We start from the raw sequence: 56,721 nt of genomic DNA on the forward strand, positions 1-56,721 counted from the left end.
AGACCCGCGCATCAAGCGCCCCGGTGAGCAAAAATTACACTTCCACCCACGCGCACGACTTGACCGCAATCGCACCGTGATCCGCCTGCCTTCCTTCGAGAAAGTCAGCAAGGACAAGGTGCTGTACGCCCACGCCAACCGCGTGCTGCATCTGGAAACCAATCCCGGCAACGCCCGCGCCCTGGTGCAGAAACACGGCTCGCAGGACATCTGGATCAACCCGCCGCCGTTCCCGCTCTCCACCCCGGAAATGGATTACGTGTTCGGCCTGCCCTACGCCCGCCTGCCGCATCCGGCTTACAAGGGCGAACGCATTCCCGCCTATGAAATGATCCGCTTCTCGGTGAACATCATGCGCGGCTGCTTTGGCGGCTGCACTTTCTGCTCCATCACCGAGCACGAAGGGCGCATCATCCAGAACCGTTCGCAGGAATCGATCCTGCACGAAATCGAGGAAATGCGCGACAAGGTGCCGGGCTTTACCGGCGTGGTTTCCGACCTCGGCGGGCCGACCGCCAACATGTACCGGCTGGCCTGTAAAGACCCGAAAGTGGAAGCCTCCTGCCGCAAGCCGAGTTGCGTCTACCCCGGCATCTGCCAGAACCTCAACACCGACCACGCCGCGCTGAAATCACTGTACCGCGCCGCCCGTAACCTACCGGGTGTCAAGAAAGTGCTGATCGGTTCCGGCCTGCGCTACGACCTCGCGGTGCGCGACCCCGAATACGTCAAGGAACTGGTCACCCACCACGTCGGCGGCTACCTCAAGATCGCCCCGGAACACACCGAGGACGCGCCGCTTTCCAAGATGATGAAACCGGGCATCGGCGCGTATGACGAATTCAAGCGCCTGTTCGAGAAATACACGAAGGAGGCAGGCAAGGAACAGTACCTGATCCCCTATTTCATCGCCGCGCATCCCGGCACATCGGATGAAGACATGCTCAACCTCGCGCTGTGGCTGAAGAAAAACGGCTTCCGCGCCGACCAGGTACAGGCGTTCTACCCTTCGCCGATGGCCTCGGCCACCACCATGTACCACACCGAAAAGAACCCGCTGCATCAGGTCACGTACAAAAGCGAAAAGGTGCAAACCGCCAAGTCGCCGGAACAGCGCAAGTTGCACAAGGCATTCCTGCGCTGGCACGACCCGAAGAACTGGCCACTGCTACGCAAAGCCATCGCGGATATGGGGCGGCAGGAGCTGATTGGCGATGGGCCGAACCAGTTGATCCCGCATTATCAGAAGGGCGAGGAAGACCTCGTTTATGAGGCGCATCGGCGGAAGAATAAGGGTGGGGAGCACCAGAAGAGGATGGGGAAGCCTGCCCACAACGCCTCAGCCAAACCAGCTACAAAAGCTACGTCCGGCAAACCTGCAAATAAACAACAGGCAGGTAAAAAAATGCTGACTCAGCATACTGGACTGCCACCTAAACCGCGCACGGAAGCAAGCAACAAACCAAAGCCAGCGGGTAAGCCCAAACAGCGCCGCACGTAGTCTCGTTTGCAAGATTTACCCTTTTCCAGTTCCGCTGTATACTGTTCACCATTGGTTAATTGGTGTAAAAATGCAATAATTAACCACTTAATTTTTTGTAATATGCATCCATATCAATTCAAAATTCGGCTGGATTAAGCTGAATTTTTGAATTGACAATTGATCTTTCATTAACTTATTGATTAACGAGGTATAATCATGAATAATAAGAGAGTTATTGGCTTTGAATTAAGTGATGGAGAGCTGGTATATATTGAAATTGAAGACACAAATAACCATTCGGAATTAGTAAGCAATTCTCAAAATGATTTTTCAAAGATTCAAATTGAGTTTTCAAAGTCACTTGGGAAAATAAAATCATTAATAGATGAGACCCTAACCTCTCTCCAAGATATAAATAATCCTGACGAAGTTAACTTAGAATTCGGCATAAAACTTGATGGCAAAGTCGGCGCATTAATAGCATCTAGTGGCATTGAGGCTAACTTCAAGGTCTTATTAAAATGGAAGGGAGATAAGAATTAAGGCATGAAAAACTCCTTGGTACGCATACTTCACAAGAATACATCAAGTGTAATTGGAGGTGGTTTTCTTATTACACCTACGCATATTGTTACATGCGCACACGTTGTAGCTGACTCAATTGGTTATAATTATCTATCTAACGATATACCATCTGAGATAGTTTTTTTAGATTTTCCACTATTACAGAAAAATTTAAAGTTTTCTGCCAAAGTCATATCATGGTTTCCCGTAAAAACCAATATCAGTAATAATATTGTTAGAGATATTGCTGTACTAGAACTATTAGACGACACACATTTACCCGAAGGTTCTTGCCCAGCACCCGTTGTTTTCTTGGAGGATAATCATTTAGATGATCGAATGGTTAAAATCTGTGGCTTCCCCCGAGAAATACCTGAAGGAGATTGGATTAATGGTAGCCTTCAAGGCTTAGTCTCTTCAGGTCTTATACAGCTAAACCACGAGGTTGGTCGGCGTTGCATATCAAGAGGTTTCAGCGGAACTCCTGTTTGGGATAAACAAGAAAGGGCAGTAGTCGGCATTGTTGTTAGTATAAATACTCGAGAAAATGAACGTATTGCTTATGTTATTCCTTCATCCCTCATTTCTTTAGCATGGCCATTGTTACCTAAAATTGGTCGACCTGCAAACCCATATAAAGGTCTTTCATATTTTCGAGAGGAAGATGCTAATTTATTTTTTGGCAGAGAACATTTCATTAAAAAACTATTTTCGGTTATTTCCAATCGCCAATTTATCTTAATGATTGGAGCATCAGGGACTGGTAAATCATCAATTCTGAATGCAGGCATTATTCCTTTGGCTCAATATGCGTTTCAGGGTCTTGTTTTCCCCGGCATTGCAAACGTGATGGATAGCGGTAAAGTTAGTCATTTCCGATAGCCAAGGAGAGGCTTTATGACCTCGCTCATCAGTATTTCCAGCCTGACCAGTGATGCCGCCTGTTTCGAGCAAGTCCGTTCCGTGCGTTGGCCTAATGGGGTGATTTGTCCGCACTGCGGTTCACAGGACACTATCCGTCGAGGCAAGGATGACACCCAGCAGGAACGCCAGCGTTACCAGTGTAAGGATTGCCAAAAGCGTTTTGATGACCTGACGGGAACGGTGTTTGAAGGCCACCACCAGCCGCTGAAGGTGTGGGTGTTGTGCCTGTACCTGATGTCGTTGAACCTGTCCAACCAACAAATCGCCCGCGAATTGGGGTTGAACAAGGATGATGTTCAGGCGATGACGGAACAGTTACGGCGTGGTGTCGAGAAAAAAAACGCCAGTAAACCTGTTTGGGAATGTTGAATTTGATGAGGTTTATGTCAAGGCTGGACACAAGGGAAACCCCGAAGCCGTCGCGGATGCTGGGCGTGAAGGTCGCCGCCGCGCCCTGAAAGGTGCGCCGGGGCGTGGGACACTGGAAAAGGACAAACCACCCATTTTCGGCATGATCCAGCGTTCCGGGGAGGTCGTGATCCGTATGCTGGCGAATGTGAAACAGACGACGATCAAGCCGTTGATTGTGGAAACGGTGGCAGCAGGCACGCTGGTCTACACCGATGAGTACAACATTTACAGCCGATTGGAAGAATGGGGCTATGCCCACAAAACCGTCAACCATGGCGCAGGCGAATATGCCCGTGACGAAGATGGTGACGGTTTCCATGAAGTCCACGTCAATACGATGGAAGGTTTTTGGTCACTGTTACGCTCATGGTTACGACCTCATCGGGGGATCTCACAAGAAAAGCTACCGTGTTACCTTGCATTCTTCGAGTCTCTTCACAACATCAGGAAACGGGGGCAAGCTGCCTTACAGTCCTTGCTTTCGCTGCTGTTGGGATAAGACCCTGAAACGCATATTGAGCCATTCCTTTTATTAAGAATGCTGAAGAATGGTTGGTATTAGTCATGCGACCACGGTCAGATCCATTTAAAGAACTATTATCACTAATTCTTCCATATATATATAAAGATCCCGTTGATCAGCTTGAAAAAGCATCTCATCTTTTGGAAGTTATTCGTTCAAAAGATATTAACATTAGTTATCTTGCGAAAATAATTCTTAAGACTTGTCATAAAACCAGACTGCTATTAATAATCGACCAATTTGAAGAGCTCTATACTCTCAATACTATTGACTCTTCTCAGAAGACATTCATTGATTTATGTTTATCACACTTATCATATAATGATAATAATGAACTGATAGACATTGATAGCAATATTAGCATTTTATGCGCTATGCGAAGTGATTTTATGGGAGCGGCAATTGCATATAATAAAATAGGGCGTGTACTTAATGACTTTCCATGTGAGATTTTAGGTCAAATGACTGTAGATGAATTACAGTCAGCAATCGAGCTACCAGCACATAAATGCAATATTAGTTTTGAAACTGGCTTAGTTGATCGAATTCTCCATGATGTAGGCTCTGATCATGGTTATTTGCCACTCCTGGAATTTACTCTTTCGCTGCTTTGGGAGGGTATAAGCTATAATAAAATCACACATGAAAGATATAATGCCGTAGGTGGAGTTAAAGAAGCACTGACTCAATATGCTAATAATGTATATAACGAATTTTCTAGCGATCAGAAACAACAAATTGAATATATTTTCATACAATTAGTTCAGCCTAACGAAGATGCTCGGGATACCAAGCAAGTAGCCTACAAGGCTTATTTTAATAAAAAAATGTGGGATTTAGTAACCATCTTAGCAGATAAAAGACTTGTAGTGACAGGAGGAAGCGGTGATTCTGAACAAGTTGAAATTATTCATGAGACTTTGATTGATTATTGGGGTTTACTGAAAAACTGGATTGACAAAAATAGGCATTTCAGATATTGGCAGAATTATTTGCGGCAGGCAATAAGAGAGTGGGAAAAAAATAATAAAGATATAGGCGGATTATTAAGAGGAAAGGCACTGCTAGAAGCTGAAGAAAACTTACTTTCTTTTAAACGATTTTTAGGAGAAAAAGAAATTTTATACATCGAATCCAGTTCTAATTTAAAGAAAAAGGAAGAAAAGAAAGGCAAACAAAGATTTCAAATAGCTATATTAATTGGAATATTCGCAAGCATCGGCTTTCTGGGGGCGCTATATTTTTATTCCATATCAGAAAATGCTTTAGCTAAAGCCAAAAAAAGTGAATTGATATCTAATGATCAAAAAAACAAAGCTCTAAAAACACAATCTTTGTTTTTAGCAGACCTAGCTAAGCAAGAATTGGAAAAAGGCGCTGTTGATATTGGTGCACTGCTTGCACTAAACGCCTTACCTCAAAATGGCGGCATAGAAAGACCATATGTCATTGAGGCTGAACATCAATTACGACAAGGTGTCATTAAGCATCTGGATAAAAATATCATAGAAATTGAAAAACCCGTCTTTGTTATTTCTTTATCTCATAATGAAAAACAATTAGCTGTTGCAGCAGGTACCAATATACAATTATATAACACAGAATCATTTAAAAATGAAGGTGAGTTGGTAAGTAAACTTAGTAATGTGGTTTTTATAGCTCATACTAAAAATGACTTTATACTAGCCACGTATAATAATGGAGAAGTTAAACTATGGGACACAAAGAAAAAAAAAGTAATAGTACAATTCGATGGTCACAGAGATGCAGTTTATTTTGCAGATTTTAATTCTACTGAAACTTTACTTGCAACAGCTTCAAAAGATAAAACCATTAAGATATGGGATATTCACTCTGGAAAAGAACTCAAATCATTTGCAGGACATGATTCAATTGTTACAAAGGTATTTTTCTCCCCCGACGACAAAAAGTTATTAAGTGCTTCTCGCGATAAAACTGCTAGGATGTGGGATGTGGAAAAAGGTAAAGAGTTGTTTAAATTTGGACATAAAAGCTATGTCTTTGATGCAAAGTTTAAACCAGAAGGAGATATAGTTGCAACCGCATCAGCAGATGGAGAAATTAAATTATGGGACGCATTGACAGGCAAGTTAATAACCATACTGGATCGACATACAGACAGTGTTTATAACTTGGAGTTTGAGCCAAAAATAAAATCTTCATATGGCTCTCATTATAGTGATTCTGATCTATTACTATCTAGTTCAGCAGATAATACTGCAAGACTATGGTACGTTGGCGCTACAGACTATCGCTTAGGCCATGAAAAGTTTGGTAGCCAATTAGCTGTTCTACAGAAACATAAATCACCAATTATGATTTCAAAATTTACTGAAGATGCCAAATACATTATTACCGCATCGAAGGATGGTGTTGTTTGTTTATGGAGAAACCTCGGAAATAAGTCAGTTTTACGGGAATTTTTCAAAGCACACGAGGAAGGTGTCTTCGATGTTGCTATGTTTTCAGACCATATGAGATTAATTACTGCATCATCAGATAAATATATTTACATATGGAGTCTAAAGAATAAATTAAAAGAAATTGCCACTCCTAATGAAGAGCTTGTTCCTGATGAAGAGAATATGATGGGGTATTTTCCCCTTCATAAAAAAATATTTTTCAACCACTCTAGCTTTATAAGCGTCTTAAATACATATTCAGGCTCATTTACAAAATTAATAGAAAATATAGAAGCTCCAAAAATTACAAGAAATATAGAAAATGACACCAACTCATGGATACCAATAAAAAAAGATGACAAACTATTTTACATTGATTTACTTTCTGGGAACAAGAAAACCATAAGCGGCTTTAAACCACTTAGCTCAATAACCTTTTCGAATGCTGTTTTTAACCGCAGAAAGGAGCTATTCGCATATTTCAATGAAAATATATTGTCAATATATGATTTTTCAAATGGGGATCCAAAATTAACCTATCAACATATTTTTGATAATATAAAGAAAATAGACTTTACCACGAACGGAGATTACTTTGTTTTAATTTCTACTGGAGAATCTTATATTATCGATATAAACAGGAATAAAATTCTGACTCGCTTAAGTCATGATAAGGAATTCGATAATTTCAGACTTAGCGAAGACAAAAAAACTTACGCTTCTTGGCAAAATCATTATGAAAAATACTTTCGTAATATAAATAGCGCCCCTTCCAAAAAAGTAAGTATATTTCATATTGCGAATGGCAAAAATATTGCACTGAGTTATGAATCTGAGCCTTTAACTGTAAAACTTAGCCCTGACAGCCTGTCTATTGCGATTTTATATGTTGATGGTGCAATGCGATATTGGAATGCCATAGATGGGAAGCTGTTATTTGAATACAAAGATAAAACCAATATATTGAGCGGAGTCAATTTTAATCTGGATGGCAAATATCTATTTCTCTCCTCCCAAGATAAAGTTATTATATATAATATACAATTGAGAAAAACAATTGCCGAAATACCGGTAAATACAGCATGGAACTCATATTTCACTTATGCTTTAGATTACAATAAAATTCTAATAATTTCTAATGAAGAGTTGGCAATTTGGAATATCTTATTAAATCAAAGCGAATTAATATCAATGGCAAAAAAAATCTTTCCCCGCAGTCTTAGCAATGAGGAGAAGAAACGTTATTTTTTAGAATGAACTCCTCATTCAATATTCATTAATAAGACTTTCCAGAGAAGGAATTAATTTTTTTTCACTTTTTAGAGCATTACAAAGAGATTCTTTTTTAGAAGAACATGGGTTTATTTTTCTTTCCAAGATAGATAATGCTTCTTTGCTTTTATTATCATATGCTAGGGCAAGCGAATAAAATATTATTACTTTCTCATAAAACCGTTCATCTTTCTTAGATGGAAAGCTTTCTTGCAAAGTTACTGACTTTAAAAAGGCAACCTGTGCTTTATGAAAGATTCTTTCATTCATATGAATCATTCCAATTAAATAATATGTAACATATTTTCTATCGTCAATAATATTATCAGGGGGTAGTTCTTCCACAGCCTTTTCAGATACATGAAGTGCTTCATTATATTTTTTTGATTCTAATAAGTCTAAAGCAGAAGAAATCTCTTTACCCCACTCATCAGAAATTATACTAAATCCATCTATAGGTTGACTCTCTCGATAATCATGATACATATCCATATATACATGAACAGTCTTTTTTGAGTTAATACATCTCAACTCATAATCATCAACAATATTTCCAAATACCCCTTCACCGGAGTTTCCTAATCTTTCAAAATCGACCATATCGCCAGATGAGCAACGCAGCCTTGAAAGGTATTCACGTTCACCACTAGGAGAATTACATTTCACCGGATTATCCCAAGAACCAAGAGGGAAGCTATCACTTGCTTCAAGCGTAGGTGATACGTTATCTGCCATGAGTAATTTTGTAGGTGAAAAAGCTAAAAATATTAGAATTAACAAGTTACGTTTCATCAAATTTACGCTCTTAATTAAAGGTAACCGACACAATTAAACTTACTCTCCCTGCTTTGCTTCTATGCCTTTACTTACCAAGGACAATAAGTAAGCGTTCACGCCCTCTGATAGGCATTGCAGCGATTTTATAGTAAATTCACCCCATCCCAATAACGAGCCATTATCCCCTTGCCAGCCCTAGCCCACCCACTGCCGACCACCCTTGATGAAGCACATCAGCTGATCGTGCGCCAACAGGAACGGATAGCCGGGTTGGAGAAGCAAGCGGCACGGGTAGTGGTGTTGGAACAGCAAGTCGAAACGCTGCAAAAACAGCTCGAAGAACTGGTGGCCAAACTGGGCAGCAGTTCCCGCAACAGCTCCAAACCGCCGTCCTCAGACAGCCCGGAACAACGGGCAGCCCGTCCAAAACGCAAGGGGAGTGGCCGCCCGCATGGCGGGCAACCCGGCCATCCACGCCACGAACGGGCGTTATATCCCCCCGAACAAGTGACCCGCACTGAACAGTATTTCCCGGAAAGCACCTGCGCCTGTGGTGGGGCAGTGGCGGTTGACTGGGAAAACCCTTACCGCCATCAGGTCACGGACATCGCCCCTCCGCCGCCACCCGAGGTGACGGAGCACCAGTTTTACCACGGTGTCTGCCAATCCTGCGGCAACCAACACCACAGCCAGTGGCCGGACTGGGTCCCCAGCGGGCAAATGGGTGCGGGTGTGATTGCCTGGATTGTGGTGCTGGCCGGACAGTTTCGCCTGTCGATGCGCCAAACCCAGCTCCTGTTGTGGGAAGTCTGGCAGGTGCGCTTCAGCACCGGGGCGATCAGCAAAGCGCAAGGCAAATCCATCCCGTGGATGGGGCCGCTGTACCGTCAGGTCGGTGAGCATGTGCGTGGGCAGGCGGTCTGCCATGCCGATGAAACCCGCCATTACCGTGGCACGAACACCTACTGGTTATGGGCATTGGCGGACAACACCGTCACGTACTTCATGACCCATTACTCACGCGGCAAGGCTGCCGCCGATGCCTTGTTGGGCAGTTTTACCGGTTATCTGGTGACAGACCACTTCAGCGGTTACGGCAATGTCCCGCCCGAACGGCGGCAACTGTGCTGGGCACACCTGATCCGGCACTTCCGCAAGATGGCCGGGCGTTGTGGCGGAGGGGGAATGGTTGGCAAACGCCTGCTGCTGATTGCCTGCGCCACCGTCCGCACCCATCACCGCTGGCAACAGCACCCCGAAGGGGCGGCACGCTACCGGCGGCGGATACTGCGCCTGCGCCGCAGCTTCCAGGCCACCCTCAGCCTGGGCGAAGCATTGGATAACTGCAAACGCACCCGCAACCAATGCAAACATCTCCGTAAAGATGAGGCCATGTGCTGGACTTTCCTCAAGGATACACGCATTCCCCTCACCAATAACCGCGCTGAACGGGTGATCCGCCCCTACGTGCAATGGCGTAAGACCAGTTTTGCCAGCCAGTCGGCACAAGGGGACAGGTTCCGGCCAACCGTGCTGACCGTGTTGGGGACTGCCCGGCAATTGGGGATGGATATGGCAACCCTGATGCGCTATGTGTGCTCCCAAGGCTTGGCTCATAAGCCGGTCGCCGTGCGCTTCCCCTTGGGGCAGGTCTGTACCCGCAAACCGCTACAAATGGCGTGAACGCTTACGGACAATAAGTACTTAGGCATAAGTTTATCGGAGCTTTGAAAGCGTAAAAATCTGATTTTACTCGAAAAATTCTTCCGAAAAACTTATGCATGGGTACAGCGATTCCCGGTCATGGATTAACACTATGATTTTTAAAGAATTTCCATCGCTTGCATCTGTGCGAAACGAATATGATTTTCTTTATAAATCAATCGCCTAATCCATTTTTGATCGGGAATTGCTGGCATGGGTACTTGACCTGCTCAATTATCAGTAATTTTTTCATTATCATCAACTCCCCGACCGCGCCTCGCTGGTGTATTCGCAGCGCTGCAAGGAAGCCTACCCGCACGTCCCCATCATCCTCGGCGGCATCGAAGCCTCGTTGCGCCGCATCGCCCATTTCGACTACTGGCAGGAAAAGGTGCGCCGCTCGATCCTGATGGACGCCTCCGCCGACCTGCTGCTGTACGGCAACGCCGAACGCGCCGTGATCGAAGTCGCCCAGCGCCTGTCACGCGGCGAAACGGTGGAAAACATTACCGACGTGCGCGGCACCGCCTTCATCCGCCGCGACACGCCGCCGGAATCCGAAGGCTGGCTGGAAATCGACTCCACCCGCGTCGACCAGCCGGGCAAGATCGACCGCATCATCAACCCCTACCTCAACACCACGGACATGGATGAATGCGGTAAGCGTTCAGCCCCTTGCAAAGCTGCCCAAAATTTGTTGATCTAAAAAGATGCTGAAAGACAAGCTCAAACAACTGCTGGGAGAACCGAAGGATCTGGCTCAGGCAAAACAGGTTATCGACCTGCTGTTGGATATGGTGGAAGCCCAGCAGGAGCAACTTGATGCCTTGGGAGACCGGCGTTCCAGCAACTCCCGGAATTCATCAAAACCGCCTTCCAGTGACAGCCCGAGTGACCGTAAACAGCGTGCAAAGCAAAAGAATGGTAGTGGCCGCAAACAAGGTGGGCAACCGGGGCATAAAGGCCATCACCGTGCCCTGCATCCTGAAAGTGCAGTTGACCGTTTTCACCAGTGGTATCCGGGTAGCTGCCTGTGTGGTGGTGAAGTGATGCCCAGCGGCAAAGGGCCCCTGCGTCATCAGATCATCGACTTGCCGGAAGTCCGTCCGCTGATTACGGAACACTGTCTGCATCACGGTTGTTGCTGCCGTTGCGGTACACCGCAATATGCCCAATTGCCCGATAGCGTATCCGGCAGCTCGTTTGGCCCGCGCCTACATGCCTGTGTGGCCTTGCTGAATGGCCAGTTCCACCTCAGTGACCGCCAGATCAGGGAATACCTGCAAATCTTCCATGAACTGCGGGTCAGCTTAGGCAGCGTCAGCAACATGCAAGGCCGGATCACCCCCTGGCTGTGGCCGCTGGCGCAGGAAGTGCGTGATTACCTGCGCAAACTTCCCTGGGTACATGCCGATGAAACTACCCACTGGCACAAACAGGAACAACGCTGGATGTGGGTACTGGCAGCACCCCAGGCGGCTTACTTCCAGACCCACTATTCACGCGGCAAACTGGCGGCTGACAATCTGCTGGGCGAAGATTTTCAGGTAATCCTGGTCAGTGATCGGCATGGCGCTTATAAAACTGTCCCTGCCGAACGCCGCCAGTTCTGCATCCCGCATTTAATCCGGAATTTTAAGAAAATGGTGCAACGGCGCGGTATTGACGGCCATATGGGCAAGAAAATCGTCAAATCACTGCAACTGTTGATACGGATTGACCACCGCCGCCAGCAAGGACTGGCTGAAAGCCATTTCCGACGACGATGCTGTAAAGTTCGGGAACAATTGGTCGGCCATTTACAACGCGGCATGGAAGTATGCCGGAAGAAATCCCGCAACCAGTGCGAAAAGCTGTTAAAGGATATTGGGTGTCTGTTTACCTTCATCAGGCATCCCGGTTTGCCCCTGACCAACAATGAAGCCGAGCGGGCTATCCGGCCTTATGTGATCTGGCGCAAAACCAGCTTTGCCACCCAGTCTGCACGCGGCGACCGCTTCCGGGCTCATATCCTGACCGTGGTGGAAACCTGCAAGCGGCAGGGTTTGTCAGCATTGCGGATTTTGCGGGATACCTGCTGGCAGGGGCTGACCGGGCAGCCGATTACAACATCCGTCCTGGCTGGGAAAGCGGTAATGGCTGCATAGGACTGAACGCTTACTGAATGCGAGGTCGAAAAGCGCAACCAGCAGTGGCTGGAATACGAAGACCCGCGCATCAAGCGCCCCGGTGAACACAAACTGACCTTCCACCCGCGCGCCCGGCTTGACCGCAACCGCACCGTGATCCGCCTGCCGTCCTTCGAAAAAGTCAGCAAGGACAAGGTGCTGTACGCCCACGCCAACCGCGTGCTGCATCTGGAAACCAACCCCGGCAACGCCCGCGCCCTGGTGCAGAAACATGGCTCGCAGGACATCTGGATCAACCCGCCGCCGTTCCCGCTGTCCACCCCGGAAATGGATTACGTGTTCGGCCTGCCCTACGCCCGCTTGCCGCACCCGTCCTACAACAATGAGCGCATCCCCGCCTATGAGATGATCCGTTTCTCGGTCAACATCATGCGCGGCTGCTTCGGCGGCTGCACTTTCTGCTCCATCACCGAGCACGAAGGGCGCATCATCCAGAACCGTTCCCAGGAATCGATCCTGCACGAAATTGAGGAAATGCGCGACAAGGTGCCGGGCTTTACCGGCGTGGTTTCCGACCTCGGCGGGCCGACCGCCAATATGTACCGGCTGGCCTGCAAAGACCCGCAGGTGGAGGCTTCCTGCCGCAAGCCCAGTTGCGTCTACCCCGGCATCTGCCAGAACCTCAACACCGACCATGCCGCGCTGAAATCACTGTACCGCGCCGCCCGTGAATTGCCCGGCGTCAAGAAAGTGCTGATCGGTTCCGGCCTGCGCTACGACCTCGCGGTACGCGACCCCGAATACGTCAAGGAACTGGTGACGCACCACGTCGGCGGCTACCTCAAGATCGCCCCGGAACACACCGAGGACGCGCCGCTTTCCAAGATGATGAAACCGGGCATCGGCGCATATGACGAGTTCAAGCGCCTGTTCGAGAAATACACCAAGGAGGCGGGCAAGGAACAGTACCTGATCCCCTATTTCATCGCCGCGCATCCGGGAACCAGTGATGAAGACATGCTCAACCTCGCGCTGTGGCTGAAGAAAAACGGCTTCCGCGCCGACCAGGTACAGGCGTTCTACCCCTCGCCGATGGCCTCGGCCACCACCATGTACCACACCGACAAGAACCCGCTGCATCAGGTCACGTACAAAAGCGAAAAGGTGCACACCGCCAAGTCGCCGGAACAGCGCAAGCTGCACAAGGCATTCCTGCGCTGGCACGACCCGAAGAACTGGCCGTTGCTGCGGAAGGCGATGGCGGATATGGGAAGACAAGAACTGATTGGCGATGGGCCGAACCAGTTGATCCCGCATTACCAGAAGGGGGAGGAGGAACTGGTGTATGAGGCGCATCGAAGGAAGAATAAGGGACGGGAACATGAGAAGCGGACGGGGAAACCTGCCCACAATGCCTCCGGTAAACCTGTGGGCAAGCAACAAGCCGGAGAAAAAATGCTGACTCAACATACGGGATTGCCACCAAAACCCAGAAGAACTCAAGCACCAAAGAGACCGAAATAATTGACATATTAATTATTTTTTTGTACTATTATTTAATAGTGTTACTACACTAAGTACCTTTGGTCTATTAGCTAATGGTTTCTATAAGTTAGTTGACATCGGTTTGTCGCTGTCTCCTGCCGCAAATATTATGACGGTTATTGGTTTTTTTATAGCTGTTTCACAAGTTTTTGGGGTAAATAATATGGATATAGCGAATTTGATTACAATGTTTGTATGGTGCAGTCCGGTTATGCGGGTTTCGACGACACAGGCAAATGTTACAACTGCTTATACCCATGAAGCTAGGATCAGATAACCGCCCGCGCCAATTCTGGAAAAGCCCTGCACATATTAGCAGGGCTTTTTTTATTTCTTGCATCAAAGACGGACTTGATACCTGTGAATCTGCGGAATTTGTCCTCTCCAGTTCCGGCGTAACAGACACCCCAAAAAAGCACGGCAAGCAACATCAAAGCTTACCGGCAGCGAGTATAGCCGCGAACATAAGTACCGTCTTTGCGAGTATATGACCGAACAGAATGACAACTCCCACCCGAGGAAATAGACCTTTGTGATTTAGCCCGTTGAGCCAAGTCTGAAGCCACGTAATCTAACCTCACTTTTTCCTCTACCGTTGAGATTCCATAAATCTTGTCATACACACGCTCGTAATCAAACATACTACTGAGCGCTGTCAAACCTAACGATTTTTTTAAATCGTAGGCAGCTTGCCTGTCTTCCATTTGATCAAAAACGTACTCCAAAGCGAGCATTTTTCCATAAGCGTTGGGTTTTGTAGGCACGTTCGCTGTTGTCGAACAACCAAGCAAACCGAAAAACAAGGTGAGTATTAAAAGCAGTTTCATTTTGTCGATAAACCTAAATCGGAATCAAAACGGTCGGATTTGTAATCAATGGAGGTAACTTTTCCCTAAAATACAAGATCGGCCCTTTGAGTCATCTGTGCAATATCTTTGCTGTCACCGTCGGCAGCGGCGAACAAGGGGATGCTAATAAGAAAAAAAGTTATGGTTGATGTTACAACCAACTTAAGTAGTTTTTTCATCTAGAAACCTCGTGAGTTGTAATGTTTAGACAAGGAATCTATAGTTTACATTTACATTTACTAATGTCAATAATAAATTATACTTTTAATTATTGTAAAGAGGAAAATACTGGTCGGCTTTACCGACGTGGTTTCCATCTCCCCTGCATCCAACGAGATAGGATATACTCGGTCATGAACCATCATGAGGCCATACCATGACAACCGTTGCCATCAACCTACCGGAAGAAGTGTTTTCTTCGCTGAAATTTACGCCCCAGGAATTTGTCAGGCAAATGCGCGTGACCTCAGCGATACAGTGGTACAGGCAGGGCAAAATCTCACAGGAAAAGGCCAGCATGATCGCAGAAATGGATCGTATTGATTTCCTGCAAGCCCTTGCTGATGAAAAAATCGAAGTATTTTCCGTGGACATGGAAAGCCTGAAGCGGGAACTGGCACTGTGACGCAGCAGGCCATCATCAACAGTTCCCCACTGATCTTCCTCTCCAAAGCGGGCTACTTGGATTTACTCAAAACAACGGCAGATGAAATCCTTGTACCCCAACCTGTCATCATGGAAATTCAACGGCGTGGCAAACAGGATATTACCGCACAGGCTCTAGCCAAAGCTGGCTGGTTAAGCAGCATAGAGGTTACGCCTCATCCACTGATTCTGGCTTGGGATTTGGGCATCGGCGAAACCAGTGTATTGAGCTACGCCTTGCACAAGCCCAACATCAACGTCGTGATTGACGACGGGTTGGCGCGAAAATGCGCCGAAACCCATGAAATTCCCTTACTGGGAACCTTGGGGATTGTACTGAGGGCAAAACAGCAAGGGTTAATCAGCGCCGCACGCCCAATAATGCAGGAACTGAAACGGCACGGCATGTATCTGAAAGACTCCACACTGGATCAAGCATTGGCCTTGATCGGCGAGTGACACACGGCGCATCATCCAGAACCGTTCGCAGGAATCCATCCTGCACGAGATCGAGGAAATGCGCGACAAGATGCCGGGCTTTACCGGCGTGGTTTCCGACCTCGGCGGGCCGACCGCCAACATGTACCGGCTGGCCTGCAAAGACCCGATAGTGGAAGCCTCCTGCCGCAAGCCCAGTTGCGTTTACCCCGGCATCTGCCAGAACCTCAATACCGACCACGCCGCGCTTAAGCGGCTGTACTGCGCCGCCCGTGAATTGCCCGGCATCAAGAAAGTGCTGATCGGTTCCGGCCTGCGCTACGACCTCGCGGTGCGCGACCCCGAATACGTCAAGGAACTGGTGACGCACCACGTCGGCGGCTACCTCAAGATCGCCCCGGAACACACCGAAGACGCGCCCCTTTCCAAGATGATGAAACCGGGCATCGGCGCGTATGACGAATTCAAGCGCCTGTTCGAGAAATACACCAGGGAGGCGGGCAAGGAACAGTACCTGATCCCGTATTTCATCGCCGCGCATCCGGGAACTTCGGATGAAGACATGCTCAACCTCGCGTTGTGGCTGAAGAAAAACGGCTTCCGCGCCGACCAGGTGCAGGCGTTCTACCCATCGCCGATGGCCTCCGCCACCACCATGTACCACACCGAGAAAAACCCGCTGCATCAGGTCACGTACAAAAGTGAAAAGGTGCACACCGCCAAGTCGCCGGAACAGCGCAAGCTGCACAAGGCATTCCTGCGTTGGCACGACCCGAAGAACTGGCCGCTGCTGCGGAAAGCCATTGCGGACATGGGCAGGCAGGAGCTGATTGGCGATGGGCCGAACCAGTTGATTCCGCATTACCAGAAGGGGGAGGAGGAGCTGGTGTATGAGGCGCATCGGCGGAAGAATAAGGGGCGGGAGCATCAGAAAAGGACGGGGAAACAAGCTGTCCCCGCTGGCAAGCCCGCGACTGCGAAAGTCGCAACGGACAAACCCAAATCAGGTAAACCGCAGGGTGACAAGATATTGACTCAACATACAGGCTTACCGCCAAAACCACGAGCAAATACAGGCAATAAACCTAAACCGGCAGGGAAGCCTAAACAGCGCCGTAAGTAGCATCATCTGCAGGTTGCCCTTCTCTGATTCCGGCGTATACTGTTGAACATTAACAACTTGCAGATTAAGCACCATGCAAACGTTTGACCAAATTGTGAATCAGACTCGCAACCTGCCGGAAAGCACCCAGCGGGAAATCCTGCATTTTGTTGAATTTATCGTTACCAGATACCGCACTGTCCCCAAGCCAGCGCAGGAAACCACTCCTGACGCTTTCGCTATCTACCAATCACTGGATTTGGGACAAGGCGGCTACGCCAAAGCGCCATCGAACCGGGCAAAACAAGGCATCCGTGAATTACTGCTGAAAAAGCATTTGGTTCATGGACGATGATGCTGTCAGAACAGCACTGAGCTTGATGGAAAAGTACATCGACCGCCCCATGGATTTGGCGGATGCATCGCTGGTTGTCGCAGCACAACTCTTGGGAACAAACCGCGTTTTCACTGTTGATCGTAACGACTTTTTTGTTTACCGCATCGCTATTGGACATGAGCTACGGGCATTTGATGTGATCATTTGAATTTGCGCGATGAAAGACCATCGCGCTACTATCACCTGGAACACAACTACGGTCACGGCAAAAAACACCTGTCGACCGTTTTCGCGACCCTGATGATGCTGACCTTCCTGATTGATCAGGTACAGGAACTCTGTTGCCGCTATTTTCAGGAGGCCCGCCGCTCTTATCGCGCCAAAGTCCGGCTCTGGGAGCGGATTCGTGCCCATTTTGCCATCAGTTTGATCGACTCTTGGGAATCCCTGTACGCCGCAATTATCTGGCACACCGACCCGTCAATCACTCCCATCTGGCAAGATTCCGGTTAGCAACGCCACGGGTTATCAGCGATTGGACGGGTGTTGAAGGATGATGGACAACGGCAGGTTTCAGGCAGGCAAATGGTGTTTGAGGGTTGTGTCTGGCTGGCCGAAAACCAGCTGCTTCAGCAGCTGGGATGAGTGGTCTGGCCGGGATTAGCTGGCTTTTCCAGACAGGATGCCACAATCTCATCAAGCCTTTCCACCAGATACACCGGCAGGGATAACAGCCGGTAATTCACACCCTTGATAGTATCGCCCTTACGGATGGTGGTATTGATTTCAAAATCGTCCGGTAAGTTGGCATCAAAACGGATCGCCAAGGCTTGCCCCTTTTCTCCCATGAACTGATGCAGGGATTTCATGCTACCGGTAGCGCCTGCCTTGATTTCTACCGGCAGAATCTGCCCTTGCAAGGCAATCACAAAGTCCACTTCTGCATTGGCTGTACGCCCTTCCCGCAGCCAGTAGGTCAGTTCCCGATTCGGTGTATCAGCCAGAATGCCTTGCAGGTGCTGACCGATAAACTGCTCGGCAATAGCTCCTCCATTGATCAGTTTCATTTCGTCCAGTTGGGAAAGCACCCGCCAGTTCAGGCCGCTGATAGCGTTCATCAAGCCCACATCCAGAAACAGCAATTTGAAAACTTTCTCTTCAATATCAGCCTGTAACGGCAAACCAGAGCAATGGCTGTGCACGACCTTGCTGATAACCCGCGCCATTGCCAGTAATTCCAGGTCTTTTTTGAGGGTTGCACTCTGATCCTGCGCCGAGATATTGGAGTACTTAACTTTCACACCCACATTTCTGGCGGCGAAATTGAAGACGTTCAACATGCGAACCAGATTCCGCGAACCGGCATACTTGGGGAAATCTTCCCGATAGGTATCAATGATGGAGTTATGTACACCACTGACTTCGCGGTAACTCCCGGTATCGGCAAATACCGCAACTGCCTCAGGCATACCACCGACAAAATAGTAACTGCGCAACAGCTCCAGCAGGCGTTTGTGGGCGATGTCAGCAACAGGGTCGCCGTATTGATAATTCAGAATGAATTCAGCTAGTTTAGCCTCCCCAATTGCCAACAGAAATTCACTAAAGCGCATCGGCCCCATGTGCAGGTACTGGACACGTCCTACCGGCATGGAAAACTGATGCTCACTCAGGGCAAATTCCAGCAATGACCCCGCACTGACGACGGGAAGCTCCGGCATATCCTCATAAAAATAGCGTAAGGCTGGAATGGCCTGTGGCACTGCCTGAATCTCATCCAGAAATAACAATGGCTCTTCATTGACCAAGGGCATACCGGGTAGAAATTCGATCTGCGCCATGATCTGCTCCGGATTCTTGCTGGCGAATACGTCAGCAAGTTCCGGGAATCGCTCCAGATTGACGTTATGCAGGTTGCGCCCACCCTGTTTGGCAAACAGTTCAACCAGAGTTGATTTTCCGACTTGGCGAGCGCCTCTGATAATCAGCGGCTTTCTGTTTTTTCTCTGTAACCAGTTTTCAAGGAAGCGGAGCTGATGACGTTGCATGATTGGGCCTTATCCATCGTTACCTATACAAGAATACAACATGAATTATCATTTTAAGGGGGTATTTCAATGGTATCAATATGATTATAGGCATATGTTTTGTTATCACTCTTCCATCCGCGCCCTTCAGAAAAAATACTCCCTTGACATGCACATTCATCAGCTGGTCAAACTGTGCTTCAGTGGTTTCCTCAACGTGTACGTGTTTTCATGCAGTGGCTGGAACAAGTGATGCAAGCTCGCCTGCATGGAGTCAGTTAAACATGGTACTCGGGAAAACCGGCTAACTTTCTTCAAACGAAAATTAACCTTCAGATCATCCACTCAAGTCATCGGAATCCTCCCATAACTGCTGCCCCACCCTTCTTGCATCCAATATCAGACTATTTTCGTATGGTATTAACATCGTAACGTAATGCAACACACGGGAGAACCATGAAACACGCTACTTCACCACCACGCAAACCCATGATCCTGACCGAAGGCCATGTGGTCAAGGGCACGCGCCTGCTCCCCCCGTTTCCGGATGGGCTGGAAACCGCCATTTTCGGACGGGGCTGTTTCTGGGGGGTCGAACGCCGCTTCTGGGAAATTGCGGGCGTCTACACCACCGCAACCGGCTATGCAGGCGGAGAACTGGAGCACCTCACCTATCATGATGTCTGCGGAGGCCGGACCGGGCACGCCGAAGTCGTACTGGTTGTTTACGACCCGAAAATCGTTTCCTACGAAAAGCTGCTGAAGGTATTCTGGGATGGCCATCGCCCCGGCACGAAAGGCCGTGGTGCCAAAATCACCAGTCAGTACCGCTCGGTCATCTTCACCACCACAGAGGAACAGGCACAACTGGCGCAAGCATCATTGCAGCGCTATCGTCAGGGTCTGAACCTGAAAGATGATGAGGAGGTAATCACGGAAGTTTTACCCGCCCCGTCATTCTATTACGCCGAACAGTACCACCAGCAATACCAGGCCAGGCGCTAGGTCTGACACCGCTATCCACTGACAGAGGCTGCCCACGCTATATTCTGTAGAATCCGGGCAGGAAGTAACAAAAGGAGAAGTACATGCCCACCCGAGGATTTGGCAGCCGTAGACGCCGTAAGTCCAGCGATGGACGCTTGCCTCCCGGCCAGTCATTAACTACCGGTTTTCCAGTATTGACCGCAGGCCCGACCGCCCGCGTCAATCTGGAAGAATGGCGTTTCAAGATCAAGGTCGGCCCCAAAGCGGTAGCCTCGTGGACGTGGGAGGAGTTTAACAACCTCCCGCAAACCCGCATTACCACCGACATCCACTGCGTCACCACCTGGTCGAAATTCGATACGGTCTGGAGTGGCGTGACGGTCGACGACCTGTTGACTGCGGCAGGTCTGGATTTGCAAGCGCTGCCGACCCGTTTCATCCTCGCCCATTCGGTGGATGGCTACTCAACCAATGTGCCGGTGGCTGACCTCACCAAGGGCAAGGCGATGGTGGCTACTCACTACGATGACCAGCCGATTCTCGCCGAGCACGGTGGGCCGGTACGCCTGCTGGTTCCTCACCTGTATTTCTGGAAATCGGCCAAGTGGGTGAACGCCCTGCAATTCACCGAAAAGGATACGGCAGGCTTCTGGGAACTGCGTGGTTATCACATGCGCGGCGACCCGTTCAAGGAGGAACGCTACAGTGGCGACTGAACCCTCCCGGCTGGACTGGATACCCGCGAAGATTGCGGCACTGGCCCCCCTCTCCGCCCGTATCCTCCGGGTGGAACTGGAGCCGGAACACTGGCATCCCAGCCTGCCGGGGCAGCATGTCGATGTGCGCCTGACTGCCGAAGATGGTTATCAGGCGCAACGCAGCTATTCCTTGCTGGCGGCGACTCGTAACGGTCGGTATGAACTGGCTATTGAAAAGCTGGACGAAGGCGAGGTTTCCCCCTATTTCCACGAAGATGCAGCCGTTGGTGATGAGCTGGAAGTACTTGGCCCGGTCGGTGGCCATTTCATCTGGAAAGCGGATGAAACCCGCCCGGTATTGTTGGTCGGTGGTGGCTCCGGCGTCGTACCGCTGCTGGCTATCGCCCGCGCCCGCATGGAAAGCGGCGTAAGCGCCCCCATGTGCCTGCTGTACGGCGCACGTACCCTGCCTGACATTATCCTGTACCAGCAACTACTGGACTGGGAAGCTCAAGATAACGGTTTTCGCCTGCACCTTGCCCTGTCACGGGCAACCCAGCCGCCGCGCCCACAGGATCATCCGGGCAGACTCAATGCCGCAATGGTGCAACAGGCCATTCAGGGGCTGGGAATGCCTGCGGAAATCCAGTGTTATGTCTGCGGCAGTAACGGCTTCGTGGAAACCGCTACAACGGCCATGCTGGATGCGGGGCTGGAAGCCACTCAGATCCGTACCGAGCGGTTTGGCGGATAACACCGTTTTAGCCTTTTACTTGCGTAGGGGCGTAGCGACAGGGTTTCCATGTTTCTCCTTTGACCCAGTGATTCAAATGCCATCCAGATAGTAAATTCCGAACAATTGCCCGGCATCCGTCCACATCTGGCGTGACTGGAAACCAGCCGCTTGCGCCAAGGTCCCAAATTCCTGTGGGTGGTATTTGTAGGAATTTTCCGTATGAATGCTTTCACCCTCCGCAAACCGGAACACTTCACCGTCAATGCTGACAGTTTGTGCCTTGCGGCTGATCAGGTGCATCTCGATCCGCCCCAGTTGCTCATTGTAAAAAGCCTCGTGCCGGAATGCCTCAAGGTCGAAGTTTCCCTCCAACTCCTGATTAATGCGCACCAGCAGGTTCAGGTTGAAATCTGCCGTCACCCCGGCTGCATCGTTATAGGCGCGCTCCAGCACGGCCTTGTCTTTCTTACGATCCACACCGATCAACAGGCCACCGCCCTTGCCCACCAACTGGCGAATCTGGAACAGGAAATGCTGCGCTTCCGGCAGGTCAAAGTTGCCCAGACTGGAGCCGGGGATGAAGACGACCCTGCGCCCTTCTGGTACGGCAGCAGGCAAACGCAACTCATGGGTGAAGTCCAGACACGCCGCATACACATGCAACCACGGAAATGCCGCACCCAGGTCGCAACTGGCCTTGCGCAGAAAATCACCTGAAATATCCATCGGCACATAAGCCGCCGGGCGTATCGTCTCCAGCAACAACTGCACCTTTTCGCAACTGCCGCTGCCCGGCTCGATCAGCACCGCATCCCGCCCGATCAGTTGCGCCATGTCTGCGGCATGTTCCTGATACAGCCGCTTTTCAACAGTGGGGATGTAGTATTCCGCCTGCTCCAGAATGTCTTCAAACAACTGGGAACCACGCTCATCGTAGAAAAACTTGGGTGGAATCTGCTTGTGTTCACGCGCCAGACCGAGCAAAACCGCCGCACGAAAGCTTTCCAGCTCAGGCTGGTAATCATGGAAACTGACTTTGGGGTTTGTTGCTGTTGTCATAGATACTCCGCCAAACGGATGCCGCTGAACTGCCAGCGGTCGTGTGGATAAAAGAAATTGCGGTAAGTGGGGCGAATGTGCTCACGCGGGGTGACACAAGCCCCGCCACGCAACACCCACTGGTTGTTCATGAATTTGCCGTTGTATTCGCCCATGCTGCCTTCCAGCGTCTTGAAACGCGGGTAAGCGGTATAGGGCGAGGCCGTCCATTCCCACAGGGTGCCGAACCATTGCCCGCTACCCGGTTGCGGGTGGAAAATACCGCTGTCGGTAAACTGACCCTCCGGCTCCAGTTCCAGCAGGCGACTCTCCAGCTTTGTTTCCAGCGGTAGGCGCTTGCCTGACCAGCGGGCAAACGCATCCGCCTCGTAATAACTGGTGTGCGCAACCGGCGCTGCCGGGTTCAGCGGCATCAGGCCATGCAGGGTGAACTCGTACCATTCGCCATCCCGCTGTTCCCAGTACAGCGGAGCTTGCCAGCCATGCTGGTTGATATACGCCCAGCCATCCGCCAGCCACAGTTCCGGGCGCTGATAGCCGCCATCTTTGATAAACGCGAGGTATTCGGCATTGGCACTCAGACGATCCGCCAGACGGTGGGCTTCCAGCCAGCTTTTATGCTGCGGGCGTTCGTTGTCGAAGGCAAAACCGTCACCTGCGAAGCCGGTTTCCTGTAAATCTTCGGCACGCTCCAGCCAGCCCAGTGGGGTGGCCTTATCAACCAGCGGTAGCGCCTGTGCGGTGTAGGCGGGCTTTAGCGGGTTCACCGACAGATTGTGCTTGATGTCCATGTACAGCAATTCCTGATGCTGCTGCTCATGGTTCAGCCCCAGCGTGACGCGCTCGGCCACCGCTGGCCACTGGCTTTCCGGTACGCTGGCAATCAGTTCCAGCATCCGCGCGTCGATGGCGGCGCGGTAGGCATACACTTCCTCGATGGTGGGGCGGGAAAGCAAGCCACGCCGGGCGCGTGGGTGCATCGACCCTACCGTCTGGTAATACGAGTTGAACACGTAATTGAACTGCGGGTGAAAAGGCCGGTAATCCGGCACAAACGCCTGCAACAAAAAGGTTTCAAAAAACCAGGTAACATGACCCATATGCCACTTGGGGGGGCTGGTTTCGACAATGCTTTGTATCTGGTAGTCATCCGGACTTAGCGGAAAACAGATGGCCTCACTAGCCTGGCGGGTGCGCTGATAATCCAGTAACAATTCATCCCGCTCAACCCGGCGCGGAGGTACTTCAACACTCATTGATCCATCCTAAAGGCAGGATGGGGTCTGTCGGCCCCACCCATTGGGCTGGTTAGTATCAGGCGGCTTGCACCGCTAGCTTTTTGCGGAACTTTTCGCGGAACTTGCGCAATTTCGGGCTAATAACGACCTGACAGTAACCAGCACTACTGTTCTGGCTGTAATAGTCCTGATGGTAGCCTTCCGCCTTATAGAACGTCTCAAAGTCTGCAATCTCGGTCACGATGGGGCGGGAGAATCCGGTTTGCAGATCTTTCAGCGCCTGCTCCGCAATCTGCCGCTGTATCGCGTCATGCGCAAAAATCACACTACGGTACTGGGTTCCCTTGTCCGCACCCTGCTGGTTCAGCGTGGTCGGGTCATGGGTTTCCATGTGAATTTCCAGCAAATCGCGGAAGCTAATGATGGCAGAATCATATTTCACCTGAATGACCTCGGCATGACCGGTTGTGCCGCTGCATACCTGCCGGTAATTCGGGTCATCGACCCGCCCGCCGCTGTAACCGCTTTCCACGGAATGCACACCCGCCAGTTCGCGGAACATCGCTTCGGTACACCAGAAGCAGCCGCCGCCAAAGGTTGCCGTTTCCAGCATCACGTTATTCTCGTTCATGTCACTCCTTCTCCTGTTTTTTCAAGGCAATCGCATTCATGCAGTAGCGCAAACCACTGGGAGCCGGGCCATCCGGGAACACATGCCCAAGGTGTGCTTCGCAGGTATTGCAGGTCGTTTCAACACGTCGCATTCCGTGGGTATTATCCGCATGGTAGGCAATCGCATTGGGTGTGACCGGCTGGGTAAAGGAAGGCCAGCCCGTGCCGGACTCGAACTTTTCGCCGGAGTCAAACAGCAAGGTGCCGCAACAGACGCAGCTGTACTCACCCGGCGCAAACAGGCTGCACATTTCCGAACTGAATGGGCGTTCCGTACCCTTTTTACGGGTCACGTAATACTGGTCTTCGGTCAGTTGTTCCTGCCATTCTGCATCCGTTTTCCTGACCTCACGGTCAGGGGCAGGGTTACCGTCATTGGCAAAACGGATTACATCATTCCAGTTAAGCATTTCCTCAACTCCTTGGGTTTACAGTCACATCGGTAAAGTTGTACATCAGTCAGGCTGCTTTGTCGGCAATCACTTCTTAACGATTCACTGGGATGTTATACGCACAATAAACGATTTTAGATGCAAACCGTTTTAATACGGGAAGGGTCAGTAAACAGCCTGGATTTTGACTTCCTTACCGTTGAGATCGAACGTATCGCCAGCTTCCAGACCTTGTAATGCAGCATAAACCGGTGCATCCGCCGAAATTCCCATATAGCTTTCGCCGGTACATTCAAACTGGTTGGTGGCAACCGAAATAACGAAGTGACGGTTCTTGAATTTGACGACCGCGCCCGGCTCCACCTGCGTTCTGGGCGAAAAATCGATGGCCTTCAGGCGATCAATCTTTTCCTGATATTCATGGATAGACTGATCAAGCAACGCAGCCATGTCACTGCTCTCCAGCGCATGGGAAAGCTCGTCATCATCGTAACCGTCAGTGTTATCTACCCGAGCCTGTTGCAGAAATTCCTGATAATTCGCTTCCACCGTGTGCAGTTTGTCCAGTTCCAGGCTCAGCATGGTTTCACGTAATGCTATTTTATTTATCATGTATCCTCCTTCTTTCCATCCAGCTTATAATGGCTGGTACAGATGATCCATGCCCGATACACTCCAATTCATGTCTGATCGTCCAGCGATAAAAGCAAGGAAAGATGAGTAAATTACTGACAAATCCTTCCCGTAATACAGATGTCCTCAGTCACATCCTGCAACTGCTGCATTTCAAGAGCCACGTTTTCTTCCACTCAACCTATTGCGGGAGGTGGGCTGTTGATTCATCCGGCACTGGGCGCAGTACCTTTCATCTGGTGTCGGGGGGAAACTGCTGGCTGCACATGCCCGAACTTGAGTCACCGATAAAACTGGAAGCGGGCGATTTCCTTGTTTTCCCGTTTGATGCCCAACATGCGATAAGCGATAGTCACATTCTGGATGTGGATACTATCGGGCAGGAATGCCCTGAAGACGGGAACAAAAAAACAGCGCTGGTGTGCGGCTATTTCATGTTTGACATGCCTACGGCCAACCCGGTGATCAACTCCCTGCCCAAATGGATGCTGGTAAAGTGCGAGCAAGCGGGGATCGGGTTTAGGCTTGAGCAGCTGTCCGACATGATCCGAAGTGAGATAGACTCACAAACACCGGGAAAGGAAGTGATCATCGACAGGCTGACGGAGCTGTTGTTCATTCAGGTCATCCGTCATTATCTCAATACCGGTGAGCTGGCCGACAAAGGCTTGCTGGCAGCACTGGCGGATAAACGCATCAGCTACGCCTTGCAGGCATTCCACACCATGCCGGGGCATGGCTGGTCGGTCGAAAAGCTGGCCGACGCCGCCCATTTGTCCCGCTCGGCCTTTTCCAGCCTGTTTACGCAAATCCTGGGGGAACCCCCGATGCAATACGTCACCTATTGGCGAATGCAACTTGCCTATAGCGAATTACTGACGACAAGGAAGCCGATAGCGGATATAGCCGAACTGATTGGTTACCAAAGTGAAACAGCCTTTCGCAAAACATTCAAACAGGTCATGGGCATAACCCCCAGCATGGCGAGAAACCGGGCAGCATCACAGCAAGAGTAACGGATCATTTATCAGGGGATGGTGATGGAACCCTCGACACACTTACAACAAATCGGCTTTGGCGGTGGCTGCTACTGGTGTACGGAAGCCGTTTTCCAGACGTTGCGCGGCGTACAGGCAGTCAAACAGGGCTTTATCGCTTCGGATGGCGATAACCAGAGCCTGTCGGAGGCAGTAGTCGTGGAATTCGCCCCTGACGTAATCAGTCTGCACGATCTTGTCGAGGTGCATTTGCATACGCATAGCAGCACCTCCAGTCATCAGCTGCGGGACAGGTATCGCTCCGCCATCTATGTATTTAATCGACAGCAAGAGGAAGCAGCTCTCGCCGCATTACGGGTTTTACAGCAGGATTTTGATCAGCCGATCATTACCCGGGTATTGCCCTTTGTCCGCTTTAAAGCATCTGAAGAGCGTTATCAGGACTATTTTCTCAACAACCCTGACAGACCATTCTGCCAAACGTACATCAGCCCTAAAGTGCGAAAGCTCCGCGCAAGATTTGCCCGACTGGTACTAGAGTAAGGCACTACACACATCACAAGCCAGTCTGCTGATAAAATGGGTCTTGACACAACCACTAGTCTAGGGCTTTGGTATGCTCAGGTTGCCACACTCTCACCCATTTTCCCGCGCCACTGCCCGATGCCCAATATCCGCCCGGTAATACACATCCGCCCAGTTAATTTCATTCACCAGTGCATACGCATTCGCCTGCGCCTCGGTAACGGTGTTGCCTAAGCCTACCGCGCACAGCACGCGCCCGCCGTTGGTGACAACTTGTCCGTCCTTCAGCTCTGTTCCGGCATGAAACACCTTGCCGTCCAGATTCGCTGCCTTGTCCAGGCCGGAAATCACGTCGCCCTTGCGGTAAGACTCAGGGTAACCACCCGCCGCCAGCACCACACCCAGTGACGCGCGCGTATCCCATTCTGCCGTGACTTCGTGCAGACGTTCATCCAGCGCCGCTTCGATCAGCCCGACGAAATCGGATTGCAGGCGTGCCATGATCGGCTGGGTTTCCGGGTCGCCGAAACGGCAGTTGAATTCCAGCACCTTCGGCACACCCGCCGGGTCGATCATTACGCCCGCGTACAGGAAGCCGGTGTAAGGGATGCCATCCGCCGCCATGCCCTGTACGGTCGGCTCAATGACTTCACGCATGATGCGGTCGTGCATTTCCGGCGTGACTACCGGAGCAGGGGAATACGCACCCATACCACCGGTATTCGGCCCCTTGTCGCCGTTGTCGCGCGCCTTGTGATCCTGCGAACTCGCCATCGGTAAGATGTGTTCCCCATCCACCATGACGATGAAGCTGGCCTCCTCGCCAGTGAGGAACTCCTCGACCACCACGCGATGCCCGGCCTCGCCAAAGGCATTACCCGCCAGCATGTCCTGCACCGCTGCAATTGCCTCCTCCTCGGTTTGCGCCAGGATCACGCCCTTGCCCGCCGCCAGACCATCGGCCTTGACCACGATCGGCGCGCCTTTCTCACGGATGTAGGCAACCGCCGCGTCGATTTCGGTGAAATTGCTGTACTCGGCAGTGGGGATGTGATGCCGCGCCAGAAAATCCTTGGTAAACGCCTTGGAACCTTCCAGTTGCGCCGCCTTCGCGCTCGGCCCGAAGCAACGCAGACCGGCAGCCCGGAACGCATCGACCACACCGATCACCAGCGGCGCTTCCGGCCCGATCACGGTCAGGGCGATGCCCTTGTCCTTGGCGAACTGCACCAGTGCAGGCACATCATCCGCCGCGATGGCAATATTGTGCATGTTCGGCTCACTAGCCGTACCCGCATTGCCCGGTGCCACAAACACCTCGCTGATCCGACCGGATTGCGCAATCTTCCATGCCAGCGCATGTTCGCGGCCACCGCCGCCTACCACCAGAACTTTCATGCTTGCTCCCTAAATCCTGAAAAACGCACCATTAAAGCCGGAATATATGGCCGATTCAATAGCTCATGCGTTTAATGGCAGGGGTGATAACGCCGGAACAGAGGAAATCTCCGGAAAATGAGAACGAATTATTGTGGTTTCTTGCTGGCCGTAACCCTGTTAGGGGGCTGTAAAGACAATACCCCCCAGCCCACCACCGTCGAATTACCGCCCACCCGGATTGTGGCGACGGTTTATGCCGCCCATTCCAGCAGCGGTAACACACCCTGTTTTCGGGCGCCTGCCGCCACTTCCCCCATCGTAGTGACACTAAGCGACGGCCAGCTGGCTGACCTGGTGTCGATGGAAGGCAGCATGGTGCAAACCGGGCAGGAATACTGGCTGCACGTCTACCCACGCATCGGCCACCGCCCTTCCTGTTACATCGACAGCCGCAATCTTGTGCCAGTCTCCTGAAGCTCTGGTATCCTGTGGTTTTGCCGCAAACCACACCCAAACCCATGAGCAAAACTGTACAAGCCAACAGCCGCATCCGCTGGCGTTACCAACTGTTCCTCGCCGACGGCCATCGGGTGGAAAGTAATGAAGAGCCGCCGGGCGACATCCTGCAACTCGGGCAGGGTGAAATCCACCCCAACCTCGAAAATGCCCTGCTGGGGCTGCCTGAGGGTGAAAAAACCCGCCTGATCATCCTTGCCGACCAGGCTTTTGGGCTAACCGACCCCGACGCCATCCAGCAATTGCCGCGCAACCGTTTTCCGGAGGATTTTGCATTCAGCGCAGGCCAGATCATCAGTTTCGCCATTCCCTCCGGCGACGAAATCCCTGGCGAGATCCTGGAAATCGGCGCGGAGACAGTGACGGTTGATTTCAACCACCCGCTGGCAGGGCACAACATTAACCTGGAACTGGAAATCCTGGAGATTTACCCGGCATGAAATACCCCGATGCCACCTACATCGCCCAGACCCGCTGCTGGCTGGAAAACGTCGTCCTCAGGCACAACCTGTGCCCGTTCGCCCACAAGCCATTCAAGGGCGGGCAAATCCGCTACGTGGTCACCGACTCCGCCCGTCCGGAATTCCTGCTGGAAGACTTGCAACAGGAACTGGAATTCCTGCGTGCCACCCCGGTGGAGGTGGTGGAGACCACCCTGCTGATCCACCCCGGCACGCTGGAAGACTTCCTCGACTACAATGACTTCCTCGACGTAGTGGATGCGCTGCTGGTGGAAGAAGGCTACGAAGGTGAATTCCAGGTTGCCAGTTTCCACCCCGACTACCAGTTTGCCGACACTCACCCGAACGATGCCGAGAATTACACCAACCGTTCACCCTGGCCAATGCTGCACCTGATCCGCGAGGATAGTCTGGGACAAGCAGTCACCAGCTATCCTGATGTCGACGCTATTCCTGAGCGCAATATCCAGACCATGAATGTGCTGGGGACGGAGCACCACCGTCAGGTGCTGGAAACCTGTTTACACGCCGGAACCGAGAGCGAATGAAAGATCACGTCCACCGCATCCGCGAAGAGCTGCCCGCCGTTATCCTGTTCCTGCTGGCTATCTGGGGGGTATTTGTGCTCGACCGCTTCCTGCCGCTGGAACAGTATGGCCTGATTCCACGTGACTGGGGCGGGTTGGTGGGGGTGGTGACGATGCCGTTCCTACACGCCAATTTCCCCCATTTGTTGAATAACAGCGTGCCGCTGGCGGTGCTGCTGACTTTGCTGGCAGGGTCGCGGGCAGATTCACGGCTAGCGGTCATATTGGTCGCAGTGGCAGGTGGTTTGTTGTTGTGGCTGTTCGGGCGCGGCCATTCGCTGCATATCGGTGCCAGCGGGCTGGTGTTCGGGCTGGCGGTATTCCTGATCGTGTCGGGGATTCTGGAAAAACGTACCGTGCCGCTGCTGGTTAGCGTGTTCGTGGCGTTTACTTACGGAACCACCCTGCTGGGCGGCATTCTGCCGTGGCAGCCGGGCGTATCGTGGGACGGCCACCTGTTCGGCGGTATCGCCGGGGCGCTGGTTGCCTGGCTGCTGGTGCGCAAGAAAGTCTAGTAAATTCACCCAAGCCACATAATGTGGTGAGGTTTGAGGTATTGGCGGAATAGCTTCATACTACCCACCTGATTTATCTCACGCTGCAGAGGTTTGGCATGTCAGCGCACGCATTCAATCTGGATAATATCGACGACGCTGTATTCGACGCTTTCATGAACCTGCCCGAAAATATGGTGGGTGAAATCATCGCAGGTGAATTGCATACCGTGCCACGTCCTGCCCCAAAACATTCACTGGCAGGGTCATCCTTGGGGTTTTCCATCGGCGGGCCATTTCACCACGGCACCAATGGCCCAGGCGGCTGGTGGATTCTGGATGAACCAGAGCTGCATATTGAAGGGGATATTGTCGTGCCGGATTTGGCTGGGTGGCGTCGGGAGCGGATGCCGACATTGCCTGACACCGCCTGGTTTGAGGCAGTGCCTGACTGGGCGTGCGAAATTTTATCGCCACGCACCGCGCGCCATGACCGGGTGGTGAAAATGCCGCTGTATGCACACTGGGGTGTCCGCCACCTGTGGCTGGTTGACCCCGATTTGCGCGTGCTGGAGGCTTATGAGCTATCCGCCGGGAAATGGGTGTTACTCAAAGCCCTGCAAGAGGACGATGAGGTACAGCTACCGCCATTTGATGCGGCAGGTTTCAGTTTGGCTACATTATGGGGATGATCTGCCTCCCCCAAAACTAGACCGGCACACCGGATTCGCTGACTTTCGACAAGGCTTTCAGCACATCCAGACGGGTAATGACGCCAACCACGGTATTGTCTTCCATCACCGGATAACGGCGGTAAGGGTTCTCCATGAACATCTTGGCCACATTCAGGATATTGTCATCAGCATCCACCGTGCGGATGTCACGCGACATGCGTTCCCCCACCAAACCGCGCCAGCCGGAGTGATAACCGCTGCGCAAGGCCACGTCGATACAATCGGTTACTGACAGGATACCGACCAGATTGCCGAGGTTATCCAGCACTGCGCCGCCAAACAGGTTGCGCTCAGTGAAAATTTTGACGGCTTCGCGGATGTCCTGCTTTTCGCGCAGGGTCGCCAGACGGTTGGACATATGGTCACGCACGGACAATGATACTTTCGACATGATGGGACTCCTCTCCAGCTTGCTTATTCTGTTACGTCTGACTGTTGTGCACGCGCAGCTTCCTGCGCCATTTTTTGTTTACGTTTCTCACACGGATTAGAACAGGAACAATTGCTGTTTTCCATCCCCGGAATGGCAGACAAACCACCGCAACTGCCTTTTAGGCTCCTATTGCTAAATAACCAACCAATAGCCAATCCTATGACAGCCAGCACAAAAATAAGAAAAGTTAATAGAAAAATTTTCATACAAACTACCAGCTATCCCAGTAAATCATAATATTATCATGTTGCACTGCAAAAAATATTTCGTTCCAGATATTTTTGCGCTACTATCATTGTGGGCTGGGCAACCAGCCCAATTTCCTCCTAGCGGTTTGGGGCGAGTATCTCGCCCCACTTTTTTCACTAGAATTCAATCAGTTGCACTAAAAAAGTGCTTATCCGCCGAAGTCATCCAGCATGATATTTTCACGCTCCACACCCATATCCAGTAACATCCGAATGACAGCTGCATTCATCATTGGCGGCCCACACAGGTAATATTCGCACTCTTCTGGTGCGGAGTGTTCCTTTAAATAATTTTTATAAAGGACATCGTGAATAAACCCGACATACCCCGTCCAGTTATCTTCCGGTTGTGGCTCTGATAAACCCATATGCCAAGTAAAATTGGGGTTTTCAGCCGCCAGTGTGTCGAATTCATCGACATAAAAGGCTTCGCGCAAACTGCGCGCACCATACCAGAACGACATTTTACGTTTACTTTTGAGGCGGCGTAACTGGTCGTAGATATGGGAACGCATCGGAGCCATACCCGCACCACCACCGATAAACACCATTTCGTTCTCGGTCTTGCGGGCAAAGAACTCGCCAAACGGCCCAGAAACCGTCACCTTGTCACCCGCTTTCAGATTGAAAATGAAGGAAGACATCTGCCCCGGCGGCACATCCTTACCCGGTGGCGGGGTGGCAATACGCACGTTGAGCATGACGATGTTGTCTTCTTGCGGGTAGTTGGCCATGGAATAGGCGCGGATCACCGGCTCCTCAACATGTGATTCAATCTTCCACAGGTCGTATTTGTCCCAGTCATCGCGGAATTTTACCGGTATGTCGAAGGTCTTGAACGACAGGTCATAGGCCGGGCATTCGATCTGGATGTAACCACCCGCGCGGAAGTCGATACGCTCACCGGGCGGCAGTTCCAGCACCAGCTCCTTGATGAAGGTGGCCTTGTTGTCGTTGGAACGTACCGTACATTCCCACTTCTTCACGCCGAATACGTCTTCCGGCACTTCGATCTTCATGTCCTGCTTGACCGCGACCTGACAGGCCAGACGTTCACCACAGGCAGCTTGCCGACGGTTGATGTGGCTTTCCTCAGTCGGCAGTAAACCACCACCACCTTCCAGCACTTTTACCTTGCACTGGCCGCAGGTGCCACCGCCACCGCAGGCGGAAGAAACGAACAAGCCTTTGTCTGCCAGCGCACCCAACAGTTTGGAACCCGGCTTGACCACCAGATCCTTTTCGCCGTTGACCAGCAGGTGCACATCACCGGTAGCGACCAATCGGGAACGTGCCACCAGAATGATGGCGACCAACGCCAGCACGATCAGGGTAAACAGGGCAACGCCCAACATTACGGTTGTCATCAGTGTTTTCCCCTTCCCTTATAACTGAATACCGGAGAAGGACATGAAGCCAAGCGCCATCAGCCCTACCGTGATGAAAATAATGCCCAGACCCTGCAAGCCTTCCGGCACATCGCTGTACTTGAGCTTCTCGCGGATACCCGCCAGTGCCACGATCGCCAGCATCCAGCTGAAGCCACTGCCGAAACCGTAGACAACGCTTTCGCCGAAGGTGTAATCACGTTCCACCATGAACAGCGAGCCGCCCATGATGGCGCAGTTGACCGTAATCAGCGGCAGGAACACGCCCAGCGCGTTGTAGAGCGACGGCACGAAACGGTCGAGGAACATTTCCAGAATCTGCACAATCGCCGCGATCACGCCGATGTAGCTGATCAGGCCAAGAAAACGCAGGTCGACGCCTTGCAACAGTACGTTTTCCTTGAGGAACAGGTTCAGGATCAGGTTGTTGGCCGGTACGGTAATCGCTTGCACCACGACGACCGCAATCCCCAAACCAATCGCTGTCTCGATCTTTTTGGAGATGGCAATAAACGTACACATCCCCAGGAAGAACGTCAGTGCCATGTTCTCGATGAACACGGACTTGATGAATAAGCTCAGCATGGCTTCCATGATCAGTGTCTCCCCAAACCTTTGACTTCGTGGATACGGAAGTCATGACGTTCCTGCTGCTCCGGCTTTCTGGTACGGATCACCCAGATCAACAGACCGATAATGAAAAACGCACTCGGCGGCAGCAACAGCAAGCCATTCGGCACATACCAGCCACCATTTTTCACCAGCGGCAGGATTTCAAAGCCCAGCAGGGAACCGGAACCGAACAACTCACGGACAATCGCCACCAGAATCAGGATCAGGCTGTAACCCAGACCGTTACCGATACCATCAAGGAAACTCATGCCCACCGGATTCTGCATGGCGTAGGCTTCCGCCCGCCCCATGACGATACAGTTGGTGATGATCAGGCCGACAAAAACGGAAAGCTGTTTGGCCGTGTCGTAGGCGTAGGCTTTCATCACCTGATCGACCACGATAACCAGCGAGGCGATGATGGTCATTTGCACGATAATGCGGATGCTGCTCGGGATGTGGTTGCGGATCGAACTGATGGAAGCGTTGGAAAACGCCGTTACCGTCGTCAGTGCCGCGGCCATCAGCAGCGCCGTTTTCAGCGAGCTGGTCACAGCCAGCGCGGAACAGATACCGAGGATTTGCAGTGTGATCGGGTTATTGTCGACCAGTGGTGTGGTTATGACTTTCCTGGCTGCGCTGTTCATACGCCACCTCTTGTAAGATTTGATCGGGCTTTTTGCAGATAAGGGCCGAAACCATCCTGACCCAGCCAGAAGTGCAGCAGGTTATCCACACCGCGACTGGTCAGGGTTGCGCCGGAAAGCGCGTCAACTTCGTGGGCCGCCTTTTCGCCTTCGCTGGCAGCACCTTTGAGGATGCGAATAGCAACGTCACCGTTGGCGTTGAAAATTTGCTTGTCCGGCCATTTGGCTTTCCAGGCAGGGTTGTCGACTTCGCCACCCAGACCCGGTGTTTCCGCATGCTCATAGAAGCCGAGACCCACCACAGTGCTGGCATCCGCCTGCAAAGCCAGGAAGCCATACAATGTTGACCACAGACCGTAGCCATGCACCGGCAGGATGATTTTCTGCAACTGCCCCTGCGCATCCTTGACCAGATAGACCGTGGCGTATTTGGCGCGGCGCTTGATGGAAGCAATGTCCTGCTCTTTGCTCAGCACCACGTTCTGTTTGGGATCGACTGAAGCAGCACGGGCGTCGAAGGTAGCCGGATCAACGCCATCGACGTATTCGCCGGTTTGCAGGTCAACCACTTTCGGTTCAACCTGTTTGAACAGCTCGTCAACCGACTTGCCCGGCACCATCAGGCCGCCGATTTGCAGGATGTTGCGTTTCTTGTCCAGTGCCTTGTTCTGTTCCTGTACTGGTTTCAGCGCCACGGCAGCAGCGGAAACGGCAACGGAACAGACCAGGCACAGCGTCAGCGCGACGACGATGGTCTTCTGCTTGCTGTCGTTAGGCATTTCGAGGAATTTACGGAACATTACTTGCCCTCCCCGACGGTCGCCTGACGTTGCAGACGGCGTTTGATATTGGCCTTGATGACGGCGTAGTCAATCAGCGGTGCGAAGATATTGGCGAACAGGATGGCCAGCATCATGCCTTCCGGGAAAGCCGGGTTGACCACGCGGATCAGCACCACCATGACCCCAACCAGCACACCAAACCACCAGCGCCCGGCGTTGGTTTGCGATGCCGTTACCGGGTCGGTCGCCATGAACATCATGCCGAAAGCAAACCCGCCCGTGACCAGATGCCACCACCAGGGCATGGCAAACATCGGGTTGGTGTCGCTGCCAATAGTGTTGAACAGGATTGAGGTCATGATCATGCCGAACATGACACCTGACACGATGCGCCAGCTGGCAATCTTGGTGAAGAGCAGGAAAGAACCACCAAGCAGGATAGCCAGTGTCGAGGTTTCGCCCAATGAACCCGGCTCGAAACCGATGAACGCATCCCACCAGCTCAGGCCGCTTTGTGCCACACCCTGCATACCGTTGGCAGCAGCAATAGCCAGCGGTGTTGCACCGGTATAACCATCCGCCGCCACCCACACTGCATCACCGGACATGAACGCAGGGTAGGCAAAGAACAGGAAAGCCCGCCCCGCCAGTGCAGGGTTAATGAAGTTCTTGCCGGTTCCGCCAAACACTTCCTTGCCGAGAATGACCCCGAACAGGATGCCCAGCGCCACCATCCACAACGGAATCGTGGGTGGCAACACCAGTGAATACAGGATGGATGTCACGAAGAAACCTTCGTTCACCTCATGCCCGCGCACCAGTGCGAAGATCACTTCCGCAATCCCGCCGACAATGAACGTCGTCAGGTAGACCGGCAGGAAGTACAGCAAGCCATGCAGGAAATTCTGGAAGAAACTGTTCGGGTCATAACCAAACATATCCATGACCGAAGCACGCCAGCCTTCCGCGTGTTCCAGCCCCAGGGAAGCCATCGCCATGTTTGCCTGATAGCCTGTGTTGTAGCAGGCCATGAACATGACAGGGAAGGTTGCCAGCCAGACGTACCCCATGACCCGCTTCAGGTCGAGGGCATCACGCACATGCGGCGCGCCGATGGTACGATCCGGCGGGCTGTACAGCAGGGTATCGACCATTTCAAACAGGCCGTAATACTTGTGCCATTTACCACCAGGGGAAAACCTCGGCTCCACCCTATCGAGAAGCTTGCGCAGTTGACCAATCATGTCATTCCCCCTTTTCCAGCATCCGCAGGCATTCGCGCAAGGCAGGCCCGTATTCATACTTGCTGTGGCAAACGAAAGTGCACAGCGCAAGATCGTCTTCGTCCAGCTCCAGCGCACCGAGTTGCTGCGCCATCACGGTGTCACGCACCAGCAGCGAACGCAGTAACTGGGTCGGCAGGATGTCGAGCGGCATCACGTCTTCGTAGCTGCCAAGCGGTACCATCGCGCGGCGGCTGCCGCTTTGGGTAGTGGTCATGGCGTACTTTTGCTTGTGCGCATCCGGGCGCAGGAATACGTTCAGCGCGGAAAACTGCTTCAACCAAGGGTTCAACCAGTGCAGGAACTGGCGCGGCTGATCTTCGCCAATCACCGTTACCTGCACGGTATAGCGACCGAGGAAGGCACTCCAACCCGCTGCCCGGAAACCAGCCAGCGTCGAACCAGCGATGACACGGCAGTATTCGCAACCCAGGCGGTTTTCGACGATCTGGTCAGTGCTTGCCCCCATGCGGGTACGGATCAGACGTGGTTTGGTCACAACCGGGCCAACCATTGACACCACCCGGCCTACAGACAGCTCGCCAGTCGTGAACAGTTTGGCCATCGCGATCACGTCCTGATAGCCGATATGCCATACCGTCCTATGCTCACTGACCGGATCAAGGAAGTGGATGTGGGTACCTGGCAATCCCGCCGGGTGCAAGCCCGACCATGTGTGGTAACTGATATTGGCAGCATTCGCCTTGGGAATGCTCGCACCTTCCTTGTAATTGACGAAAACTTTCGGAGCCAGCTTCGCCAGCAATTCCAGCCCTTGCTGAAATGCCTCTGCCTGCTCGGCGATGATCACAGCGGGGTCAGCAGCCAATGAATAGGTGTCGATGGCCGTTACAAAGATGGAAGCAGGTGTGCTGTCAGCCTTGGGGACTTTGCTGTAAGGACGGGTGCGGAAGGCAATCCACTGGCCGGAATCCAGCAATTGCTGCCGGATTGTTTCCGCATCCAGTGTCGACAATTGTTCAGAGGAATAGGCCGGGAAGCTGACTGCCTCCTCGTTTTCATCCAGCTCGATGACGACCGAGTTGAGTACCCGTTTCGCCCCCCGGTTAATCGCCTTGACCACGCCGCCGCCCGGCGAAGTGAAGTTGACTCCTGGACTTTTGCGGTCAGTAAACAGAACCTGCCCGCGTTTTACCCGATCGCCTTCCTGTACCTGCATGGCAGGGCGCAAGTCGTGAAAGTCACGCCCCAGCACGGCTACCTTATCAGGTTCAGGATGCGCATAAATCTTCTGTTCCGGTTTGCCCTTGATAGGCAAGTCCAGACCTTTCGTGATTTTCATGTGCTGCACCAACGCTCAAAGAGAGGAACTGCGCCCGTTCGCCGACCACGCTCTTTAGCCAGCAATCACACGCGCTGTAAGATGCGGATTATCGTAAAGTGTCGACAATGTTGCAAGCGCACATGGGTTTTTTTGCTTATTTTTGGCTGAATTTGGTAAAAATTGTCAGCATCATGCCCTTCCCCCTTGTGGGGAAGGGTCGGGGATGGGGGGGCTAAAAGTGCAGCTTTAAAAAAACAACGCCACCTTGGCTTCCTGACGATACTTGTGAAGCAACGGTTCAGTATAACCATTCGGCTGCTCACGCCCCTTGAACACCAGATCACAAGCCGCTTTGAACGCCACGCTCTTGTCGAAGTTACCGCCCATTTTGGTGTAAGTCGGGTCACCGTCATTCTGCGCATCCACTTTCACCGCCATGCGCTTGAATGCCTCCATCACCTGCTGCTCGGTGCAGATGCCGTGATGCAACCAGTTGGCCATGTGCTGGCTGGAAATACGCAGGGTGGCGCGGTCTTCCATCAAGCCCACATCGCTGATGTCAGGCACTTTGGAACAGCCAACACCTTGGTTGACCCAGCGTACCACGTAGCCGAGAATGCCCTGTGCGTTGTTGTCCAGTTCCTGCTGGATGTCTGCTGCGCTCCAGTTCGGGTTTTGCTCCACCGGAATGGTCAGAATATCGTCGATGTTGGCACGCGGACGGCTCTTCAGCTCTTCCTGACGCGCAAACACATTGACCTTGTGGTAGTGCAGCGCGTGCAATGTGGCCGCCGTCGGCGATGGAACCCACGCTGTATTCGCGCCAGACAGCGGATGGCCGATCTTGGTGGCCAGCATGTTTGCCATTTGGTCAGGGATTGCCCACATGCCCTTGCCGATCTGCGCATGACCTGGCAGGCCGCATTCCAGACCGATGTCGACGTTCCAGTCTTCGTAAGCCTTGATCCAGGCGGACGACTTCATGTCGTTCTTGCGGATCATCGGGCCAGCTTCCATTGAGGTGTGCATTTCATCGCCAGTACGGTCGAGGAAGCCGGTGTTGATGAACACCACGCGCTCTTTGGCGGCGCGGATGCATTCTTTCAGGTTGACGGTGGTGCGGCGCTCTTCATCCATGATGCCGACCTTGAGGGTGTAGCGCAGCAGGCCGAGAGCGTCTTCGATGCGCCCGAACAGCTCGTTGGTGAAAGCCACTTCTTCCGGCCCGTGCATTTTCGGTTTGACGATGTAGACCGAGCCGGTGCGGGAATTGGCGAATTTGGCGTCGCCCTTGAGGTTGTGGATGGCAATCATGCCGGTCATGTAGCCGTCCATGATACCTTCGGGAATTTCGTTGCCGTCTTTGTCCAGGATTGCCGGGTTGGTCATCAAGTGGCCGACGTTACGCACGAACAGCAGGCTGCGCCCCGGCAGGGTGATGGTGGAGCCGTGGGCAGCAGTGTATTCGCGGTCAGGATTCATGGCGCGGGTGAAGGTCTTGCCGCCCTTGCTCACCTGTTCGGTCAGGTCGCCCTTCATCAGCCCCAGCCAGTTGGTGTAAACCAGCACTTTGTCCACGTCGTCAACGGCGGCGACGGAATCTTCGCAGTCCATAATAGTGGTGAGGGCGGCTTCCATCAGGATGTCGTTGACGCCTGCGGCATCTTCCTTGCCGATCGTGCCACTACGGTCAATCTGGATTTCAAAGTGCAGGCCATTGTTGCGCAGCAGGATCGCGGAAGGCGCTTCTGCATCGCCCCGGTAGCCAACAAACTGGCTGCCGTCACGTAGCCCGACCACGGAACCGCCGATCATATCCACCACCAGCGTCCCGCTTTCGTCCACGCGGTAACCGCTGGCGTTGTGGTGGGAGAGGAAGGAGAGTGGCGCGGCTTCGTCGAGGAAATTGCGTGCAAATTCAATAACTTTCTTTCCGCGCACCGGGTTGTATACTGTGCCTGCCTCCGCGCCATCGCTGGATGAAATTGCATCCGTGCCGTACAGCGCGTCATACAGGCTGCCCCAGCGGGCATTGGCGGCGTTGAGGGCGAAACGGGCGTTCATCACCGGCACGACCAGTTGCGCGCCTGCTGTGGCGGTGATTTCCGTATCCACATTCGCGGTCGTGACCTGAAAGGCTTCACCTTCCGGCAGTAAGTAGCCGATGTCTTGCAGGAAAGCTTTGTAGGCGGCGAAGTCAAATGCACCCTTGTTAGCCAGATGCCATGCGTCAATCCTGGCCTGGATGTCGTCGCGTTTGGCCAGCAATTCACGGTTACGTGGAGCCAAGTCGCTGACGATGGCTTCCAGACCCGCCCAGAAATTTTCCGCGCTCAGGCCAGTGCCCGGCAATGCCTGCCTGGTTACGAAATCATGCAGAAGTGTTGACACTTGTAAGCCGCCAACCTGAATCCTGTCACCCATTAGTCACGATCCTCAAAGAAAATAAACAAAATTGTCGACATTAGTAATTACCGGGTTATAACCTAAATCTCAGTTGCCGCAAAAATTGGAATTCTCAATAATGAGGATTAAGATTCAACATGTAGATGTCCCGACGAACTGACAGTGTTGGCGGTATCGGGGGGAACAGCGTTTCCTATATACTTTTTGATATGAATCAACCACGACACTTACTGTTTCTGCACCGACTCGCCTGTTTGGCGGCAATCAGCGTCATACTGGTCGGCATTTTAGTGTTGGTCGGTTGGAAAAGTGATATGCCAGCGCTGTATCGGGTAGCGCCGGATTTGCCCCCCATGAGCCCTGCAACCGCGTTTTCCTTCATTTTTACCGGCATGGCTTTGTTGTTGCTCCAACCGGAAAAGCCCGGCGCATTCCAGTTAATGGTGGGGCAAGTGTTGGCGGTAGGGGGTATTTTGCTCGGCTTGTTGATGCTGCTGAAGTTTGTTTCAAGGGAAGCGGCAACGGCGTTTGAGTCAGTGATGTCAGTGGTGGGGCTATCCACCTTGTCTTCCCTGCCATCGTCGCCACAGACGGGGCTGGCCTTCATCCTCACCAGTACCGGTCTGTTATTGCTCAGCCTTAACCGCCCGAAACTGGTGAATGTGGCGCAATGGTCTGCCTTGTTCAGCGTGATGGCACTGGTGGTCGTGTTCTTTGGTTATGCCCATAAAGAAAACATGTTTTATGTCTTTGCCGACGACGTGGGGATAGCGCTGCACACGGCGACCGCTTTCGCCCTGACTGGCTGGGGCATTATCTTGGCGAAAGTCGAAAAAGGCTTTTTCAGTATTATGGCCAGCAATGGGGCGGGCGGCCTGGTTGTCAGGCGGGTCATTATCCTGATGGCGCTGTTTCCGCCCCTGCTGGGCTGGCTGCCAGTGCTGCTGCACTCTTCTTGGCTGACCCATACCCAGGTTGAATCCATGCTGGCCGCCGTGATGGTGCTGATTGTTGTTGCCATGGTCATCCGCCTCGCCTACCGATTGGAGGCTGAAGAAACCTTGCGCACCGGTGCGGAAGACTCTGCCCGCCAGCACCAGGCCAACCTTGCCCACATGGTGCGCCTGAACATGATGGGGGAAATGGCTTCCGGCATTGCCCACGAACTCAACCAGCCGCTGGCGGCGGTTGCCAATTATGCGGGAGCCTGCCAGCGTATGATCCACGCGGGGCAGGATGCCCAACGTTTGCTGGAACCGCTGGATGGTATTCAGAAACAGGCCCGACGAGCCTCGGAAATCATCCGCCGGTTGCGGGCGTTCGTGCGCAAACAACAACCGCATAAAATCCAGACCAGTCTCGAACATGTGATCCATGAGGCTTTGCTGCTCATCAAAACCTCTGGCGGGAAACACAATATTCCCTTGATGCTGGAACTTTCGGATTCAGTACCTGACATCAAAATGGATGCGATCCAGATCGAACAGGTCATCCTGAACATCGTGCAAAATGCCGTCGATGCGATGAATGAAACTGCCAGTCAATGCCGTCAGGTCATGGTGCGCAGTTTCGTCAACCCCGAGGGGATGGTGCAGGTAAACATTACTGATACCGGCCCAGGCATGGATGCAGCACTCAGGGAATGTATCTTCGACGCCTTTGTTACCACCAAAGGGCAAAAAGGCATGGGGATTGGCCTGTCGCTATGCCGTTCCATCATTGAAGCGCATGGCGGGCGTTTGTGGGTGGAGTCGGAAGCCGGTCAGGGCGCAACGTTTTCGTTTACCCTGCCGGTGGAGTGAGGGTAGCCCCCTCCTAAACTTAATTGAAAGCTTGGCCAGCCTTGAAACCCAGTTTTTTCAGGATCATGGCCAGTGGGCAGAAGCCGGTGAAAGCAGATTGCAGCAGGTTCAGGCCGATGAAAGCCAGCAGGATGATGCTGACGGTCGGGAAGCCCAGGTAGCCAAGCAGCAGGGCAAACAGAATCATGCCGCCAGCGAAAGCCAGTACAACGCGATCAATACTCATGGTGTGTTCCTCTTTGCGTATCAGATGTTTAAGTTAGGGGTTCAATAAGACTCAAGTATATTAGGGATCGTTAATAAACACAATTGAGCCTTTTCAATGCGGTATAACCGCTTGTCCGTAATCATGCCCCTTTGGTAAGAGACAGGCGAAATTTCCATGATGACATTCAAACACCTGCTGGCAGCAGGCGTGCTGGGCTTGGCCGCTGGCGCTTTCGGCATGAATCTCTGGCATGGGCATCAATATCCGGGGCGTCCCTTGTTCGTGGAAATCACCAATATGCGTGAAGCCAATATTCCTCTGCTAAAAATAGAACACGGCAATGACTTCAGCCAGGAAAAAATCCTCCTCACCCAGTTGCAGGTCGGGGAAACCCGCATCGTCACCCTCAACCACGCGCCGGGCAAGGGCTACAGTGTGGAAGCCCAGCTGGCCGATGGCAAAAAGGAGGAAGCCTGCGTAGGCAAAATGTCGGATAGCTGGGTGAACCGGGTTATCATTACCGGCAACGGTATTTTCAGTAAGGATTAGCCTGCGGCGTCACTTATTTTTCATACAAGGTATCCTGCCACGTTAACCCAACGCTGACCCGGTTATCCGAGGTTGTTAGGGTATCATCCTTGATGTAGGCTGCCCGCGCAGCGACATTCCGGTTGATCTGCCAATTTAGCTGCAAGGTCTGGCGTTTGGGGTTGGCGTCGTTGACCAGGTTGGCTTCGTCCGCCAGCACCTGTGCGCCATTGCCGCTGAGTTTGTTTTCCAGCGACAGTTTTTCCAGCCGGTAGCTGAGTTGCAGCTTGCCATAACTCACGCTGGGCGTTACCGCGTAGGCCAGATGGTCGCTATCATAAGCAGCCTGACGGGTAGTATCGCTCAATGTACCGCTGGATTGCGCCTGGGCGGCTTCATAGCGCAAGGCAGCTTCGATGCCGTGCTGTTTCGGGGCAGTGATATTGAACCATGACCCTGCCATTTGGGTGTTGCCAGTGAACCGCACATCAGTCAGGGTAACGCCGCTGGGGGTGTGGGAGTGGTCGGTGGAAAAATAGCGGTCATCGCTGCGTTTCACCGCATCCGTCTGCATGGCCCACACGCCACCTTCCATGTTCCAGCCCGCCCGTTCATGGCTCAGTTTGGCGTATACATCTTGCGCGCCCTCACCGCTGGTGGCAGGGAAAAAATCGCCGTTCCACACTTCCACGCCGATTTCGCTGTTGCTGGTAGGTTTGCCCGCCAGCCGCACACCGGTGTCGTGGATGCTGCGCCCCCAAAAGGCATCGGCCAGCAGGGTGCTGTCGGCAAAGGTATCCAGGCTGGGGTGGTGGTGGGCTGCGTGTGAGAAGGCCGGTTCCAGCAAGCCTGCGCTCACCGTGACGGGTTTGTGGGTGGCGGGGGTGTAATCCAGCGCCAGGCTTTCCAGCTCCACCTGCGTCGTGCCGTCATTATGTACGCCGACTTTGGCGCTGACCCTGGTTTGTTCACCCAGGCGGTGTGAACCCCACAGGATGGCGTCATCGACTGTGCTGCCTTTTTCCGCCGGTAGGGCATGGCCGCCCATCATCACGCCGGGGATGCGCCACAGGCCGTTGCTGTCCGCCGCTCCCCGGGAATTCCAGGTGATGCTGGCGGCAGCGCCGATTGTGCTGTGGCTGTCGTTAGTTGCGCTGGCGTGATGATCAGCAGGGGTGGGGGCGGAGCCGTGGGCGGAAGCGCCCAATGGTAATGCGAGCAGGGAAATACTGGTCAGGAGTCGGCGCATGGTTCAGTTCCAGGGGTTGGCGAAACGCGGGTTGGTCACAAAGTCGGTGTCGGTGAGGCTCTCCAGAAACGCCACCAGATCCTGTATTTCCTGTTCGGTCATGCCGATGGGGCGCACGAAACTGCTTTTGTTGGGGTTAAGCCGCCCGTCCCCGGCATTGGGGCCAGCCGTAATGTTGCGCCCGCCCGCATTGTAATGGCGCACTACCTCTTCCAGCGTGGCGATACTGCCATCGTGCATATAGGGCGCGGTCAGGGCAATATTACGCAAGGTCGGGGGGCGGAAACGCCCCATGTCTTCGGGTTTGGAGGTAATTTCATAAATGCCTTGCCCGCCTTCCGGGTAGCCACCCTTGCCATCAATGTTGTAAAGGCCGTTGTTGAAAAAGACTGCGCTGGCAAACGTCTGGGTGCGGTCAAAGGAAGACTGGGTAAAGTTCATGCCGTCATGGCAGTGGAAACACTCGGTCTTCTCATCAAAAAACAGCCGTAATCCGCGCAAGGCGGAAGCGGAGAGGGCGTTCGGGTCACCAGCCTCATGCTTGTCGAACGGGCTATTGAAGCTGTTCAGCCCACGCCCGAAACTGGCCAGCGCCTTGACGATATTGTCGAAGTTGACCGGATCGGTTTCGCCCTGAAACGCCTGGGCAAACAGGTCGGCATATTTTGGCTCGGCCTTGAAGCGCGCCAGCACGGTCGCCTTGTTACTGTCATTGATGCCCAGTTCCACCGGGAATTCGCCAAACATCGGAATGGGTGCTTGCTGCTCCAGCGAGACCGTGGTCGGGTTCCCCCAGTTGACTGAGGCATTGTAGGCAATGTTGACCAGCGCCTGTGAATTGCGCGGATGCATCATGCCGGTTGAACCCAGCGCCTGCGTCACCCCATCCGAAAACGCCAGCGACTGGAGATGGCAGGATGCGCAGGCTTTCGTGCCATTGCCCGACAGCCGGGTGTCGTAGAACAGGTGTCGGCCAAGCTGGAATTTTGCTTCCGTTAGCGGGTTGGTGATGGGAACTACTGGCAAGGGGTAGCCTGCTGGTATGTTCCAGTTGAAATCGCGGCTGGCGAAGGTTGTCCCGTCACCCGTGTCGATGGTGGTATGGCTGGCCTTTTGCGGGCAACCCGCCAGCAGCAACGCACAGCCCGTGAGCAGGGCTGCGCTGGTTGCGGTATGCAGGAAAGTGGCTGTTTTCATCCGTTACTGGATACTGAACGCCTGTTGCGCGCCAGGGGTAGCGCTGCCAAGGCTGTGGGCCAGGCCGAGGTTGTTGAAAATGGCCGGGCAGTCCTTGTCATCCTGCGCCGACATACAACCCACCGCGCTGCCGGTGTCAATGTTGATATTGGTTCCGGCAATGGTTTTGGCGTAATCCAGTACAACAGTGCTGGTGGTAGAACCCGTTACCGTGATGCCGCTTAGTGCAACCATTGGGCGGTTAGGGCTGGTGCAGGTGACGACCGCGCCGGTGGCGGCGTCGCCAGTACACCCCGTGGAACCCAGATGCAGGTTGAAGGTTTTGGTGGTGGTGGCGTCAAGTTTTGTTACCAGCAGGGTCGGGTTCACATCCAGACGCATGAACTTGTGGCCGGACTGCCATGCCCAGAACATCCCGGCACGGTTGTAAGGCGCGCGCGACTTGCTGGCGTCGTGGTGGTTGGCGGCGGAAGGCACACCAACGGTGAACTCAATGCCGGTCACGGTGGCCGGGTCAACCGCAGCCTTGAGCTTGACTTGCTTGTTGGTGGGTTTGGCCGCGCCGGAGCAAGAGTCGGTCTTGTCCTGGAAGTCCAGCATGGCCACGCCGTATTGCGGATCCTGGAAGTCGTTGTCATCCAGCGTGGTGCTGACGCTTTTGCCATCACTGGTTTTCAGGGTGATGCCGTGAATGTAGAAGGCGAAGTCACTGATTTTGCCGCTGTCGCCGGAAGTTCCCAGCCCGGTCAGGGTGGCGTCGCAATTGATGTCGGTTGTACCGGATTTGGCCGCGAAAGGAATGGTCAGGCTGGTGGTTGCCGCCGCCGTTGTGCTGCTGTTTGCGCTGGAACTGCTGCTGTCGCTGCTGGAACCGCCGCCACACGCCGTCAGGAATAATGCGCCAGCGACTGCCAGCCCGGTTTTCAGTGATGTTGGTTGTTTCATGCTCTCATCCCTTTGGGTTTGATAAATGTCAATTCAGGTTGGTCGCATGAAACAGCAAATTGTGTGCCAGAAATTATTTACCTATTTATCATTGTCTTACATTTTTATGTTGATCAAGCTGCGTGAAATAACGCAGAAAAGGGCGTTATTTCACGCAGCTTGAAAGTGTTATCCCGGCATTGGGCAGGGATTGCCTTGTTGGTGCTTCCAATCATGGGATAAGCTTTGCAGAATGGTTTCAAGGCAGGCATAACGTAGCTAACCAGGCAAGGGAGAATGAACAGGATGGAACGTTTTACCGTATCGCTGGATGATGGGCTGGCGCAACAGTTCGGCGAATTCATGGCGCAACACGGTTACAACAACCGCTCAGAGGCGGTGCGCGACCTGATCCGTTCCCGGCTGGAACAGGAACGCCTGCAACAGCCGGTCGCGGAGGGCTATTGCGTCGGCACGCTGACCTATGTTTACAACCACCATGAGCGCGAACTGGCCAGCCGCGTTACCCAGTCCCATCATAACCACCACGATCTGACGGTCGCCATGCAGCATGTGCATCTGGATCACGACAACTGTCTGGAAACGGTCATCCTGCGTGGCCCGGTACAATCCGTGCAGGCGTTTGCCGATCAGGTCATCAGTTCGCCCGGTATCCGTCACGGCAGACTGCACCTGATCCCGGTGGATGCCGAACCCGCCAGCCACACGCACGGCAAAGCGCCGTATGCCCCGCAATTCCAGCACCTGCATTTCCGCCCGATTACCTGAATCATTACCGGATTTTGACCAATGGATTGTATGGACACTCTCATGTAGCAGAACTACACTGAAACAGGAATTCATACGAATTTTATTTTCTTCATACCGAGGGAGTATAACCATGCACATTCCTGATTCGATGTTACAAGGCGCTGTTTGCCCGGTAACGGCAGCATTCAGCGTGGCAGGCGTTGCCGCCGTTGCGTGGCTGGTGATGAAAGCCGAACACAAACCCACAGCGGGGCGTTTTGCCGCCATCGTGGCGCTGATCTTTGCCGGACAGATGATGAATTTCCCGATCATGCACGGTACATCCGGGCACTTGCTGGGTGGGGTGCTGGCCTCCGCCGCGTTGGGTACGCCGCTGGGTGTATTGGCGATTGCACTGGTTGTCACCGTCCAAAGCCTGGTGTTCTTGGATGGCGGTGTAACCGTGTTGGGGGCGAATGTTTTCAACATGGCTCTGATCGGCGCGGGCGTGGGGGGCTGGTTACGGCAGCGGCTGGCAGGCTCACTGGGGCAATACGTTTCCACCGCCGTGGCGGCCTGGTGCTCAGTGGTATTGGCCTCCGTAGCGGTCAGTCTGGAATTGGTCATCGACGGTCAGGCTGCGCCCGGAACGGTATTCCCGGCCATGGTTGGGACTCATGCCCTGATTGGGCTGGGTGAAGCCGTCATTTCCGTGGCAGCAGTTGCGCTTCTGCTTAACGGTTTGGCTGCAACTGAAGGCAAAGCGCATGTTGCCGCCCCCCTGCTGGCAGCAGCGCTGGTGGCCTTGCTGCTTAGCCCGTTTGCATCCGGTTTCCCGGATGGGCTGGAATGGGTCGCCGGAAAATACCAGTTCCTGCATGAATCTGCGCCTGCCTTTGTTGGCGCGATGCCTGATTACACCGTAGCAGCCATCAGCAATGCAAGCCTGTCAACCGGGGTTGCCGGTCTGGCGGGTGTCGTGATTTGTTTTGTGTTGGGGTTTGGCCTGTTGCGGTCGATGCAGGGAGCAACACGCTGAAATTTCATGGTCAACACTAAAAAGGGCGGCTTTGGATAAAGCCGCCCGTGCTGGGAAATCAACAGCAGTCCGTTTTAGTTGGCGGGTGCTGCCGCCATCGCTTCCTTCTGCATCTTGACCACCTGTTCCCACTGTTCCGGGGTTAGCACTTCGCGCATGTAATCACTGCACTTGGCTTTTTGTTCGGCCAATGTGCGGCGCATGGCTGCCGTTTCATCAAATTGTTTCATCAACTCTTCCGCACTTGCCCCATTCATGGAGGCTTCCGCCAGCGCCTGCTCGGCGGCGATGATGTTCTTGACGGCTTCGGCGGCCTTTGGATTGTTTTCGTTGTACCAAGCATCCGCTTTGGCTTTTTGCTCGTCGGTCATTTTGAGGTTGTCCGCCTCCTTCTTGATGATCATCATGTAGTTGGGCAGCGGGTTGGCGTGCATCATATTTTTCATGAAAGCCTGCTTGGCCGCGGCTTCAGCGTCCATTGGTGCGGCAGCATCAGCGGCGTGCATGGCGTGCATGGCTGGGGCAGCCGGTGCGGTGGTGGCGGTTTCTTCAGCGAAAGCTACGTTGGACAGGGCGGCGGAAAGCAGCAAATAACTGATGGGTTTCAACATGGGGTTTCTCCTGGCTCAAGATGTTTGAATTCATTAGGGTTAACGTGAAAAGCTTGAGTGTAACAAACGGGAATTGCATTGCGGATTGTCAAAGCGGGTGGAAAAGGCCGGGGCGGCTTTGGGAGACACCGCCCCGGAGGAGCACTAGACGAGGGTAATTATAGTTGTTACCGGTCGGGATTGGCTTTCACGGGTTCCGGTTCCATATCCCCGTGAAATTCCAGCCACATCACATTGATGATGCCGAACGCGCAAGCGAGCAGCACCCCTAAAATCCATGCGAAATACCACATGATCAAACCTCCTCAATAAACCGAATGGTCGTTGTCGCGGATGAACTGCACGGTGTATTTGCCCCACAACTGTTTGTAACACCAGAAGGTGTAGAACAGGATGATGGGGACAAAAATCACCGCAGCCCAGAACATGATCGCCAGCGTCAGGTAGCTGGACGAAGAATCCCACAGCGTCAGGCTATGGCTGGGGTTGAGGCTGGAAGGCATCACGAACGGGAACAGCGATACCCCGGCGGTCAGGATCACCCCCGCCACCGACAGCGAACTGCACACGAACGCCAGCACCGCGCGGTTAGCCCCGGCCAGCAGAAATGCGCCCAAAGCCCCCAGCAGGCCCAGCGCCGGAGCCAGCATGGCAGGCGGGAACGCCGCGTAGTTCGCCAGCCACGCGCCCGCTTGCGGCATCACCGTTTTCGCCATCGGGTTCGGCAGTGAGTCGTGCGGCGGCGCTTGGGTAATCGCGTAACCGTCAATCCCCGCCCACAGCCAGACACCAGCCAGCGCGAAAGTGATGAACACGCCCAGCCCGGTCACTTGCGCCGCCGTGCGGGAACGCCCGTACACCGCCGCATCGGTGCGCATCATCAGGTAAGTCGCGCCCTGCATGGCGAACATCAGCAGGCTAACAATCCCGCTCAGTACCGCGAACGGATGGAACAGGCCAAACAGTTGCGCCTTGCCATCCACCCGCAGGAATTCATCAAACTGGAACGGCACGCCCAGGAACAGGTTGCCAAACGCCACCCCGATCACCAGCGGCGGAATCACGCCAGCCGCCACCAGCCCCCAGTCCCAGGTATTGCGCCAGGTCGGGTTTTCAATCTTGGAACGGTAATCAAAGCCCACCGGGCGGAAGAACAGTGAAAACAGCGTCAGCACCAGCCCCCAGTACATCATGGAGAAAGCCGCACCAAAGGTAATCGGCCATGCCGCGAAAATTGCCCCGGCAGCAAGGATCAGCCACACCTGATTGCCATCCCAGTGCGGGGCAATGGCGTTGATCGCCACCCGGCGCTCCTCATCGGTTTTGCCGACATAGCGCAGCAACGCGCCCACGCCCATGTCGAAGCCATCGGTCAGGGCAAAGCCGATGAACAGCACGCCCACCAGCACCCACCAGATCAGCTTGAAAGTTTCGTAATCAAATATCATCTGCCTACTCCTTATGCCCGTGTATCGAGTTTGTCAGCGAACACTTCACCAGCATGACCCGCGCCGTGTTCCCCGTGGTAACGCCCGGTATGCAGGCTGGCAGGGCCAAGTTTGGCGAACTTGATCATCAGGTACATCTCCGCCACCAGCAGGATGGTGTAAAACAGCACGAAGCCGGTGATGGAGCCGATCAAATCCCATTCCGTCAGGGTGGATGTGCCGAGGAAGGTCGGCAGCACTTCACCAATCGCCCACGGCTGGCGACCGTATTCCGCCACGAACCAGCCGGATTCAATTGCAATCCATGGCAACGGCAGGCTGTAGAACGCCAGCCGCATTAGCCACGGCTTGCTGCACGCGGTCTTTTTCGCGGTGTAATAGAAGGCCATCGCAAACAGCACCAGCATCAGGAAACCAGCGCCCACCATGATGCGGAACGTCCAGAACAGCGGCGCTACCGTTGGCACGGTGTCTTGTGCCGCCTGCTTGATCTGTGCTTCGGTAGCATCCACCACGTTCGGGGTGTAACGCTTCAGTAGCAAGCTGTAACCGAGGTCAGCTTTCAACTGGTTGAAACTTTCTTTATCAGCATCGGAAGCTGTGCCACTGCGCATCTTGGTGAACAACCCGTAAGCCTGTATGCCCCGGCGGATACGTTGCTCGTTTTCCGCCACCAGATCGTTGATGCCCTTGACTTCCTCGCTGAGGGAACGGGTCGCAATCAGACCCAGCGCCCACGGGATTTTGACCTCAAAGCTGTTGCTGCCGGTTTCCTGATCCGGGAAGGCAATCAGGTTGAAACCAGCGGGGGCTGGGTGGGTTTCCCATTCAGCCTCGATGGCGGCCAGCTTCATTTTTTGCACGTCGCCCGCTTCGTAACCACTTTCGTCACCCAGCAGGATAACCGAGAGGATAGCGGCGAAACCGAAACCTGCTGCTACCGCAAACGAACGGCGGGCAAACCCAAGGTCGCGCCCCTTGAGGATGTACCAGGCGCTGATGGAGAGTACGAACATCGCCCCGGTGACATAACCTGCCGCCACGGTATGCACGAACTTGACCTGTGCCACCGGGTTGAGCAGCACGGCGGCGAAATCCACCATTTCCATGCGCATGGTTTCATAGCTGAATTCGGAGCCGACCGGGTTTTGCATCCAGCCGTTGGCGATCAGTATCCACAATGCGGACAGGTTCGTGCCAATCGCCATCAGCCACGTTACCACCAGATGCGCGGTCTTGCTCAGACGATCCCAACCGAAGAAAAACAGGCCGACGAAAGTGGACTCCAGGAAAAAGGCCATCAAGCCTTCAATCGCCAGCGGCGCGCCGAACACATCACCGACGTAATGCGAGTAGTAAGCCCAGTTGGTGCCGAACTGGAATTCCATGGTCAAACCGGTGGTGACGCCCAAGGCAAAGTTGATGCCGAATAATTTGCCCCAGAATTTCACCATGTCCTTGTAGACCTGCTTGCCGGTCATCACGTACACGGATTCCATGATGGCCAGCATGAAAGTCATGCCCAAGGTCAGTGGGACAAACAGGAAATGGTAAAGGGCGGTGACGGCGAATTGCCACCGCGACAGTTCGACGACTGCATCGCTGATCATGCGGCCTCCCGGAAATTGCGATAGTGAAAAAAATTCAGGGACGGCTCTGGGGGAGCGCGTCCCTGAGGGACTTATGGAAAACCGCAGAAATTCCACGTCTGCGACTCGCCGGGAGTGTTATGGCAATATCCATGCCATATAACTAAATGCTTATATTTCAGTAATATGCTAATTTTCGTATCTGTACCAGATTGCGATATGGCTCACTGAAGTGTGTAGTTTCACCGGGCGTGGAAAATAAAAGGGGCGCAACTGCAATAGCTGCGCCCCGGCAAGGCTCATAGGTGGCGTAGGGAAAAGAGGCTTATTTTTGTATTGGCCACGATGTTTAGAACTTAATGTCGGCGGATATAAGGCAATTCCCATGCCAACCTTCAAGTACCTGTTTTTCAGTGGTTTCAGTTTGCGTCTGGCATAAGCCACTGTGGGAAATGCCTTGCCTGATGCGTGTTTTGCCCCTGTCAGGCCAGTGCGTGTTTCTTCAGCCGGTAGTTGAGCGCGTCGCGGCTGATGCCCAGCAGGCGTGCGGCCTGGGTTTTGTTGTTGCGGGTACGTTCCAGCGCCTGGATCAGCAGGTGGCGTTCCATTTCCTCAAGGTTGATGCCATTTTCCGGCAGTTTGAACGGGTTGTTGGCAGTATCGGTTGGAACAGGGTGGCGCAGGGCGTGAAGCAGGTCGTCAGGCTGGATGTTTTGCCCACTTTTGAGGATGCTCAACTGTTCACACAGGTTGCGCAGTTCGCGCACGTTGCCCGGCCAGCGGTATTCCAGCAGTAAGCTCATGGCGTCTTGGCCCATTATGCTGACCGGCTGGCGATGCTGATCCGCAAACTGGGTGAGGAAATACCTGAGCAATTGGCCAATGTCTTCCTTGCGCTGGTATAGCGGCGGCAACGCCAGCGGGATGACGTTGATGCGGTGGAACAGATCCCCCCTGAATGTTCCTTCCGCCACCATGCCTGCCAGATCGCAGTGCGTGGCCGCCAGTACCCGCACGTTTACCCGTTGGGGGCGCGTCTTGCCAACCGGCAGGATTTCGCCGGATTCCAGGAAACGCAATAGCTTGGGTTGCAGTGCCAGTGGCAGTTCGCCGATTTCATCCAGAAACAGGGTTCCGCCATCCGCTGACGCTATCAGGCCAGGATTGTTGTCGGTTGCACCAGTGAAAGCGCCTTTGGTATGGCCGAACAGCAATGATTCGGCCAGGGTGTTGGGCAGGGTGGCGCAATTGACCGTGATGAAGGCTTGTTGCTGGCGTGGGCTGGCGGCGTGAATGGCGCGGGCAATCCGTTCCTTGCCGGTTCCCGATTCACCAAGAATAAGGACGCAGGCATCCGTCCGCGCGACCTGCATGGCGGCGCGCAGCACTTCCCGCATGGTTGGCGAGTTGCTGGAGAGTTGTTCTGGTTCCATACCCTAAAGCGCAATGTCCAAAAATAAAGGGACGGCTCTGGGGGGGCGCGTCCCTTGGAGGGACTTTGAGATTGAGCCGGAAACACTTCCACGCTATTTCCAGCTTGACGGTGCTTCAGCAAATTGTATGCCATGTGTGGAAATGTCTGATTTTCCAAGCTAAAGCGGAGAGGAGTGTGGGCGGCAGTGTGTTATTTGGCTGTCAATGTGTGTGTTTTCACGCTGCCGTTTACAGGCGGAAAGCCCTGATGGGATTTGCCGACACTGCGCCTGTGCTAAACTGTTTCCCATCAGTAGCGGCACAGGCGGATGGCCGGATGAAAATCCCTTACGGTATCAGCAATTTCAAAGACCTGATTACAGGTGGTTATGTGTATATCGACAAAACCGCCTATATCGCCAAGCTGGAAGACTCGGGCAGATACCACATCTTGCTGCGCCCGCGACGCTTCGGGAAAAGTTTGCTGCTATCCAGCTTGTGGCACTATTATGACGTGCGCTATCAGAATGAGTTTGAAGCGATCTTCGGCAAGCTCCGCATAGGCCAGCACCCCACCCCCCTCAAAAGCCGTTACCAAGTGCTATTCATGGAGTTCAGCGGCATTTCGACGGAAAGCCACGAAGCCATTTACCGCGCCTTCAACACCACGGTGCGGACGGCGCTGCAAAGTTTCCTGCTCAAGTACCAGTACCCGCAAGCCGTCATTGATGAGGTCAACCGGCAGGAATCCCCGCACGAAAAAATGCGTACCTTTTTCGAGGCCATGCAAGTGCAAGAGCAAAAAATCCTGCTGCTGATCGACGAATACGACCATTTTGCCAACAGCATTCTGGCGGATGACCTCAAGCTGTTCCAGCACATTGTCGGCAAAGGCGGTTTTGTCCGCAGTTTTTACGAAACCCTCAAGACTGCCACCCTGACCGGGGTCATTGACCGGATGTTCATCACCGGGGTCACGCCAGTCATGCTCGACAGCATGACCAGCGGGTTTAATATCGGTGAAAACATTTCCCTTGATGAAGCCTTCAATAGTGCGGTGGGTTTCACCAAGGCGGAAACGGCAAGCCTGTTGCAGCCCTTGGCGGAAGCCTGCCAACTGGATGCCCCGGCGCTCATGGCGGACATCACCGCCTGGTACAATGGCTACCGCTTCCACATCCATGCCCCTGAAACCGTCTATAACGCGGACATGGTGCTGTATTTCGTCAAGGGTTTTGACTTTCAGCGTTGCCGTTACCCCAAGTACATGCTGAATGAAAATATCGCTTCCGACTACGGCAAAATTCTGGGCATGTTCAGCATTGGCGACCGTGACGCCAACTTTGCGGTGCTGGATGAGCTTATCAGCACCGGCACTGTAACCGCCCAGCAACGCCGCAAGTTTGACTTTGAAAAAGGCTTTGACCGCGACGATTTCATCAGTCTGCTGGCGTACATGGGCTTTGTCACCTTGCAGGATGAATCCCCCTTCGGCGAAGTGTTCACCATACCCAACCACGTTATCCGCGAGTTGTACTACCAGTATTTCAAGGTGGAACTGGAGCGCCGCAACCAGATCACCATTTCCACCCAGGACTTGCGTTTGGCATTGGAAGCCTTGGCGATGCGTGATGACTTCCAGCCGCTGGCGGATGAAATGGCGCGGGCGATGCAGGCGCTTTCCAACCGCGATGCGATGGGCATGGATGAAAAGCACCTCAAGGTATTGCTGTTGACCTTGCTGTACCAAGTACCGGTGTATTTCATCCACAGCGAGCGCGAAATGAACCGCGCCTACCCCGACATCCTGTTGCTGGAGCGCAACCCGATTTCTTTGCCGCACCAACATTTGATTGAGCTGAAATACAGTAAAAAAGCCGATGGTGATAAAGGCTGGGAAAGCAAGCGCGCAGACGGCATCCGGCAGGTGCAAGGCTATTTGCAGTTGCCCGCGATTGCCGCCTTACCCAAACTCAGCGCGTGGCTACTGGTCAGTGATGGGGTGGGGGTGGAAGTGGTGAAGGTGCAGTGAAATTGCGGCCAAAAAAGCACTGGGTTAATAAATATTCTCCATGTGTGGTTTATACTGACCCAAATTTTAACGGTAATGTTAATCATGGAATTTCTGCAAGCCAATCTGGATTATCTGGTGCTGGGCACGCTCGGCTTCATGAGCTTTGTGATGCTGGCGCTGGTGATTGAGCGCTATTTCTACCTGAGCCGCGTCAAGGTGCAGCAGTTCGACCACATCGAAACCTTGAAAATCGACCTGACCCGTAACCTCACCACCCTTTCCAGCATCGGCTCGAACGCGCCGTATGTGGGGCTGTTGGGAACGGTGCTGGGGATTCTGGTGACGTTTTACACCATGGGGCAGGGCGGCAAAATCGAAGTCCACAGCATCATGCTGGGGTTGGCGCTGGCGTTGAAAGCGACGGCGGCAGGCTTGCTGGTGGCGATTCCGGCGATCATGTTTTACAACGCACTGCTGCGCAAGGTGGAAGTGCAGGTCGCCCGCTGGCAGGCGTGGAAGGATGGCGGCAATCCATGAAACGTTTCGACCAGATCAACATGATTCCCTTTATCGACATCATGCTGGTGCTGCTGGCAATTGTGCTGACCACGGCCTCATTCATCTCGCAGGGGCTGATCCCGGTGGATTTGCCCAAATCAGAACAGGCAGAACAGGCCGGGGGCGATGAAATGACGGTGGAAATTGCCATCAATGCGCACAACCAGATGTTCTTCGACGGCGAGCCGGTTACAGCGGAAACCTTGCCGGAAAAACTTGCGCCCCATGCCAGCCATGCTGCCACCATGCCAGTCATCCTGCGGGTGGACAAAGCTGCCGCGTTCGAGCATTTCATCAGCGTGGTGGATGTGCTGAAGGCGGGGCATTTCGACAAGCTGTCGATCCAGACCGAGCAGGTACAGTGAAATACCATCTGACTGGTTTTGGGGTATCCGCTTTGGTGCATGTTAGCGTGCTGCTGGCCAGCCTGCCGTTGCTGCTGTGGCAGGACAGGCTGGGGCAAGTGGAAAAACCACAACCCGTGCAGTTGTCACTGGCGCAATTCGTGCCCACTCCCCCACCGCCTACTGAACCACCCGCCTCCCCACCCGTAGCAGAACCGCCACCCAAACCGGTCGAACAGCCCAAACCAGAACCCAAGCCGGTCGAACAACCCAAGCCTAAGCTGGTTAAGAAACCCAAGGCGGAAAAAAAGCCGGTCGAGAAGCCGCCAACTGCTCCCAAAGCCAAGCCGCAGCCGCCCAAACCACAGCCCGTTTCCAGGCCAGCGCCGCCACCGGCTCCGGCTACGCCAGCTGTATCCCGCCCTGTTGCGCCACCTGCCCCTAAAGCTACGCCACCCGCGCAGGCAGCTGACAACAAAGCGGCGGAAGCGGCTTACAAAGCCCGCCTGCAAAACCTGATTGCATCACGCAAGCAATACCCGCGTATGGCGGAAAAGGCTGAGGTGGAAGGTTCGGTGGTAGTGTCTTTCACGGTACTACCGAATGGGACGATTTCTGGTGCACGGGTGGCGAAAAGCTCCAGCAACAACTGGCTGGACAAGGCAGCAGTGCAGGCGGTGAATGCCACTTCGGGCGCATCG

56 protein-coding genes and 4 pseudogenes (2 of these 60 only partly in view) are annotated in these 56,721 nt (G+C 53.3%); 33 read left to right on the plus strand and 27 right to left on the minus strand.

Annotation, left to right across the window (positions count from 1 at the left end; genetic code table 11):
* The 5 genes and pseudogenes from THINI_RS14670 to THINI_RS14690 form a co-directional block, all read left to right on the plus strand.
* A protein-coding gene (locus THINI_RS14670; RefSeq protein WP_002709338.1) for a YgiQ family radical SAM protein crosses the window boundary here: on the plus strand, positions 1-1,501 show its 3' portion. The gene continues 839 nt to the left of window position 1, outside the view; the window shows 1,501 of its 2,340 coding nt (coding positions 840-2,340); its start codon lies beyond the left edge, outside the window; it ends in the stop codon at positions 1,499-1,501.
* A 198-nt stretch (positions 1,502-1,699) separates the two neighbouring features.
* A complete protein-coding gene (locus THINI_RS14675) occupies positions 1,700-2,026 on the plus strand; it encodes a CU044_2847 family protein (protein ID WP_002709339.1) in 327 nt (108 codons plus the stop codon).
* A gap of 3 nt (positions 2,027-2,029) precedes the next feature.
* On the plus strand, positions 2,030-2,929 hold the full coding sequence (locus THINI_RS24430; RefSeq protein WP_002709340.1) for a S1 family peptidase: 900 nt from the start codon (positions 2,030-2,032) through the stop codon (positions 2,927-2,929).
* A gap of 15 nt (positions 2,930-2,944) precedes the next feature.
* Positions 2,945-3,881, plus strand: a pseudogene (locus tag THINI_RS27350) (IS1595 family transposase).
* A gap of 32 nt (positions 3,882-3,913) precedes the next feature.
* Entirely contained in the window at positions 3,914-7,585 is a 3,672-nt protein-coding gene (locus tag THINI_RS14690) for a WD40 repeat domain-containing protein (protein WP_342610129.1), read from the plus strand.
* A 9-nt stretch (positions 7,586-7,594) separates the two neighbouring features.
* Here THINI_RS14690 and THINI_RS14695 read toward each other — a convergent pair whose 3' ends face one another.
* Positions 7,595-8,392, minus strand: coding sequence for a tetratricopeptide repeat protein (locus THINI_RS14695; RefSeq protein WP_002709342.1), 798 nt, complete (start codon positions 8,390-8,392; stop codon positions 7,595-7,597).
* Positions 8,393-8,563: 171 nt separating this feature from the next.
* Between THINI_RS14695 and tnpC (THINI_RS14700) the strand changes: the two genes are divergently transcribed.
* The 4 genes and pseudogenes from tnpC (THINI_RS14700) to THINI_RS14715 all read left to right on the plus strand — a co-directional run.
* A complete protein-coding gene (tnpC, locus tag THINI_RS14700; RefSeq protein ID WP_002707503.1) occupies positions 8,564-10,060 on the plus strand; it encodes an IS66 family transposase in 1,497 nt (498 codons plus the stop codon).
* A gap of 295 nt (positions 10,061-10,355) precedes the next feature.
* Positions 10,356-10,787: pseudogene (locus THINI_RS14705) on the plus strand (YgiQ family radical SAM protein); the annotation flags it as partial.
* A gap of 4 nt (positions 10,788-10,791) precedes the next feature.
* Positions 10,792-12,228, plus strand: a complete 1,437-nt coding sequence (gene tnpC / locus THINI_RS14710) for an IS66 family transposase (protein WP_002709343.1) — start codon at positions 10,792-10,794, stop codon at positions 12,226-12,228.
* A gap of 93 nt (positions 12,229-12,321) precedes the next feature.
* Positions 12,322-13,734 (plus strand): annotated as a pseudogene (locus THINI_RS14715) (YgiQ family radical SAM protein); the annotation flags it as partial.
* 458 nt (positions 13,735-14,192) lie between these two features.
* On the opposite strand, the gene THINI_RS25305 reads toward THINI_RS14715, so the two are convergent.
* Complete coding sequence (locus tag THINI_RS25305) at positions 14,193-14,582, minus strand: hypothetical protein (RefSeq protein ID WP_002709344.1); 390 nt, start codon at positions 14,580-14,582, stop codon at positions 14,193-14,195.
* 397 nt (positions 14,583-14,979) lie between these two features.
* Here THINI_RS25305 and THINI_RS14720 point away from each other — a divergent pair, with 397 nt between their 5' ends.
* The 6 genes and pseudogenes from THINI_RS14720 to THINI_RS14745 all read left to right on the plus strand — a co-directional run bounded on the left by THINI_RS14720 (position 14,980) and on the right by THINI_RS14745 (position 17,638).
* On the plus strand, positions 14,980-15,228 hold the full coding sequence (locus THINI_RS14720; RefSeq protein ID WP_002709346.1) for a UPF0175 family protein: 249 nt from the start codon (positions 14,980-14,982) through the stop codon (positions 15,226-15,228).
* A complete protein-coding gene (locus tag THINI_RS14725; protein ID WP_002709347.1) occupies positions 15,225-15,707 on the plus strand; it encodes a PIN domain-containing protein in 483 nt (160 codons plus the stop codon). Before THINI_RS14720 ends, THINI_RS14725 begins: the two co-directional genes overlap by 4 nt.
* Before the next feature lie 7 nt (positions 15,708-15,714).
* Positions 15,715-16,809: pseudogene (locus THINI_RS14730) on the plus strand (radical SAM protein); the annotation flags it as partial.
* A gap of 73 nt (positions 16,810-16,882) precedes the next feature.
* Positions 16,883-17,143: a hypothetical protein gene (locus tag THINI_RS14735; RefSeq protein ID WP_002709348.1), complete on the plus strand. Its 261-nt coding sequence runs from the start codon at positions 16,883-16,885 to the stop codon at positions 17,141-17,143.
* Positions 17,133-17,333 carry a PIN domain-containing protein gene (locus THINI_RS14740; RefSeq protein WP_050988061.1) on the plus strand — a complete coding sequence of 67 codons (201 nt, stop codon included), beginning with the start codon at positions 17,133-17,135 and terminating at the stop codon, positions 17,331-17,333. The genes THINI_RS14735 and THINI_RS14740 overlap by 11 nt, the downstream gene beginning before the upstream one ends.
* A gap of 2 nt (positions 17,334-17,335) precedes the next feature.
* Positions 17,336-17,638 (plus strand): hypothetical protein, encoded by a 303-nt coding sequence (locus tag THINI_RS14745; protein ID WP_154724422.1) that lies wholly within the window; start codon positions 17,336-17,338, stop codon positions 17,636-17,638.
* Positions 17,639-17,754: 116 nt separating this feature from the next.
* Here THINI_RS14745 and THINI_RS14750 read toward each other — a convergent pair whose 3' ends face one another.
* The gene (locus THINI_RS14750; RefSeq protein WP_002709349.1) at positions 17,755-19,173 is read right to left on the minus strand and encodes an ATP-binding protein; all 1,419 of its coding nucleotides are present in this window, start codon (positions 19,171-19,173) and stop codon (positions 17,755-17,757) included.
* Positions 19,174-19,608: 435 nt separating this feature from the next.
* Between THINI_RS14750 and msrA (THINI_RS14755) the strand changes: the two genes are divergently transcribed.
* The 3 genes from msrA (THINI_RS14755) to THINI_RS14765 all read left to right on the plus strand — a co-directional run bounded on the left by msrA (THINI_RS14755) (position 19,609) and on the right by THINI_RS14765 (position 21,591).
* On the plus strand, positions 19,609-20,157 hold the full coding sequence (gene msrA, locus THINI_RS14755; protein WP_002709350.1) for a peptide-methionine (S)-S-oxide reductase MsrA: 549 nt from the start codon (positions 19,609-19,611) through the stop codon (positions 20,155-20,157).
* 83 nt (positions 20,158-20,240) lie between these two features.
* Positions 20,241-20,855 carry a sulfite oxidase-like oxidoreductase gene (locus THINI_RS14760; protein ID WP_002709351.1) on the plus strand — a complete coding sequence of 205 codons (615 nt, stop codon included), beginning with the start codon at positions 20,241-20,243 and terminating at the stop codon, positions 20,853-20,855.
* Positions 20,845-21,591, plus strand: a complete 747-nt coding sequence (locus THINI_RS14765; RefSeq protein ID WP_002709352.1) for an FAD-binding oxidoreductase — start codon at positions 20,845-20,847, stop codon at positions 21,589-21,591. Before THINI_RS14760 ends, THINI_RS14765 begins: the two co-directional genes overlap by 11 nt.
* A 72-nt stretch (positions 21,592-21,663) precedes the next feature.
* Here THINI_RS14765 and egtD read toward each other — a convergent pair whose 3' ends face one another.
* The 5 genes from egtD to THINI_RS14790 form a co-directional block, all read right to left on the minus strand.
* Positions 21,664-22,632, minus strand: coding sequence for an L-histidine N(alpha)-methyltransferase (egtD, locus tag THINI_RS14770; RefSeq protein WP_002709353.1), 969 nt, complete (start codon positions 22,630-22,632; stop codon positions 21,664-21,666).
* Positions 22,629-23,888, minus strand: coding sequence for an ergothioneine biosynthesis protein EgtB (gene egtB / locus THINI_RS14775; RefSeq protein ID WP_002709354.1), 1,260 nt, complete (start codon positions 23,886-23,888; stop codon positions 22,629-22,631). Before egtB ends, egtD begins: the two co-directional genes overlap by 4 nt.
* Positions 23,889-23,946: 58 nt before the next feature.
* Entirely contained in the window at positions 23,947-24,501 is a 555-nt protein-coding gene (gene msrA, locus THINI_RS14780) for a peptide-methionine (S)-S-oxide reductase MsrA (RefSeq protein ID WP_002709355.1), read from the minus strand.
* A gap of 1 nt (position 24,502) precedes the next feature.
* Positions 24,503-24,952 (minus strand): peptide-methionine (R)-S-oxide reductase MsrB, encoded by a 450-nt coding sequence (gene msrB / locus THINI_RS14785; protein ID WP_002709356.1) that lies wholly within the window; start codon positions 24,950-24,952, stop codon positions 24,503-24,505.
* Between the two features lie 147 nt (positions 24,953-25,099).
* Positions 25,100-25,546: a hypothetical protein gene (locus tag THINI_RS14790; protein WP_002709357.1), complete on the minus strand. Its 447-nt coding sequence runs from the start codon at positions 25,544-25,546 to the stop codon at positions 25,100-25,102.
* A gap of 104 nt (positions 25,547-25,650) precedes the next feature.
* On the opposite strand from THINI_RS14790, the gene THINI_RS14795 reads away from it, so the two are divergent.
* Both THINI_RS14795 and THINI_RS27355 read left to right on the plus strand, forming a co-directional pair.
* Complete coding sequence (locus tag THINI_RS14795; RefSeq protein WP_002709358.1) at positions 25,651-26,583, plus strand: AraC family transcriptional regulator; 933 nt, start codon at positions 25,651-25,653, stop codon at positions 26,581-26,583.
* 24 nt (positions 26,584-26,607) lie between these two features.
* Positions 26,608-27,108 (plus strand): peptide-methionine (S)-S-oxide reductase, encoded by a 501-nt coding sequence (locus tag THINI_RS27355; protein ID WP_002709359.1) that lies wholly within the window; start codon positions 26,608-26,610, stop codon positions 27,106-27,108.
* 93 nt (positions 27,109-27,201) lie between these two features.
* Here the strand turns inward: THINI_RS27355 and purD are convergent, their stop codons facing one another.
* Positions 27,202-28,488 (minus strand): phosphoribosylamine--glycine ligase, encoded by a 1,287-nt coding sequence (purD, locus tag THINI_RS14805; protein ID WP_002709360.1) that lies wholly within the window; start codon positions 28,486-28,488, stop codon positions 27,202-27,204.
* A gap of 117 nt (positions 28,489-28,605) precedes the next feature.
* Here purD and THINI_RS14810 point away from each other — a divergent pair, with 117 nt between their 5' ends.
* From THINI_RS14810 to THINI_RS14830, 5 genes are all read left to right on the plus strand, one after another.
* Positions 28,606-28,944 carry a hypothetical protein gene (locus tag THINI_RS14810; RefSeq protein ID WP_002709361.1) on the plus strand — a complete coding sequence of 113 codons (339 nt, stop codon included), beginning with the start codon at positions 28,606-28,608 and terminating at the stop codon, positions 28,942-28,944.
* Between the two features lie 44 nt (positions 28,945-28,988).
* Positions 28,989-29,426 (plus strand): FKBP-type peptidyl-prolyl cis-trans isomerase, encoded by a 438-nt coding sequence (locus THINI_RS14815; RefSeq protein WP_002709362.1) that lies wholly within the window; start codon positions 28,989-28,991, stop codon positions 29,424-29,426.
* Positions 29,423-29,995, plus strand: a complete 573-nt coding sequence (locus tag THINI_RS14820) for a DUF1415 domain-containing protein (protein WP_002709363.1) — start codon at positions 29,423-29,425, stop codon at positions 29,993-29,995. The genes THINI_RS14815 and THINI_RS14820 overlap by 4 nt, the downstream gene beginning before the upstream one ends.
* On the plus strand, positions 29,992-30,549 hold the full coding sequence (locus THINI_RS14825) for a rhomboid family intramembrane serine protease (protein WP_002709364.1): 558 nt from the start codon (positions 29,992-29,994) through the stop codon (positions 30,547-30,549). The genes THINI_RS14820 and THINI_RS14825 overlap by 4 nt, the downstream gene beginning before the upstream one ends.
* Before the next feature lie 98 nt (positions 30,550-30,647).
* Positions 30,648-31,220, plus strand: a complete 573-nt coding sequence (locus THINI_RS14830) for a Uma2 family endonuclease (RefSeq protein WP_002709365.1) — start codon at positions 30,648-30,650, stop codon at positions 31,218-31,220.
* A 16-nt stretch (positions 31,221-31,236) separates the two neighbouring features.
* On the opposite strand, the gene THINI_RS14835 is transcribed toward THINI_RS14830, so the two are convergent.
* The 9 genes from THINI_RS14835 to THINI_RS14870 all read right to left on the minus strand — a co-directional run bounded on the left by THINI_RS14835 (position 31,237) and on the right by THINI_RS14870 (position 40,364).
* Positions 31,237-31,653, minus strand: coding sequence for a CBS domain-containing protein (locus THINI_RS14835; protein WP_002709366.1), 417 nt, complete (start codon positions 31,651-31,653; stop codon positions 31,237-31,239).
* Between the two features lie 23 nt (positions 31,654-31,676).
* Entirely contained in the window at positions 31,677-31,901 is a 225-nt protein-coding gene (nqrM, locus tag THINI_RS24435) for a (Na+)-NQR maturation NqrM (RefSeq protein ID WP_002709367.1), read from the minus strand.
* A 191-nt stretch (positions 31,902-32,092) separates the two neighbouring features.
* Positions 32,093-33,310, minus strand: a complete 1,218-nt coding sequence (gene nqrF, locus THINI_RS14840) for an NADH:ubiquinone reductase (Na(+)-transporting) subunit F (RefSeq protein WP_002709368.1) — start codon at positions 33,308-33,310, stop codon at positions 32,093-32,095.
* Positions 33,311-33,328: 18 nt separating this feature from the next.
* Positions 33,329-33,925, minus strand: a complete 597-nt coding sequence (gene nqrE, locus THINI_RS14845) for an NADH:ubiquinone reductase (Na(+)-transporting) subunit E (RefSeq protein WP_002709369.1) — start codon at positions 33,923-33,925, stop codon at positions 33,329-33,331.
* A 2-nt stretch (positions 33,926-33,927) separates the two neighbouring features.
* Positions 33,928-34,590: an NADH:ubiquinone reductase (Na(+)-transporting) subunit D gene (locus THINI_RS14850; protein ID WP_002709370.1), complete on the minus strand. Its 663-nt coding sequence runs from the start codon at positions 34,588-34,590 to the stop codon at positions 33,928-33,930.
* Positions 34,587-35,390 (minus strand): Na(+)-translocating NADH-quinone reductase subunit C, encoded by an 804-nt coding sequence (locus tag THINI_RS14855; protein ID WP_002709371.1) that lies wholly within the window; start codon positions 35,388-35,390, stop codon positions 34,587-34,589. Before THINI_RS14855 ends, THINI_RS14850 begins: the two co-directional genes overlap by 4 nt.
* A complete protein-coding gene (locus THINI_RS14860) occupies positions 35,390-36,613 on the minus strand; it encodes an NADH:ubiquinone reductase (Na(+)-transporting) subunit B (RefSeq protein ID WP_211207036.1) in 1,224 nt (407 codons plus the stop codon). The genes THINI_RS14855 and THINI_RS14860 overlap by 1 nt, the downstream gene beginning before the upstream one ends.
* A gap of 4 nt (positions 36,614-36,617) precedes the next feature.
* Positions 36,618-37,958 (minus strand): Na(+)-translocating NADH-quinone reductase subunit A, encoded by a 1,341-nt coding sequence (locus THINI_RS14865; protein WP_002709373.1) that lies wholly within the window; start codon positions 37,956-37,958, stop codon positions 36,618-36,620.
* Positions 37,959-38,186: 228 nt separating this feature from the next.
* Positions 38,187-40,364 (minus strand): malate synthase G, encoded by a 2,178-nt coding sequence (locus tag THINI_RS14870; protein ID WP_002709374.1) that lies wholly within the window; start codon positions 40,362-40,364, stop codon positions 38,187-38,189.
* A 296-nt stretch (positions 40,365-40,660) separates the two neighbouring features.
* On the opposite strand from THINI_RS14870, the gene THINI_RS23560 reads away from it, so the two are divergent.
* Positions 40,661-42,148, plus strand: coding sequence for a sensor histidine kinase (locus tag THINI_RS23560; protein ID WP_050988062.1), 1,488 nt, complete (start codon positions 40,661-40,663; stop codon positions 42,146-42,148).
* A 19-nt stretch (positions 42,149-42,167) separates the two neighbouring features.
* Here the strand turns inward: THINI_RS23560 and THINI_RS14880 are convergent, their stop codons facing one another.
* Positions 42,168-42,374: a YgaP family membrane protein gene (locus THINI_RS14880; protein WP_002709376.1), complete on the minus strand. Its 207-nt coding sequence runs from the start codon at positions 42,372-42,374 to the stop codon at positions 42,168-42,170.
* Positions 42,375-42,530: 156 nt separating this feature from the next.
* Here THINI_RS14880 and THINI_RS14885 point away from each other — a divergent pair, with 156 nt between their 5' ends.
* Complete coding sequence (locus tag THINI_RS14885) at positions 42,531-42,905, plus strand: hypothetical protein (protein WP_002709377.1); 375 nt, start codon at positions 42,531-42,533, stop codon at positions 42,903-42,905.
* Positions 42,906-42,918: 13 nt separating this feature from the next.
* Here THINI_RS14885 and THINI_RS14890 read toward each other — a convergent pair whose 3' ends face one another.
* Genes THINI_RS14890 through THINI_RS14900 form a run of 3 tightly spaced genes read right to left on the minus strand, consistent with a single transcriptional unit; the run spans position 42,919 to position 46,275 of the window.
* The gene (locus THINI_RS14890; protein ID WP_002709378.1) at positions 42,919-44,133 is read right to left on the minus strand and encodes a porin; all 1,215 of its coding nucleotides are present in this window, start codon (positions 44,131-44,133) and stop codon (positions 42,919-42,921) included.
* 3 nt (positions 44,134-44,136) lie between these two features.
* A complete protein-coding gene (locus THINI_RS14895; RefSeq protein ID WP_002709379.1) occupies positions 44,137-45,330 on the minus strand; it encodes a methanobactin export MATE transporter MbnM in 1,194 nt (397 codons plus the stop codon).
* A gap of 3 nt (positions 45,331-45,333) precedes the next feature.
* Positions 45,334-46,275 carry an MbnP family copper-binding protein gene (locus THINI_RS14900; protein WP_002709380.1) on the minus strand — a complete coding sequence of 314 codons (942 nt, stop codon included), beginning with the start codon at positions 46,273-46,275 and terminating at the stop codon, positions 45,334-45,336.
* A gap of 285 nt (positions 46,276-46,560) precedes the next feature.
* Between THINI_RS14900 and nikR the strand changes: the two genes are divergently transcribed.
* Both nikR and THINI_RS14910 read left to right on the plus strand, forming a co-directional pair.
* Positions 46,561-47,043, plus strand: coding sequence for a nickel-responsive transcriptional regulator NikR (gene nikR, locus THINI_RS14905; protein ID WP_002709382.1), 483 nt, complete (start codon positions 46,561-46,563; stop codon positions 47,041-47,043).
* Positions 47,044-47,155: 112 nt separating this feature from the next.
* Complete coding sequence (locus THINI_RS14910) at positions 47,156-48,043, plus strand: energy-coupling factor ABC transporter permease (protein WP_002709383.1); 888 nt, start codon at positions 47,156-47,158, stop codon at positions 48,041-48,043.
* Positions 48,044-48,117: 74 nt separating this feature from the next.
* Here THINI_RS14910 and THINI_RS14915 read toward each other — a convergent pair whose 3' ends face one another.
* The 5 genes from THINI_RS14915 to THINI_RS14935 all read right to left on the minus strand — a co-directional run bounded on the left by THINI_RS14915 (position 48,118) and on the right by THINI_RS14935 (position 53,124).
* Positions 48,118-48,654, minus strand: coding sequence for a hypothetical protein (locus tag THINI_RS14915; RefSeq protein WP_002709384.1), 537 nt, complete (start codon positions 48,652-48,654; stop codon positions 48,118-48,120).
* Positions 48,655-48,821: 167 nt separating this feature from the next.
* On the minus strand, positions 48,822-48,947 hold the full coding sequence (gene cydX / locus THINI_RS24440; protein ID WP_002709385.1) for a cytochrome bd-I oxidase subunit CydX: 126 nt from the start codon (positions 48,945-48,947) through the stop codon (positions 48,822-48,824).
* Between the two features lie 12 nt (positions 48,948-48,959).
* A complete protein-coding gene (gene cydB / locus THINI_RS14925) occupies positions 48,960-50,102 on the minus strand; it encodes a cytochrome d ubiquinol oxidase subunit II (RefSeq protein ID WP_002709386.1) in 1,143 nt (380 codons plus the stop codon).
* 11 nt (positions 50,103-50,113) lie between these two features.
* Complete coding sequence (locus THINI_RS14930; RefSeq protein WP_002709387.1) at positions 50,114-51,712, minus strand: cytochrome ubiquinol oxidase subunit I; 1,599 nt, start codon at positions 51,710-51,712, stop codon at positions 50,114-50,116.
* A gap of 461 nt (positions 51,713-52,173) precedes the next feature.
* On the minus strand, positions 52,174-53,124 hold the full coding sequence (locus THINI_RS14935; RefSeq protein WP_002709388.1) for a sigma-54 interaction domain-containing protein: 951 nt from the start codon (positions 53,122-53,124) through the stop codon (positions 52,174-52,176).
* A gap of 248 nt (positions 53,125-53,372) precedes the next feature.
* On the opposite strand from THINI_RS14935, the gene THINI_RS14940 reads away from it, so the two are divergent.
* From THINI_RS14940 to THINI_RS14955, 4 genes are all read left to right on the plus strand, one after another.
* Positions 53,373-55,136 carry an AAA family ATPase gene (locus THINI_RS14940; RefSeq protein ID WP_002709389.1) on the plus strand — a complete coding sequence of 588 codons (1,764 nt, stop codon included), beginning with the start codon at positions 53,373-53,375 and terminating at the stop codon, positions 55,134-55,136.
* Between the two features lie 84 nt (positions 55,137-55,220).
* Positions 55,221-55,655: a TonB-system energizer ExbB gene (exbB, locus tag THINI_RS14945; RefSeq protein WP_002709390.1), complete on the plus strand. Its 435-nt coding sequence runs from the start codon at positions 55,221-55,223 to the stop codon at positions 55,653-55,655.
* On the plus strand, positions 55,652-56,041 hold the full coding sequence (gene exbD / locus THINI_RS14950) for a TonB system transport protein ExbD (RefSeq protein ID WP_002709391.1): 390 nt from the start codon (positions 55,652-55,654) through the stop codon (positions 56,039-56,041). The genes exbB and exbD overlap by 4 nt, the downstream gene beginning before the upstream one ends.
* On the plus strand, positions 56,038-56,721 hold the 5' portion of the coding sequence (locus THINI_RS14955) for an energy transducer TonB (RefSeq protein WP_002709392.1). The gene runs 69 nt beyond the window's last position; the window shows 684 of its 753 coding nt (coding positions 1-684); its start codon is at positions 56,038-56,040; the stop codon falls past the right edge of the window. The genes exbD and THINI_RS14955 overlap by 4 nt, the downstream gene beginning before the upstream one ends.

The organism is Thiothrix nivea DSM 5205, assembly GCF_000260135.1.
Classification (GTDB): domain Bacteria; phylum Pseudomonadota; class Gammaproteobacteria; order Thiotrichales; family Thiotrichaceae; genus Thiothrix; species Thiothrix nivea.

What these genes read in the sequence shown, in the direction of transcription:
- THINI_RS14675 (WP_002709339.1), top strand. Translation starts at nt 1,700, where the DNA reads ATGAATAATAAGAGAGTTATTGGCTTTGAATTAAGTGATGGAGAGCTG.
- THINI_RS24430 (WP_002709340.1), top strand. Translation starts at nt 2,030, where the DNA reads ATGAAAAACTCCTTGGTACGCATACTTCACAAGAATACATCAAGTGTA.
- THINI_RS14695 (WP_002709342.1), bottom strand. Translation starts at nt 8,392, where the DNA reads ATGAAACGTAACTTGTTAATTCTAATATTTTTAGCTTTTTCACCTACA.
- tnpC (WP_002709343.1), top strand. Translation starts at nt 10,792, where the DNA reads ATGCTGAAAGACAAGCTCAAACAACTGCTGGGAGAACCGAAGGATCTG.
- THINI_RS25305 (WP_002709344.1), bottom strand. Translation starts at nt 14,582, where the DNA reads ATGAAACTGCTTTTAATACTCACCTTGTTTTTCGGTTTGCTTGGTTGT.
- THINI_RS14720 (WP_002709346.1), top strand. Translation starts at nt 14,980, where the DNA reads ATGACAACCGTTGCCATCAACCTACCGGAAGAAGTGTTTTCTTCGCTG.
- THINI_RS14735 (WP_002709348.1), top strand. Translation starts at nt 16,883, where the DNA reads ATGCAAACGTTTGACCAAATTGTGAATCAGACTCGCAACCTGCCGGAA.
- THINI_RS14740 (WP_050988061.1), top strand. Translation starts at nt 17,133, where the DNA reads ATGGACGATGATGCTGTCAGAACAGCACTGAGCTTGATGGAAAAGTAC.
- THINI_RS14750 (WP_002709349.1), bottom strand. Translation starts at nt 19,173, where the DNA reads ATGCAACGTCATCAGCTCCGCTTCCTTGAAAACTGGTTACAGAGAAAA.
- msrA (WP_002709350.1), top strand. Translation starts at nt 19,609, where the DNA reads ATGAAACACGCTACTTCACCACCACGCAAACCCATGATCCTGACCGAA.
- THINI_RS14760 (WP_002709351.1), top strand. Translation starts at nt 20,241, where the DNA reads ATGCCCACCCGAGGATTTGGCAGCCGTAGACGCCGTAAGTCCAGCGAT.
- egtD (WP_002709353.1), bottom strand. Translation starts at nt 22,632, where the DNA reads ATGACAACAGCAACAAACCCCAAAGTCAGTTTCCATGATTACCAGCCT.
- egtB (WP_002709354.1), bottom strand. Translation starts at nt 23,888, where the DNA reads ATGAGTGTTGAAGTACCTCCGCGCCGGGTTGAGCGGGATGAATTGTTA.
- msrA (WP_002709355.1), bottom strand. Translation starts at nt 24,501, where the DNA reads ATGAACGAGAATAACGTGATGCTGGAAACGGCAACCTTTGGCGGCGGC.
- msrB (WP_002709356.1), bottom strand. Translation starts at nt 24,952, where the DNA reads ATGCTTAACTGGAATGATGTAATCCGTTTTGCCAATGACGGTAACCCT.
- THINI_RS14790 (WP_002709357.1), bottom strand. Translation starts at nt 25,546, where the DNA reads ATGATAAATAAAATAGCATTACGTGAAACCATGCTGAGCCTGGAACTG.
- THINI_RS14795 (WP_002709358.1), top strand. Translation starts at nt 25,651, where the DNA reads ATGAGTAAATTACTGACAAATCCTTCCCGTAATACAGATGTCCTCAGT.
- THINI_RS27355 (WP_002709359.1), top strand. Translation starts at nt 26,608, where the DNA reads ATGGAACCCTCGACACACTTACAACAAATCGGCTTTGGCGGTGGCTGC.
- purD (WP_002709360.1), bottom strand. Translation starts at nt 28,488, where the DNA reads ATGAAAGTTCTGGTGGTAGGCGGCGGTGGCCGCGAACATGCGCTGGCA.
- THINI_RS14810 (WP_002709361.1), top strand. Translation starts at nt 28,606, where the DNA reads ATGAGAACGAATTATTGTGGTTTCTTGCTGGCCGTAACCCTGTTAGGG.
- THINI_RS14815 (WP_002709362.1), top strand. Translation starts at nt 28,989, where the DNA reads ATGAGCAAAACTGTACAAGCCAACAGCCGCATCCGCTGGCGTTACCAA.
- THINI_RS14820 (WP_002709363.1), top strand. Translation starts at nt 29,423, where the DNA reads ATGAAATACCCCGATGCCACCTACATCGCCCAGACCCGCTGCTGGCTG.
- THINI_RS14825 (WP_002709364.1), top strand. Translation starts at nt 29,992, where the DNA reads ATGAAAGATCACGTCCACCGCATCCGCGAAGAGCTGCCCGCCGTTATC.
- THINI_RS14830 (WP_002709365.1), top strand. Translation starts at nt 30,648, where the DNA reads ATGTCAGCGCACGCATTCAATCTGGATAATATCGACGACGCTGTATTC.
- THINI_RS14835 (WP_002709366.1), bottom strand. Translation starts at nt 31,653, where the DNA reads ATGTCGAAAGTATCATTGTCCGTGCGTGACCATATGTCCAACCGTCTG.
- nqrM (WP_002709367.1), bottom strand. Translation starts at nt 31,901, where the DNA reads ATGAAAATTTTTCTATTAACTTTTCTTATTTTTGTGCTGGCTGTCATA.
- nqrF (WP_002709368.1), bottom strand. Translation starts at nt 33,310, where the DNA reads ATGACAACCGTAATGTTGGGCGTTGCCCTGTTTACCCTGATCGTGCTG.
- nqrE (WP_002709369.1), bottom strand. Translation starts at nt 33,925, where the DNA reads ATGGAAGCCATGCTGAGCTTATTCATCAAGTCCGTGTTCATCGAGAAC.
- THINI_RS14850 (WP_002709370.1), bottom strand. Translation starts at nt 34,590, where the DNA reads ATGAACAGCGCAGCCAGGAAAGTCATAACCACACCACTGGTCGACAAT.
- THINI_RS14855 (WP_002709371.1), bottom strand. Translation starts at nt 35,390, where the DNA reads ATGTTCCGTAAATTCCTCGAAATGCCTAACGACAGCAAGCAGAAGACC.
- THINI_RS14865 (WP_002709373.1), bottom strand. Translation starts at nt 37,958, where the DNA reads ATGAAAATCACGAAAGGTCTGGACTTGCCTATCAAGGGCAAACCGGAA.
- THINI_RS14870 (WP_002709374.1), bottom strand. Translation starts at nt 40,364, where the DNA reads ATGGGTGACAGGATTCAGGTTGGCGGCTTACAAGTGTCAACACTTCTG.
- THINI_RS23560 (WP_050988062.1), top strand. Translation starts at nt 40,661, where the DNA reads ATGCCAGCGCTGTATCGGGTAGCGCCGGATTTGCCCCCCATGAGCCCT.
- THINI_RS14880 (WP_002709376.1), bottom strand. Translation starts at nt 42,374, where the DNA reads ATGAGTATTGATCGCGTTGTACTGGCTTTCGCTGGCGGCATGATTCTG.
- THINI_RS14885 (WP_002709377.1), top strand. Translation starts at nt 42,531, where the DNA reads ATGATGACATTCAAACACCTGCTGGCAGCAGGCGTGCTGGGCTTGGCC.
- THINI_RS14890 (WP_002709378.1), bottom strand. Translation starts at nt 44,133, where the DNA reads ATGCGCCGACTCCTGACCAGTATTTCCCTGCTCGCATTACCATTGGGC.
- THINI_RS14895 (WP_002709379.1), bottom strand. Translation starts at nt 45,330, where the DNA reads ATGAAAACAGCCACTTTCCTGCATACCGCAACCAGCGCAGCCCTGCTC.
- THINI_RS14900 (WP_002709380.1), bottom strand. Translation starts at nt 46,275, where the DNA reads ATGAAACAACCAACATCACTGAAAACCGGGCTGGCAGTCGCTGGCGCA.
- nikR (WP_002709382.1), top strand. Translation starts at nt 46,561, where the DNA reads ATGGAACGTTTTACCGTATCGCTGGATGATGGGCTGGCGCAACAGTTC.
- THINI_RS14910 (WP_002709383.1), top strand. Translation starts at nt 47,156, where the DNA reads ATGCACATTCCTGATTCGATGTTACAAGGCGCTGTTTGCCCGGTAACG.
- THINI_RS14915 (WP_002709384.1), bottom strand. Translation starts at nt 48,654, where the DNA reads ATGTTGAAACCCATCAGTTATTTGCTGCTTTCCGCCGCCCTGTCCAAC.
- cydX (WP_002709385.1), bottom strand. Translation starts at nt 48,947, where the DNA reads ATGTGGTATTTCGCATGGATTTTAGGGGTGCTGCTCGCTTGCGCGTTC.
- cydB (WP_002709386.1), bottom strand. Translation starts at nt 50,102, where the DNA reads ATGATATTTGATTACGAAACTTTCAAGCTGATCTGGTGGGTGCTGGTG.
- THINI_RS14930 (WP_002709387.1), bottom strand. Translation starts at nt 51,712, where the DNA reads ATGATCAGCGATGCAGTCGTCGAACTGTCGCGGTGGCAATTCGCCGTC.
- THINI_RS14935 (WP_002709388.1), bottom strand. Translation starts at nt 53,124, where the DNA reads ATGGAACCAGAACAACTCTCCAGCAACTCGCCAACCATGCGGGAAGTG.
- THINI_RS14940 (WP_002709389.1), top strand. Translation starts at nt 53,373, where the DNA reads ATGGGATTTGCCGACACTGCGCCTGTGCTAAACTGTTTCCCATCAGTA.
- exbB (WP_002709390.1), top strand. Translation starts at nt 55,221, where the DNA reads ATGGAATTTCTGCAAGCCAATCTGGATTATCTGGTGCTGGGCACGCTC.
- exbD (WP_002709391.1), top strand. Translation starts at nt 55,652, where the DNA reads ATGAAACGTTTCGACCAGATCAACATGATTCCCTTTATCGACATCATG.